The organism is Acidiphilium cryptum JF-5 (assembly GCF_000016725.1).
Taxonomy (GTDB): Bacteria; Pseudomonadota; Alphaproteobacteria; order Acetobacterales; family Acetobacteraceae; genus Acidiphilium; species Acidiphilium multivorum.
The window spans coordinates 2,705,120-2,759,791 of record NC_009484.1 but is presented as its reverse complement, the minus strand read 5'-3'; the positions used below and the strand labels follow the sequence as shown (position 1 = coordinate 2,759,791).

The 54,672-nt window shown below is 69.0% G+C and carries 61 protein-coding genes, 1 tRNA gene and 1 other RNA gene (1 of these 63 running past the window's edge); 39 read left to right on the top strand and 24 right to left on the bottom strand.

Annotated elements, in window-relative coordinates; genetic code table 11:
- Positions 1-79: 79 nt before the first annotated feature.
- Both ACRY_RS15025 and ACRY_RS15020 read right to left on the bottom strand, forming a co-directional pair.
- Entirely contained in the window at positions 80-910 is an 831-nt protein-coding gene (locus ACRY_RS15025; protein ID WP_012040105.1) for a hypothetical protein, read from the bottom strand.
- Between the two features lie 119 nt (positions 911-1,029).
- On the bottom strand, positions 1,030-1,287 hold the full coding sequence (locus tag ACRY_RS15020) for an usg protein (RefSeq protein ID WP_007423236.1): 258 nt from the start codon (positions 1,285-1,287) through the stop codon (positions 1,030-1,032).
- Between the two features lie 286 nt (positions 1,288-1,573).
- On the opposite strand from ACRY_RS15020, the gene groES reads away from it, so the two are divergent.
- A complete protein-coding gene (gene groES / locus ACRY_RS15015; protein ID WP_007423235.1) occupies positions 1,574-1,888 on the top strand; it encodes a co-chaperone GroES in 315 nt (104 codons plus the stop codon).
- 44 nt (positions 1,889-1,932) lie between these two features.
- Positions 1,933-3,582, top strand: a complete 1,650-nt coding sequence (gene groL / locus ACRY_RS15010; protein WP_007423234.1) for a chaperonin GroEL — start codon at positions 1,933-1,935, stop codon at positions 3,580-3,582.
- A gap of 95 nt (positions 3,583-3,677) precedes the next feature.
- On the opposite strand, the gene ACRY_RS15005 is transcribed toward groL, so the two are convergent.
- Both ACRY_RS15005 and ACRY_RS15000 read right to left on the bottom strand, forming a co-directional pair.
- Positions 3,678-4,826, bottom strand: coding sequence for an MFS transporter (locus ACRY_RS15005; RefSeq protein ID WP_012040103.1), 1,149 nt, complete (start codon positions 4,824-4,826; stop codon positions 3,678-3,680).
- A gap of 72 nt (positions 4,827-4,898) precedes the next feature.
- A complete protein-coding gene (locus ACRY_RS15000) occupies positions 4,899-5,417 on the bottom strand; it encodes a DUF2244 domain-containing protein (RefSeq protein ID WP_231295282.1) in 519 nt (172 codons plus the stop codon).
- 145 nt (positions 5,418-5,562) lie between these two features.
- Between ACRY_RS15000 and nth the strand changes: the two genes are divergently transcribed.
- From nth to ftsY, 5 genes are read left to right on the top strand one after another with little or no spacing between them, the layout of a single operon-like run.
- A complete protein-coding gene (gene nth, locus ACRY_RS14995; RefSeq protein WP_007423313.1) occupies positions 5,563-6,219 on the top strand; it encodes an endonuclease III in 657 nt (218 codons plus the stop codon).
- Positions 6,216-7,685 (top strand): APC family permease, encoded by a 1,470-nt coding sequence (locus ACRY_RS14990; RefSeq protein WP_012040100.1) that lies wholly within the window; start codon positions 6,216-6,218, stop codon positions 7,683-7,685. Before nth ends, ACRY_RS14990 begins: the two co-directional genes overlap by 4 nt.
- 42 nt (positions 7,686-7,727) lie before the next feature.
- Positions 7,728-8,561 carry a diaminopimelate epimerase gene (gene dapF, locus ACRY_RS14985; protein WP_012040099.1) on the top strand — a complete coding sequence of 278 codons (834 nt, stop codon included), beginning with the start codon at positions 7,728-7,730 and terminating at the stop codon, positions 8,559-8,561.
- Positions 8,558-9,793: a tRNA (N(6)-L-threonylcarbamoyladenosine(37)-C(2))-methylthiotransferase MtaB gene (mtaB, locus tag ACRY_RS14980; protein ID WP_007423537.1), complete on the top strand. Its 1,236-nt coding sequence runs from the start codon at positions 8,558-8,560 to the stop codon at positions 9,791-9,793. The genes dapF and mtaB overlap by 4 nt, the downstream gene beginning before the upstream one ends.
- A complete protein-coding gene (gene ftsY / locus ACRY_RS14975) occupies positions 9,793-10,728 on the top strand; it encodes a signal recognition particle-docking protein FtsY (RefSeq protein ID WP_035187383.1) in 936 nt (311 codons plus the stop codon). Before mtaB ends, ftsY begins: the two co-directional genes overlap by 1 nt.
- A 121-nt stretch (positions 10,729-10,849) precedes the next feature.
- Here the strand turns inward: ftsY and ACRY_RS14970 are convergent, their stop codons facing one another.
- From ACRY_RS14970 to ACRY_RS14950, 6 genes are all read right to left on the bottom strand, one after another.
- On the bottom strand, positions 10,850-11,452 hold the full coding sequence (locus tag ACRY_RS14970; protein ID WP_152982827.1) for a hypothetical protein: 603 nt from the start codon (positions 11,450-11,452) through the stop codon (positions 10,850-10,852).
- A gap of 29 nt (positions 11,453-11,481) precedes the next feature.
- Entirely contained in the window at positions 11,482-12,627 is a 1,146-nt protein-coding gene (locus ACRY_RS14965; RefSeq protein WP_012040097.1) for an aminotransferase class I/II-fold pyridoxal phosphate-dependent enzyme, read from the bottom strand.
- Positions 12,628-12,648: 21 nt separating this feature from the next.
- Positions 12,649-13,206: a 5-formyltetrahydrofolate cyclo-ligase gene (locus ACRY_RS14960; RefSeq protein WP_007423532.1), complete on the bottom strand. Its 558-nt coding sequence runs from the start codon at positions 13,204-13,206 to the stop codon at positions 12,649-12,651.
- A 23-nt stretch (positions 13,207-13,229) separates the two neighbouring features.
- A non-coding RNA gene (gene ssrS / locus ACRY_RS19235) (6S RNA) lies at positions 13,230-13,389 on the bottom strand.
- 9 nt (positions 13,390-13,398) lie between these two features.
- Complete coding sequence (locus ACRY_RS14955; RefSeq protein ID WP_007423531.1) at positions 13,399-13,719, bottom strand: cell division protein ZapA; 321 nt, start codon at positions 13,717-13,719, stop codon at positions 13,399-13,401.
- A 1-nt stretch (position 13,720) separates the two neighbouring features.
- Positions 13,721-13,915: a hypothetical protein gene (locus tag ACRY_RS14950; protein WP_013640850.1), complete on the bottom strand. Its 195-nt coding sequence runs from the start codon at positions 13,913-13,915 to the stop codon at positions 13,721-13,723.
- Positions 13,916-13,991: 76 nt separating this feature from the next.
- Here ACRY_RS14950 and ACRY_RS14945 point away from each other — a divergent pair, with 76 nt between their 5' ends.
- Positions 13,992-14,648, top strand: coding sequence for a DedA family protein (locus ACRY_RS14945; RefSeq protein WP_012040095.1), 657 nt, complete (start codon positions 13,992-13,994; stop codon positions 14,646-14,648).
- On the top strand, positions 14,645-15,505 hold the full coding sequence (locus ACRY_RS14940; protein ID WP_012040094.1) for a nucleoside-diphosphate sugar epimerase: 861 nt from the start codon (positions 14,645-14,647) through the stop codon (positions 15,503-15,505). Before ACRY_RS14945 ends, ACRY_RS14940 begins: the two co-directional genes overlap by 4 nt.
- A gap of 49 nt (positions 15,506-15,554) precedes the next feature.
- Here ACRY_RS14940 and ppa read toward each other — a convergent pair whose 3' ends face one another.
- Positions 15,555-16,079 (bottom strand): inorganic diphosphatase, encoded by a 525-nt coding sequence (gene ppa, locus ACRY_RS14935; protein ID WP_007422764.1) that lies wholly within the window; start codon positions 16,077-16,079, stop codon positions 15,555-15,557.
- Between the two features lie 89 nt (positions 16,080-16,168).
- Between ppa and ACRY_RS14930 the strand changes: the two genes are divergently transcribed.
- The 3 genes from ACRY_RS14930 (at position 16,169) to ACRY_RS14920 (ending at position 17,835) form a co-directional block, all read left to right on the top strand.
- Positions 16,169-16,244 (top strand) — tRNA-Ile (locus ACRY_RS14930).
- A 216-nt stretch (positions 16,245-16,460) separates the two neighbouring features.
- Positions 16,461-16,898, top strand: a complete 438-nt coding sequence (locus ACRY_RS14925) for a hypothetical protein (protein ID WP_012040093.1) — start codon at positions 16,461-16,463, stop codon at positions 16,896-16,898.
- A 508-nt stretch (positions 16,899-17,406) separates the two neighbouring features.
- Complete coding sequence (locus ACRY_RS14920) at positions 17,407-17,835, top strand: hypothetical protein (RefSeq protein ID WP_012040092.1); 429 nt, start codon at positions 17,407-17,409, stop codon at positions 17,833-17,835.
- A gap of 15 nt (positions 17,836-17,850) precedes the next feature.
- Here the strand turns inward: ACRY_RS14920 and ACRY_RS19805 are convergent, their stop codons facing one another.
- On the bottom strand, positions 17,851-18,024 hold the full coding sequence (locus tag ACRY_RS19805; protein WP_013640846.1) for a hypothetical protein: 174 nt from the start codon (positions 18,022-18,024) through the stop codon (positions 17,851-17,853).
- A 165-nt stretch (positions 18,025-18,189) separates the two neighbouring features.
- Between ACRY_RS19805 and ACRY_RS14915 the strand changes: the two genes are divergently transcribed.
- A complete protein-coding gene (locus ACRY_RS14915; RefSeq protein WP_007422769.1) occupies positions 18,190-18,603 on the top strand; it encodes a tetratricopeptide repeat protein in 414 nt (137 codons plus the stop codon).
- A 345-nt stretch (positions 18,604-18,948) separates the two neighbouring features.
- Positions 18,949-19,089 carry a hypothetical protein gene (locus ACRY_RS19960; protein ID WP_013640845.1) on the top strand — a complete coding sequence of 47 codons (141 nt, stop codon included), beginning with the start codon at positions 18,949-18,951 and terminating at the stop codon, positions 19,087-19,089.
- 337 nt (positions 19,090-19,426) lie between these two features.
- Here the strand turns inward: ACRY_RS19960 and ACRY_RS14905 are convergent, their stop codons facing one another.
- Positions 19,427-20,821: a purine-cytosine permease family protein gene (locus tag ACRY_RS14905; protein ID WP_007422770.1), complete on the bottom strand. Its 1,395-nt coding sequence runs from the start codon at positions 20,819-20,821 to the stop codon at positions 19,427-19,429.
- A 253-nt stretch (positions 20,822-21,074) separates the two neighbouring features.
- Here ACRY_RS14905 and ACRY_RS14900 point away from each other — a divergent pair, with 253 nt between their 5' ends.
- Both ACRY_RS14900 and ACRY_RS14895 read left to right on the top strand, forming a co-directional pair.
- Complete coding sequence (locus ACRY_RS14900) at positions 21,075-22,256, top strand: lyase family protein (RefSeq protein WP_231295281.1); 1,182 nt, start codon at positions 21,075-21,077, stop codon at positions 22,254-22,256.
- Positions 22,253-23,509 carry an NRAMP family divalent metal transporter gene (locus tag ACRY_RS14895; RefSeq protein ID WP_012040090.1) on the top strand — a complete coding sequence of 419 codons (1,257 nt, stop codon included), beginning with the start codon at positions 22,253-22,255 and terminating at the stop codon, positions 23,507-23,509. Before ACRY_RS14900 ends, ACRY_RS14895 begins: the two co-directional genes overlap by 4 nt.
- 6 nt (positions 23,510-23,515) lie before the next feature.
- On the opposite strand, the gene ACRY_RS14890 is transcribed toward ACRY_RS14895, so the two are convergent.
- The 6 genes from ACRY_RS14890 to ACRY_RS14865 all read right to left on the bottom strand — a co-directional run bounded on the left by ACRY_RS14890 (position 23,516) and on the right by ACRY_RS14865 (position 27,517).
- Entirely contained in the window at positions 23,516-23,947 is a 432-nt protein-coding gene (locus ACRY_RS14890) for a dihydroneopterin aldolase (RefSeq protein ID WP_007423524.1), read from the bottom strand.
- A gap of 70 nt (positions 23,948-24,017) precedes the next feature.
- The gene (locus tag ACRY_RS14885) at positions 24,018-24,464 is read right to left on the bottom strand and encodes a CHRD domain-containing protein (protein ID WP_012040089.1); all 447 of its coding nucleotides are present in this window, start codon (positions 24,462-24,464) and stop codon (positions 24,018-24,020) included.
- A gap of 143 nt (positions 24,465-24,607) precedes the next feature.
- On the bottom strand, positions 24,608-24,895 hold the full coding sequence (locus ACRY_RS14880) for a high-potential iron-sulfur protein (protein ID WP_007423526.1): 288 nt from the start codon (positions 24,893-24,895) through the stop codon (positions 24,608-24,610).
- A gap of 160 nt (positions 24,896-25,055) precedes the next feature.
- Positions 25,056-26,033 carry a quinone oxidoreductase family protein gene (locus ACRY_RS14875; RefSeq protein ID WP_007423527.1) on the bottom strand — a complete coding sequence of 326 codons (978 nt, stop codon included), beginning with the start codon at positions 26,031-26,033 and terminating at the stop codon, positions 25,056-25,058.
- A 19-nt stretch (positions 26,034-26,052) separates the two neighbouring features.
- On the bottom strand, positions 26,053-26,544 hold the full coding sequence (locus ACRY_RS14870; protein ID WP_012040088.1) for a methylated-DNA--[protein]-cysteine S-methyltransferase: 492 nt from the start codon (positions 26,542-26,544) through the stop codon (positions 26,053-26,055).
- A gap of 106 nt (positions 26,545-26,650) precedes the next feature.
- Positions 26,651-27,517: a pyruvate, water dikinase regulatory protein gene (locus tag ACRY_RS14865; protein ID WP_007422355.1), complete on the bottom strand. Its 867-nt coding sequence runs from the start codon at positions 27,515-27,517 to the stop codon at positions 26,651-26,653.
- A gap of 280 nt (positions 27,518-27,797) precedes the next feature.
- Between ACRY_RS14865 and hemE the strand changes: the two genes are divergently transcribed.
- The 10 genes from hemE (at position 27,798) to ACRY_RS14820 (ending at position 36,607) form a co-directional block, all read left to right on the top strand.
- Entirely contained in the window at positions 27,798-28,874 is a 1,077-nt protein-coding gene (gene hemE / locus ACRY_RS14860) for a uroporphyrinogen decarboxylase (protein WP_012040086.1), read from the top strand.
- Between the two features lie 5 nt (positions 28,875-28,879).
- Positions 28,880-29,968, top strand: coding sequence for a ferrochelatase (hemH, locus tag ACRY_RS14855; protein WP_007422353.1), 1,089 nt, complete (start codon positions 28,880-28,882; stop codon positions 29,966-29,968).
- On the top strand, positions 29,965-30,657 hold the full coding sequence (locus ACRY_RS14850; RefSeq protein ID WP_007422352.1) for an HAD family hydrolase: 693 nt from the start codon (positions 29,965-29,967) through the stop codon (positions 30,655-30,657). The genes hemH and ACRY_RS14850 overlap by 4 nt, the downstream gene beginning before the upstream one ends.
- Positions 30,654-31,103 (top strand): protoporphyrinogen oxidase HemJ, encoded by a 450-nt coding sequence (gene hemJ / locus ACRY_RS14845; protein ID WP_007422351.1) that lies wholly within the window; start codon positions 30,654-30,656, stop codon positions 31,101-31,103. The genes ACRY_RS14850 and hemJ overlap by 4 nt, the downstream gene beginning before the upstream one ends.
- A 97-nt stretch (positions 31,104-31,200) precedes the next feature.
- Positions 31,201-31,359, top strand: coding sequence for a hypothetical protein (locus ACRY_RS19955; RefSeq protein ID WP_013640841.1), 159 nt, complete (start codon positions 31,201-31,203; stop codon positions 31,357-31,359).
- Between the two features lie 145 nt (positions 31,360-31,504).
- Complete coding sequence (locus tag ACRY_RS14840; RefSeq protein WP_012040085.1) at positions 31,505-32,227, top strand: ribonuclease activity regulator RraA; 723 nt, start codon at positions 31,505-31,507, stop codon at positions 32,225-32,227.
- A gap of 2 nt (positions 32,228-32,229) precedes the next feature.
- Positions 32,230-33,933 (top strand): IlvD/Edd family dehydratase, encoded by a 1,704-nt coding sequence (locus ACRY_RS14835; protein WP_007422349.1) that lies wholly within the window; start codon positions 32,230-32,232, stop codon positions 33,931-33,933.
- Entirely contained in the window at positions 33,930-34,928 is a 999-nt protein-coding gene (locus ACRY_RS14830) for a 2-hydroxyacid dehydrogenase (protein WP_012040084.1), read from the top strand. Before ACRY_RS14835 ends, ACRY_RS14830 begins: the two co-directional genes overlap by 4 nt.
- Positions 34,925-35,851 (top strand): dihydrodipicolinate synthase family protein, encoded by a 927-nt coding sequence (locus tag ACRY_RS14825; protein ID WP_012040083.1) that lies wholly within the window; start codon positions 34,925-34,927, stop codon positions 35,849-35,851. The genes ACRY_RS14830 and ACRY_RS14825 overlap by 4 nt, the downstream gene beginning before the upstream one ends.
- A gap of 12 nt (positions 35,852-35,863) precedes the next feature.
- Positions 35,864-36,607 carry an SDR family oxidoreductase gene (locus ACRY_RS14820; protein ID WP_007422346.1) on the top strand — a complete coding sequence of 248 codons (744 nt, stop codon included), beginning with the start codon at positions 35,864-35,866 and terminating at the stop codon, positions 36,605-36,607.
- 7 nt (positions 36,608-36,614) lie between these two features.
- Here the strand turns inward: ACRY_RS14820 and ACRY_RS14815 are convergent, their stop codons facing one another.
- Positions 36,615-38,852 (bottom strand): heavy metal translocating P-type ATPase, encoded by a 2,238-nt coding sequence (locus ACRY_RS14815; RefSeq protein WP_012040082.1) that lies wholly within the window; start codon positions 38,850-38,852, stop codon positions 36,615-36,617.
- Between the two features lie 156 nt (positions 38,853-39,008).
- Between ACRY_RS14815 and ACRY_RS14810 the strand changes: the two genes are divergently transcribed.
- The 13 genes from ACRY_RS14810 (at position 39,009) to ACRY_RS14755 (ending at position 51,922) form a co-directional block, all read left to right on the top strand.
- Positions 39,009-39,215: a heavy-metal-associated domain-containing protein gene (locus ACRY_RS14810; RefSeq protein WP_007423852.1), complete on the top strand. Its 207-nt coding sequence runs from the start codon at positions 39,009-39,011 to the stop codon at positions 39,213-39,215.
- A 16-nt stretch (positions 39,216-39,231) separates the two neighbouring features.
- Positions 39,232-40,356 carry an FAD-dependent oxidoreductase gene (locus ACRY_RS14805; RefSeq protein ID WP_012040081.1) on the top strand — a complete coding sequence of 375 codons (1,125 nt, stop codon included), beginning with the start codon at positions 39,232-39,234 and terminating at the stop codon, positions 40,354-40,356.
- A gap of 106 nt (positions 40,357-40,462) precedes the next feature.
- Positions 40,463-41,983, top strand: coding sequence for an acyl--CoA ligase (locus ACRY_RS14800; RefSeq protein ID WP_012040080.1), 1,521 nt, complete (start codon positions 40,463-40,465; stop codon positions 41,981-41,983).
- Positions 41,980-42,951: a 2-dehydropantoate 2-reductase gene (locus ACRY_RS14795; protein ID WP_012040079.1), complete on the top strand. Its 972-nt coding sequence runs from the start codon at positions 41,980-41,982 to the stop codon at positions 42,949-42,951. Before ACRY_RS14800 ends, ACRY_RS14795 begins: the two co-directional genes overlap by 4 nt.
- A 155-nt stretch (positions 42,952-43,106) precedes the next feature.
- Complete coding sequence (locus ACRY_RS14790; protein WP_012040078.1) at positions 43,107-43,718, top strand: hypothetical protein; 612 nt, start codon at positions 43,107-43,109, stop codon at positions 43,716-43,718.
- Between the two features lie 189 nt (positions 43,719-43,907).
- A complete protein-coding gene (gene ettA, locus ACRY_RS14785; RefSeq protein WP_007424154.1) occupies positions 43,908-45,587 on the top strand; it encodes an energy-dependent translational throttle protein EttA in 1,680 nt (559 codons plus the stop codon).
- A gap of 240 nt (positions 45,588-45,827) precedes the next feature.
- The gene (locus tag ACRY_RS14780; RefSeq protein ID WP_012040077.1) at positions 45,828-46,352 is read left to right on the top strand and encodes a GNAT family N-acetyltransferase; all 525 of its coding nucleotides are present in this window, start codon (positions 45,828-45,830) and stop codon (positions 46,350-46,352) included.
- 193 nt (positions 46,353-46,545) lie between these two features.
- Complete coding sequence (locus ACRY_RS19800; protein WP_155856386.1) at positions 46,546-47,382, top strand: hypothetical protein; 837 nt, start codon at positions 46,546-46,548, stop codon at positions 47,380-47,382.
- A 527-nt stretch (positions 47,383-47,909) separates the two neighbouring features.
- Positions 47,910-49,163, top strand: coding sequence for an ISL3 family transposase (locus ACRY_RS14770; protein WP_011930454.1), 1,254 nt, complete (start codon positions 47,910-47,912; stop codon positions 49,161-49,163).
- 46 nt (positions 49,164-49,209) lie between these two features.
- Positions 49,210-49,518, top strand: a complete 309-nt coding sequence (locus ACRY_RS14765; protein WP_012040075.1) for an immunity protein Tsi6 family protein — start codon at positions 49,210-49,212, stop codon at positions 49,516-49,518.
- Positions 49,519-49,665: 147 nt separating this feature from the next.
- Positions 49,666-50,124 (top strand): hypothetical protein, encoded by a 459-nt coding sequence (locus ACRY_RS19795; RefSeq protein ID WP_012040074.1) that lies wholly within the window; start codon positions 49,666-49,668, stop codon positions 50,122-50,124.
- A 683-nt stretch (positions 50,125-50,807) separates the two neighbouring features.
- Positions 50,808-51,299 (top strand): flavodoxin family protein, encoded by a 492-nt coding sequence (locus ACRY_RS14760; protein ID WP_012040073.1) that lies wholly within the window; start codon positions 50,808-50,810, stop codon positions 51,297-51,299.
- Between the two features lie 53 nt (positions 51,300-51,352).
- Positions 51,353-51,922, top strand: a complete 570-nt coding sequence (locus ACRY_RS14755; protein WP_012040072.1) for a hypothetical protein — start codon at positions 51,353-51,355, stop codon at positions 51,920-51,922.
- 30 nt (positions 51,923-51,952) lie between these two features.
- Here ACRY_RS14755 and ACRY_RS14750 read toward each other — a convergent pair whose 3' ends face one another.
- The 4 genes in view from ACRY_RS14750 to lpxA are tightly spaced (at most 24 nt apart) and all read right to left on the bottom strand, a layout consistent with a single transcriptional unit that may run on beyond the window.
- On the bottom strand, positions 51,953-53,227 hold the full coding sequence (locus tag ACRY_RS14750) for a sulfotransferase family protein (protein WP_012040071.1): 1,275 nt from the start codon (positions 53,225-53,227) through the stop codon (positions 51,953-51,955).
- Positions 53,228-53,234: 7 nt separating this feature from the next.
- Positions 53,235-53,627, bottom strand: coding sequence for a lactoylglutathione lyase (gene gloA / locus ACRY_RS14745; protein ID WP_007424147.1), 393 nt, complete (start codon positions 53,625-53,627; stop codon positions 53,235-53,237).
- Positions 53,624-54,487: an LpxI family protein gene (locus tag ACRY_RS14740; protein ID WP_012040070.1), complete on the bottom strand. Its 864-nt coding sequence runs from the start codon at positions 54,485-54,487 to the stop codon at positions 53,624-53,626. The genes gloA and ACRY_RS14740 overlap by 4 nt, the downstream gene beginning before the upstream one ends.
- Positions 54,488-54,511: 24 nt before the next feature.
- Positions 54,512-54,672: the end of an acyl-ACP--UDP-N-acetylglucosamine O-acyltransferase gene (lpxA, locus tag ACRY_RS14735; RefSeq protein WP_007423397.1), read on the bottom strand. Its footprint extends 646 nt past the window's final position; only the last 161 of its 807 coding nucleotides appear in the window; its start codon lies beyond the right edge, outside the window — the gene reads right to left on this strand; it ends in the stop codon at positions 54,512-54,514.

Below are 54,672 nucleotides of genomic sequence, written 5' to 3'. Positions count from 1 at the left end.
GCCCAAAACGGGGCGGGTGGGAAAGCAGAAAAAACGCTATGTTAGATTTTTTCTTTCCCCCGAAGGCTCCACCCTCGGCTCAGGGGAAGCCGAACGCGACACCCATCTCGCCGCGCGCGGCGAAAGTGCTGCTCGTCGGCTCATAGAATCCGTTGGACGGTTTCGATGCGGCATAGTTGAAATGCCGCATCTCCAGCCCGGCGAAGACGTGCCAGACATTGTCGAGCCGCCAGTCGGCGCCGAGCCGCACGGCCTCCTCGCCGCTGGTGCCGAAGCTGCCGGAGAATCCGAGCGCCGGCGCCGAAACGCCGCCGCCCACCACTGCCAGTCCCTCCGCCGAGGCGGAGAGCACGAGCCGCCCCGTCGCCGCATAATCGAGCTTCGCGCCGAACCCGGCCAGCGCCGCGTGATAGAAACTGCCATAGCCGCCGCTGCCGCCGATATTGCGCGACCAGCTCTGATAGCCGGCGGCAATGAAGGGCAGCACGCTGACCGCGTGGCTCAGCGGCACGGCAACGCCGAGCTGGACCTCGACATGGTTGAACCGCGCCGCTTCGGACTGGTCGTATGGCACGAGCCCCTGCGACGTTCCCTGCAGGTAGCCCTGATATCCCAGCGCGCCGCCCGAGAAATCGTAGACCACGCCGGTATAGACGTCCGGCAGGCCCAAGGCCGGGCCGAGCCGCGAGGCGCCGAGGCTGAACCCCGGCAGCACGCCGCTCTCCTGGTCGGAGGTGTTGTCGAACCCTTCGTGATAGCTGTACCCCGTCGCCGTGATGCCGAGCGAAACCCGGGTCTCGGCCGCGGCAATCGCCGGGTTCACGCCCTGCGCCCGCGCGCACGGCGCGAGCCGCGCCAGCGCGAGAGCCAGTCCGAGCGCACAAAGGATATTCCTCGTCACAGCCGCCATTCCAGATCAATCTTGCGTAACACAATTTATCGCAAGAAAACCTGAACGTCTGCTTAACTTTGAGATGCCGGCGCGAATTCCACACATGTCACCCATCCGCCACGCCATGGCCGCGCGGGTCAGTGAAGCTGGAACATATGCGGGCTGCGCATCTCCCCTGGCGTGATCAGCGCGGCCGTGCCCACCCGCACCGAATGCAGCTTGCCCTCGATCTGCCGGCTCCAGAAATCGAGGAACCGGTGCAGCACCGGGTAGCGCGGCGCGATATCGAGGTCCTGCCACACGAAACTCTGCAGAACGCCCGGATGGTCGGGCAGATGGTAGAGAATCTCGGCGGTCGTCAGCCGGTATCCCTCGAGCTGTCGGCTCAGTGTCATGATCTGTCTCCGTCGCACTGTCATCGGCGGGCCGTGCGAGTCCGCTCCTCCTGACCATGACGATGCCATGACACCCCCGGGGGTTGGCAAGAAAAATCTTTCTTATCAACACTTTAGCACTCACCTCGGGCAATTGCTGCCGGACTTGACATCGGTTGCCCACAACACTATCCCTTTGGCACTCTCCCGGTGAGAGTGCTAGCAAGCATCCGGTGCCTATCGAGAGGGCCGGCGCTGCTGAGCCCGTCACTGTTGCAACAGACTTCTGAAGTCAGGAGCGAGCCACATGAAATTCCGTCCCCTGCACGACCGCGTGGTCGTTCGCCGGCTGAACGCCGAGGAGAAGACCGCCGGCGGCATCATCATCCCCGACACCGCCAAGGAAAAGCCGATGGAAGGCGAGGTCATCGCCGTTGGCCCGGGTGCCCGCAACGAGGCCGGCGCCGTCGTGGCGCTCGACGTCAAGGCCGGCGACCGCATCCTGTTCGGCAAGTGGTCGGGCACCGAGGTCAAGATCGACGGCGAAGAGCTGCTGATCATGAAGGAATCCGACATCATGGGCATCATCGAGGGTACGGCTTCGAAGAAGAAGGCCGCCTGATCACCCCCGGTTTCCCCTCCGATATCGCATAAAGGAAGTTACACATGGCTGCTAAAGACGTCCGCTTCTCGGCCGACGCCCGCGAACGCCTCATCCGCGGTGTCGACCTGCTCGCCAACGCGGTGAAGGTCACCCTCGGCCCCAAGGGCCGCAACGTCGTCATCGAGAAGAGCTTCGGTTCGCCCCGCATCACCAAGGACGGCGTGACGGTCGCGAAGGAAATCGAACTCGCCGACAAGTTCGAGAACATGGGCGCGCAGATGGTGCGCGAAGTGGCCTCGAAGACCAACGACCTCGCCGGTGACGGCACCACCACCGCGACCGTCCTCGCCCAGGCGATCGTCCGCGAGGGTGCGAAGGCGGTTGCCGCCGGCATGAACCCGATGGATCTGAAGCGCGGCATCGACAAGGCGGTCAACGCCATCGTCGACGAGCTGAAGAAGCGCACCAAGAAGATCACGACCCCGAGCGAAACCGCCCAGGTCGGCACCATCTCCGCCAACGGCGAGGCCGAGATCGGCAAGATGATCTCCGAGGCGATGCAGAAGGTCGGCAACGAGGGCGTCATCACGGTCGAGGAAGCCAAGGGCATCCAGACCGAGCTCGACGTCGTCGAGGGCATGCAGTTCGACCGCGGCTACGTCTCGCCCTACTTCATCACCAACCCGGAGAAGATGGTCGCGGATCTCGACAATCCGTACATCCTGATCCACGAGAAGAAGCTCTCCGGCCTGCAGCCGATGCTGCCGCTGCTCGAAAGCATCGTCCAGTCCGGCAAGCCGCTGCTGATCATCGCCGAGGACGTCGAGGGCGAGGCGCTGGCCACCCTGGTCGTCAACAAGCTGCGTGGCGGCCTCAAGATCGCCGCCGTCAAGGCGCCCGGCTTCGGTGACCGCCGCAAGGCCATGCTGGAAGACATCGCGATCCTCACCGGCGGCCAGGTCATCAGCGAAGATCTCGGCATCAAGCTCGAGACCGTGACGCTGAACATGCTCGGCCGCGCGAAGAAGGTGCTGATCGAGAAGGAAAACACCACGATCGTCGAAGGTGCCGGCAAGAAGGCCGACATCACCGGCCGCTGCAACCAGATCCGCGCGCAGATCGAGGAGACCACCTCGGACTACGACCGCGAGAAGCTGCAGGAGCGCCTGGCGAAGCTGGCCGGCGGCGTTGCCGTCATCCGCGTCGGCGGCGCCTCGGAGACCGAGGTGAAGGAGCGCAAGGACCGCGTGGACGACGCGCTGCACGCGACCCGCGCCGCCGTCGAGGAAGGCATCGTCCCGGGTGGCGGCGTGGCCCTCGCCCGCGCCTCGCTCGCGATCAACAAGCTCAAGGCCGATAACGACGACCAGCGCTTCGGCATCGACATCATCCGCAAGGCGGTGCTCGCGCCGATGCGCCAGATCGCCGAGAACGCCGGCGAAGACGGCGCCGTGATCTCCGGCAAGGTGCTCGACAACGACGACTACAGCTTCGGCTTCGATGCCCAGTCCGGCGAGTTCAAGGACATGGTCAAGGCCGGCATCATCGACCCGACCAAGGTCGTCCGCACCGCGCTGCAGGACGCCGCCTCGGTCGCCGGTCTGCTCATCACGACCGAAGCGATGGTCGCCGAGCGTCCGGAAAAGAAGGCCCCCGCCGGTGGCGACGCCGGAATGGGCGGCATGGGCGGCATGGGCGGCATGGATTTCTGATCCGCCGCTCCAGGCTCAGGCCGGGATACCGGAAAGCCGTGGGGGCAACCCCACGGCTTTTCTCTTGAGCCCCGCCTGTTGCGCCGCGCCGCCGTTCAGCCCCGCCGCCGCTCCAGCCCGAACGCCCAGGCCGCCACCGCCAGCCCCGCCAGCGCGAGCGCAGCGCCCAGCAGCGGCAGGCTCCGATAGCCGATCCCGGCGCCCAGCGCCGCCCCGCCCAGCCACGCCCCGCCGGCATTGCCGAGATTGAACGCCCCCTGGTTGATCGTCGAGGCAAGGTTCGGCGCATCCCGCGCATGGTCGATCACCCGCGTCTGCAACGGCGAGACCAGGGTGAACACCGCCATCCCCCAGCCCGCCATCACCAGCACGGCCAACAGGCCGAACGGCAGCGCCGCCCGCAGCGCCACCAGCAGCACGGCGATCGCCGACAGCGTCGCGACGATCGTGCGCGCCGCATGCCGGTCCGCGAGCCGCCCGCCGAGCAGCCCGCCCGCCGTCAGCCCGGCGCCGAACACCAGCAGCGCCACGCTCACCCAGTGCGGCGACAGCCCGCCCACCCGTTCGAGCATCGGCGCGATATAGGTGAACACGCTGAACAGGCTCGCCGAGCTCAGCACCGCCATCAGCATGGCGAGCAGCACCTGCGACCGTCCGAGAATCCGCACCTCGTTGAGCAGCCTGGCCGATCCCGCCCGCAGGTCGCGCGGCAGCAGCAGCGCGATCGCCGCCATCGCGACAAGGCCGATCGCCGCCACCACCCAGAAGGTCGCCCGCCATCCCGCCGCCTGGCCGAGGATGGTGCCCGCCGGCACGCCGAGCACATTGGCGAGCGTGAGGCCGAGAAACACCAGCGCCACCGCCCGCGCCCGCTTCTCCCGCGGCGCCAGCTCCGCCGCGACGACCGAGCCGATCCCGAAGAACGCCCCGTGCGACAGCGAGGTGACCACCCGCGCCGCCAGCATCGTGTCATAGCCCGGCGCCAGCGCGCAGAGCGCGTTGCCCAGCACGAACACGCCCATCAGCCCGAGCAGCGCCGCCCTGCGCGGCCACCGCCCGACCAGCACCGCGAGGAACGGCGAGCCGAAGCTCACCCCCAGCGCATAGGCGCTGACCAGAAATCCCGCGCGCGGGATCGAGACCGAGAAATCGCGCGCGAGATCGGGCACCAGCCCGACGATGACGAACTCGCTCGTGCCGATGGCGAAGCTCGCGACGATGAGCGCGAGCAGGGGAAGTTTCATGCCGGAATTCCGCGAAAAGGGAACGGCAGTGAACACGCCGCCGGCGCCGGCGGCAACGCCCGCCGGCGGAACTCAGCCCCGTGTCTGCGGATTGTCGAAGCGCGGCGAGCGCATCCGGTGGATCGCCGCCTTCAGCGCATCGGCGAAATCCCGCCGCTCCGCATCCCCCAGCGCCATGCCGACGATCTGCCGCGCCTCCCGGTTCGCCACCGAGACGATCGGATTGGTCCCCGCCTGTTCCTCGACATCGACGCGCAGCCACCCCGCCTCCAGCCGCACCTCGCTCCTGCGCCCGCCCGGCGTGGTGCGGGTGATGGTCAGCGCCTCGTCGGTCAGCACGATCACCTCGGACGCCTTCGCCCCGCGCATGTTCATCCCGTAGAGCGTGACGGCGAGGATGAGATCGGCCCCGTTGAACCCGATCACCGGCATCGCGCCCAGCCGCCACATCAGGCTGGTCACCAGCAACGAGCCGGTCGCCATCACCCCGAACACGACGAACATGCCGCGCCGGCTCATGCTCCGGTGCGGCGTCAGCACCGCCTGGAAAATCGGCCGTCCCTGTCCGGCCATACCCAACGCTTCCGCCATGACGTTATCTTCGCATCGAATGCGCATTCCGCAAGCATGGATGCTTGCCAAAATCCCCCCCGCCCCGCACAAATCGCGGATGCCGACCGCCACCGAACCGCCCCCCAAGCGCCGCCCCACCGTCCCGCAGGCCCGCGTGCGCAGGATGAAAACGGCGGATATCCGCCCCTTCCTCGAAGCCATCTCGGCCGGCAACCCCGAGCCGCGCACCGAGCTCCACTACGCCGACCCGTTCTCGCTGCTCGTCGCCGTCGTCCTATCCGCGCAGACGACCGACGCCGCGGTGAACAAGGCGACCCCCGGCCTGTTCGCCGCCGCCCCCACCCCGGCGGCGATGGCGGCCCTCGGCGCCGAGGGCATCGGCCCGCATATCCGCTCGATCGGCCTCTGGCAGTCCAAGGCGAGGAACGTCGCCGCCCTCGCCGAGCTCCTCGTCGAGCGGCATGGCGGCGCGGTCCCCGCCGAGCGCGAGGCGCTCGAGGCCCTGCCCGGCGTCGGCCGCAAGACCGCGAATGTCGTGCTCAACGAAATCTTCGGCCAGCCCACCATGGCGGTGGACACCCACATCTTCCGCCTCGCCAACCGCACCGGCCTCGCCCCCGGCAAGACCGTGCGCGAGGTGGAGGACGGCCTGGTCAGGCGCATCCCGCCCGACCTGCTGCGCCGCGCCCATCACTGGCTGATCCTGCACGGGCGCTATGTCTGCAAGGCCCGCCAGCCCGAATGCTGGCGCTGCCCCGGCGCGCAATGGTGCGTCTTCACCCCCAAACCCGCGGCACCCGCGAGGGGCCGCCGGGCATGAGCGCGTCCTCCGGCTTCCGCCTCGCGAAGACCCTCGGCCTCGCCGCCGTCGTCGCCTCGGCCGTCACCCAGGAATACGGCGCCGGAATCAACTTCGTCGTCCCCCAGAGCCTCGGCGTCTATCCCGGCATCGGCGCGCTGGTGCCGCTGGCGATGTTCGCGACCGGCCTCGTCATCTTCCTGAAGGTCTTCCTCTACGCCCGGTTCTCCCGCGCCATGCCGCGCGCCGGCTCGTCCTATGTCTGGACGGTGCGCGCCCTCAACCTGCCGCTCGGCTTCATCCTGCATTTCGTCTGGTGGGCCAGCATCACCGCGGCGATGGGCTTCATCGCCTTCGCCTTCGGCAATTTCCTCGGCAACGCGATGGTCAATGCCGGCTTCGCCGCCGGCCACCTGCTGCTCTCGAAGCCCGGCCATCTCGCCCTCGGCCTCGCCGCACTCTGGATCATCTACGGCATCCATGTCGCCGGCATCCGCGATTACGGCCGCCTCGTCGTCATCCTGCTCGCGCTCGTCGTGGTCACCGCCCTCGCCGTCGGCGTCATCGGCTTCGCCGCCGACCCCGCCGCCCTGCTGCACACCGCCGCGGCGCGCACCGGCATCGCCTTCGCCCGCCCCGCCGCCGCCCCGCCCTTCGACGCGCACGCCTTCCTCGCCGTCTGCACCCTGTTCATCTTCGCCTATGGCGGGCTGTCCGGCGCGCCCGCCCTGTCGGGCGAGACCGAACACGCCGAAACCGTGATGCCGCGCGGCATCGTCATCGCCTGGCTCACCTCGGTCGTGCTGTTCTCGCTGGTCGCCGCAGCACTGCTGCACGCCGTGCCCTGGTGGGCGGCGCTGGACCTCATCCGCCACAAGCACGCCTCCCTCGTCACCGCCCCCGGCATCATCGGCCTCGCCGCCCCGCGCCCGCTCGCCGCGGCGCTCGACCTCGTGATCGCGCTCATCGTCGGCAAGACGCTCGCGCCGCAGATGGTCGTCACCTCGCGCATGCTCTTCGCCTGGGCCGAGGACGGGCTGATCCCCGCCCGCTTCGCCGAAACCTCGCGCCGCCGCGCCCCGGTCGCCGCCCTCACCCTCACCGTCGTGCTCGCCTCGCTCTTCCTCGTGCAGGCGACCTATATCGGCTGGGCCTTCGGCATCGTCGCCCGCTCGGTCACCATCCTGCTGGTCTGGCTCGCCGTCGCCTGCGCCGCGCTCAACCTGCGCTACAACCCGCGCCATGCCAGCCATGGCTGGTCCGAGCCCTTCCGCCGCGGCGTCATGGTCGTGCCCGTCGCCCTGCTCTCCATCGTCGTCACCATCGCGCTGATCCGCTCGGTGCTGGTGCTGCCCCACGCGCCCTTCTACGTCCAGCCGCTGTTCCAGGGCGCGGTGATGGCGCTGATCGGCACGGCGCTCTATCTCCGCGCCCGCCGCGTCGCCCCCGGCCTCGCCGCCGTCACCGCAACGCTCCCCCTCGAATAGCGCCCCCTTCCGCGCCGCGCCGCGACGCCATATACGAACCGCATGGCAGCGGCCCGACCCTTTCTGAAAATGCACGGCGCCGGGAACGATTTCGTCGTTCTCGATGCCCGCGCGCACCCGCTTGACCTCGCCCCCGCCGCCGCCGCCCGCATCGCCGACCGTCACCGCGGCGTCGGCTGCGACCAGATCATCCTGATCGAGCGGGACGACGGCGCCGCCGCCTTCATGCGCATCCTCAACGCCGATGGCTCGGAATCCGGCGCCTGCGGCAACGCCACGCGCTGCGTCGCCGCCCTGCTCGCCGGCGAAACCGGCGCCCGCCGCCTCACCATCCGCACCAATGCCGGCCTGCTGCCCGCCGAAATCAAGGGCCCCACCCTGGTCGAGGTCGACATGGGCGCGCCGAAACTCGGCTGGGAAGACATTCCCCTGGCCGAACCGGCGGACACGCTCTCGCTCCGCCTCGCCCTCGGCCCGGTGCAGAACCCCGCCGCCTGCTCGATGGGCAACCCCCACGCCACCTTCTTCGTCGACGACCTGACCCACCTGCAGATCGAGACGATCGGCCCGAAGCTCGAACACGCCCGCCTCTTCCCCGAGCGCGCCAATATCGGCTTCGCCCGGATCGACGCGCCGGACCGCATCCGCCTGCGCGTCTGGGAACGCGGCGCCGGCCTCACCCTCGCCTGCGGTTCCGGCGCGTGCGCCGCCCTGGTCAACGCCCATCGCCGCGGCCTCGCCGCCCGCCGCGCCGAGATCGAGATGGACGGCGGCACCCTCACCCTCACCTGGCGCGACGACGGCCACGTGCTGATGGAAGGCCCCGTCGCCCTGGTCTTCGAGGGCGAGCTGGACGCGGCCATGCTCGCGCCATGAGCCTCGACATCCTCACCTTCGGCTGCCGCCTCAACGCCTTCGAGAGCGAGGTGATGCGCGGCCATGCCGAGGCCGCCGGGCTCGGCGACGCCGTCATCGTCAACACCTGCGCCGTCACCGCCGAGGCCGAGCGCCAGGCCCGCCAGGCCATCCGCCGCGCCCACCGCGCCGACCCCGCCGCGAAAATCATCGTCACCGGCTGCGCCGCCCAGATCGATCCGGCCGCCTGGTCGAGCATCGAGGGTGTCGCCCGCGTCCTCGGCAACGCCGAGAAGCTCACGCCCGAGGCCTGGCGGTCGGAAGCGCCGGTCCTCGTCGCCGACATCATGCAGCTCCGCCAGACCGCCGCCCACCTGATCGAGGGCTTCGGCACCCGCGCGCGCGCCTTCATCGAGGTGCAGCAGGGCTGCGATCACCGCTGCACCTTCTGCATCATCCCCTATGGCCGCGGCCCCTCGCGCTCGATCCCGCTCGGCGCCGTGGTCGAGCAGGTCCGCACCCTCGTCGCCAATGGCTACAACGAGGTGGTGCTCACCGGCGTCGACCTCACCTCCTACGGCGCCGACCTGCCCGGCGCGCCGAAACTCGGCCAGCTCTGCCGCCGCCTGCTCGCCGCCGTGCCGGACCTGCCGCGCCTGCGCCTCTCCTCGATCGACCCCGCCGAGATCGACGACGATCTCTGGCGCCTGCTCGAATCCGAGCCCCGCCTGATGCCGCATCTGCATCTCTCGGTGCAGGCCGGATCCGACCTCATCCTCAAGCGCATGAAGCGCCGCCATCTCCGCCACCACGTCATCGAGGCCGCCGCCCGCGCCCGCGCGCTCCGCCCCGACATCGCCCTCGGCGCCGACCTCATCGCCGGTTTCCCCACCGAAACCGAGGCGCATTTCGCCGAAACCCTCGCTTTGGTCGACGACGCCGGGCTCGACTATCTCCACGTCTTCCCCTTCTCCGCCCGCAAGGGCACGCCCGCCGCGCGCATCCCCGCTTTGCCGATGGCCGAACGCCGCGCCCGCGCCGCCCGCCTGCGCGAGGCCGGCGCCCGCCGCGCCGAAGCCCGCTTCCGCGCCATGACCGGCACCACCGTCACCGCCCTGGCCGAGACCGAAACCGCCGGCCACACCGAAACCTTCGCGCCGATCCGCTTTTCCGCACCCGTCACCCCGGGCGCGCTCGTCACGGCGAGAATCACCGGCGCGGATGCCACCGGCGTGACCGCAGGAGCAGAATGATGGCGCTCGGCTTTCTCTCGCGCCTCAAATCCGGCCTCACCCGCAGCACCCAGAAGCTCGCCGCCGGCATCACCGACACCTTCACCAAGCGCAAGCTCGACGACGCGGCGCTGGAAGAGCTCGAAGACCTGCTCATCACCGCCGATCTCGGCCCCGCCGCCGCCGCCCGCGTCATCCGCGCCTTCCGCCGCACCCGCTTCGGCCAGGACGTTTCCGCTCCCGAAATCCGCGCGTCGCTGGCCGAGGAGGTGGCGAAAATCCTCGCCCCCGTCGCGCAGCCGCTCGCGATCGACCGGAGCAAAAACCCGTTCGTGATCCTGATGGTCGGCGTCAACGGCACCGGCAAGACCACCACGATCGGCAAGCTCGCCCAGTCCTATGCCGAGGCCGGCGCCAGACCCCTGCTCGTCGCCGGAGACACGTTCCGCGCCGCCGCGGTCGAACAGCTCCAGGTCTGGGGCGAGCGGACCGGCGCGCCGGTGATGACCGGCCCCGCCAACGCCGACCCCGCCGGCCTCGCCTTCGACGCCATCGCCCGCGCCCGCCGCGACGGGCACGACATCGTGCTGATCGACACCGCCGGCCGCCTGCACAACAAGGCCGCGCTGATGGAGGAGCTGCGCAAGATCATCCGTGTCATCCGCAAGCAGGACGAAACCGCCCCCCACGCCGTGCTGCTGACGCTCGACGCCACCACCGGCCAGAACGCCATCGCCCAGGTCGCCACCTTCAAGGAGATGGTCGATCTCACCGGCCTGATCGTCACCAAGCTCGACGGCTCGGCCCGCGCCGGCGTCGTCGTCGCCCTGGCCGAAACCGCCGCCCTGCCGATCCATGCCGTGGGCGTCGGCGAACAGGCGGCCGATCTCCGCCCCTTCGACGCCACCGAATTCGCCCGCGCCCTCACCGGCGCCGACGCCGACCGCCCCGCCTGAATTTTTGCGCCGTCCCGGATCATCCCGAAACCCGACGACCCGCGCATTGCTGAATTTCAGCGGCGATTTGCGGAAACCAAAGGGCGAACTGCCGTAGCGTGACGGCTCACGCCGCCCCGCCTCACCAGTCGCGGCGGTGCCAGCGATGCCAGTGGTGCCAATGGTCATACGGCCGGTATCCGCCGTCATATCCCGCGCCGCGCCCATGCAACGGCGCGTTGTCCGGCCGCGATCCGATGAAGCGCCGATAGGCAGAAATCCAGTCCCGCGCGATCATCCGCCGCGCCTCGTCCAGCCCCAGCCGATGCGCGCAGACCAGCCGCGCCATCCGCGCCTCCAGCCGGTCCTTCGCATAGGACCCCCACTGCCCCCGCCCGAGATGCGGCTCCGGCCAGAGATTGGCCGGGCTGGTCGGCGAGCCGCCGAGCGCGAGCGGGATCAGGTGATCCTCCTCGTATTTCCAGGGTCGCGCATCGGCATAGCCATAGCGCCGGATCTGCGCCTTCTTCAGCGGCTCGGTATAGGACACCGGCGGCCGCACCGTCCGCGTCCAGCCGCGCCGGCAGATCGTGGCACCGATCGTCGCCTCGCGCACCGCGGGGTTGATCGCCCCCGGCGTCAGCGCCGGATCGGGCAGCGGCGAAGCCCCCCGCGCCGCCGCCACCCCACCGGCCAGCATCCAGGCCGCCGCGACCAGACCGATCCATCTCCTGTTCGAAATCATCTCTGGAACATAACGTGAACGGGTAAACATCAGGTTAACGCCGCCAGCCCCGCGCGCAATTTCGTCATCGCCCGCTCCAGCTTTTCCGGGCTCTGGGCGAAGCAGATCCGCAAATGCCCCTCGCCCGCCGCGCCGAACGCGATCCCCGGCGCCACCGCCACCTTGTGCGCGATGGCGAGGTGCCGCGCCAGTTCCAGGCTGTCCGCCACCCCCTCGATCCGCGCGAAGGCATAGAGCCCGGCCGGCGCCGCGCTGTAGCGCACGCGGTTGAGCCCGGCGAGCCCGGCGCCGACGATCGCCCGCCCCTCGGCGCAGAACGCCCGGAACCCGGCGACATAGTCCTCGCACTCCAGCGCCGCCCGCGCCGCCTCCTGCGCGAAGGGCGCCACGCCGGAATGCGTCGCCTCGATCAGCTCGCCCACCGCGTCCCGCTCGCCCTCCGGCAGCACCAGCCAGCCGACGCGGAATCCCGTCATCGCCCAGGTCTTCGACACCGAATTGGCGACGATCACCCGATCCTCCGGCCCCGCATGGTCCAGCGCCGAGGGCGCCGCCGCCCGCCCGTCGAAACTCAGCCGCGAATACACCTCGTCCGACAGCAGCCACACGCCCCGCCGCCGGCAGATCTCCAGGATGGCGACGATCTCCGCGTCGCTCGCCATCCACCCGGTCGGGTTGTTCGGCGAATTGAGGCAGAACACCCGCGCGCCGTCGAGGGCCGCGTCCAGCCGGTCGAGATCGAGGCGGAATCCGCCCGCCCCGTCCTCGTCCAGCGGCAGCCGCACCACCTCGGCCCGCCGCGCCAGCGCCGCCCCGGCGAGGTTCGGCCATTCCGGCTCGTGGATCACCACCTTGTCGCCCTGCCGCAAGATCGCGGTGAAGGCGACGCCGATCGCCGCCATGCCCGAGGCGGTCACCGCGATCCGCGTCTCCGCCACCGGTTTCGCGTGCACCCGGCTCAGATAATCCGCCAGCGCGAGGCGGAGCGACAGCCGCCCCCGGCTGTCCACGTAATGCGTGTCCCCGGCCTCGACGGCGCGGATCAGCGCCGCCCGCGCCGCGTCCGGCGGCGCCCGGTCGGACTCGCCGAACGCCAGGTTGTCCACCGCCGGGTCGGCAAAGGCCAGCCGCCCGATATCGCCGATCTTCGATCGCGGAATCCGAATGATATCCATTGACCACCCTGAAAGGCGGCGTCAGCCCGCGCGCACCACGCCGCGTTCGGTCGCCACCGCATGAAGGCGCGCATCCTGCGGTCCCACCGGCACCTCGTCCACCTCCTGCGATGCATAGGCGCACCCCAGCCGGAACGCATCGGGCAGGCCGGCCAGCGTGCGGTCGTAATACCCCGCGCCATAGCCAAGCCGGTTGCCCCGCCGGTCGAAGGCCAGCAGCGGCACCAGCACGAAATCGGGCACGATCTCCTCGCCCTCGGGGTGCGAGGTGCCGAACCGCCCCGGCACCAGCGCCGCGCCGCGCCGCCAGCGCCGGAAGGTGAGCGGCAGGCCGCGCCTCGGCGTCACCGGCAGGCCGATCGCATGCCCCCGCGCCTCCAGCTCGGCCAGCAGCGGCCGGATGTCGATTTCCGCCCCGATCGGCCAGAACCCCGAAACCACCGCGCCGGCGGGCGGCGGGCACTGCTCCAGCACCACGGCGGCCAGGCGCGCGCCCAGTGCCGGGTCGAGCCCGTCGCGCCGGTCGAGGGCGGCCTGCCGCGCCGCCGCCTTGCGGGCGATGAGATCGAGCTCGGTCATGCTGTCGGGGAGAGGAGCAAAAGTGCGAAGCCGCCCTGGCCGTTGGCGTTGACATCCTCCCAGAGCCTGCGTGAGCAGGTGGGCGCCGGAAATACCGGAACCACGGTTCCGACAGAGCCAGCTCCCTGGGAGATACTTACTGGCCCCGGGGATGTGCTTGCCTGACGCACCGGGCAGCCTCGCCCCCGCAACTTAGGACTCCGCGAGGTCCGCCGCAATCTCCTCCGCGCGCGCGGCGACGCGCCGCAGCCTTGCGACATGCTCGGGGGAAACGCCGGTGGGCTTCGCCGCCCGCAACGCCTCGTGGGTGGCCCGCAGGTCGTGCAGCTCGTCGGCCAGCAGAAGTGCCGCCAGCACCAGCAGCCGCGCCTCGCCGGTCTGCTCGCCGATCGCCTTGATGCTGCTCACCCGGCGGTCGATCTCGGCGGCCATCGCCTGCAAGTGCCGCTCCTGCCCGTCCTCGCAGCTCACCGAATAGGAGAAGCCGTTGATGCGGATGTTCACGTTCGCCATGTCAGCCCTGCTCCACCCGGTCGGCCTCGTCGAGCGCCGCCCGCAGTTGCTCGATCATCCGGTCGAGCGCCGCGGCGACCTCGGCCCGCCCGTCGCTTCCGCCCGGCGGGGCCGGCCGCGCCGCATGGGCGGCGATGCGCGCCAGCGCCGCTTCGAGCCGCTCGATCGCCTGAATTTCGGTTTCCTGCTCCGCCATGCGATGCTTATCGCGGATTTTGCGTTACAATGAAAGCCGCTTAACCCGCAGCCGCGCTGGAAACCCGAGCCGACCGATGATCACCGCCTTCAACCATGCCCTGGCTCCCTGGATCGCCGCCTATGGCAGCCTGGCGGTGGCCGCGCTGATCATGCTGGAAAGCCTCGGCCTGCCGCTGCCCGGCGAAACCGCCCTGGTCTCCGCGGCGATCTATGCCGGCACCACCCACCGGATCGACATTTCGGTCCTCATCCTCGCCGCCGCGGCGGGTGCCATCGTCGGCGGCGCCGCCGGCTACTGGATCGGCCGCAACGCCGGCTACCCGGTGCTGCTCCGCCATGGCCGCCATATCGGCCTGACCGAGCGCCGGCTGCGCGCCGGCCACTGGCTGTTCGAGAACCATGGCGGCAAGATCGTCGTCTTCGGCCGTTTCTTCGCGGTGATGCGCGCCCTCGCCGCGCTGCTCGCCGGCGTCACGGTGATGGAGTGGCGCCGCTTCATCGCCTTCCAGACCCTCGCCTGCCTCATCTGGGCCGGCATCTATGGCGGCGTCGCCTACATCTTCGGCAAGCAGATCAACCGCTTCGCCGGCCCGCTCGGCGCCGCCGCGGCGGTCGTCATCGTCGCCGTCGGCGTGGCGATGGTGGTCCTCGCCCGCCGCCACGGCGAGCGGCTCGAACGCGCCGCCGCCGCCCGCGCCACCCTCCCCGACCAGCTTCCGCACAAGAGATGACCGCAACATTGCTGATCGCCGGGCTCGGCTATACCGGCCGCGCCGTCGCCACCGCCGCCCGCGATGCGGGCTTCGCCGTCCTCGCCACCGCGCGCGACCCGGCGGGCAGATCCGCGCCCGGGGGTGTGGCGCTCATCCCCTTCGCCGAGGCCGCCGCAGCGCTGCCGGACGCGACCCATCTGCTGGTCACCGCCGCCCCCGGCGAGGCCGGCGATCCGCTCCTCGCCCTCTGCGCCGATGCCATCGCCGCCGCCCCGGCGCTGCGCTGGATCGGCTATTTCTCCACCACCGGCGTCTATGGCGACCGCCAGGGCGGCAGCGTCGACGAAACCACGCCGCCCGCCCCCGGCTCGCCGCGCACCCTCCGCCGCGTCGAGGCGGAGCAGAACTGGGCGGCGATGGCGAACGACCACCGCGCCGTCGACGTCATCCGCCTCGCCGGCATCTACGGCCCCGGCCGCTCCGCCTTCGACGACCTGCGCGCCGGCACCGCCCGCCGGATCGACCGGCCGGGGCAAAAATTCAGCCGCATCCATGTGGACGACATCGCCGGCGGCACGCTCGCGTCCATCGCCACGGCCACCGGCGGCGTGCGCATCCTCAACTTCGCCGATGACGAACCCGCCCCGAGCGCCGATGTCATCGCCCATGCCGCATCCCTGCTCGGCATCGCCCCGCCGCCGCTGATCCCCTTCGACGAGGCGCGGCGCGGGATGTCGCCGATGGCGCTGTCCTTCTGGTCGGAAAACCGCATCGTGCGGAGCGAGGGCACCAGGGCAGCGCTGCGCCGCCCCTGGCGTTTTCCCTCCTACCGCGAGGGGCTCGAAGCCATCCTCGCGGCGGAAACCGGGGCCTGACGGCCTCCAAAGCCGCTCCGGCCCTCACCGGGCCGGAGCCGGAGCAAAACTACTTCGCGGCGCGGGCGAGGCTCTGGCTGATCGCCGCCTCGGCGGATTCGCGGCCTTCCCAGCCGGTCACCTTCACCCACTTGCCCTTCTCCAGGTCCTTGTAATGGGTGAAGAAATGCTCGATCGCGTCGCGCGTGATCGCCGGCAGCTGGTCGACCTCGGTCACGCCGGAGAATTGCGGGTGGATCTTGTCGTGCGGCACGCAGACGATCTTCTCGTCCTGCCCCGCCTCGTCTTCCATCCGCAGCACGCCGATCGGCCGCGCCCGGATCACCGCCCCCGGCACCACCGCCGCCGGCACCAGCACCAGCGCGTCGGCCGGGTCGCCATCGTCGGCGAGGGTGTTGGGAATGAACCCGTAGGCCGCCGGATAGGCCATCGGGGTGAACAGGAAGCGGTCCACCATCACCGCCCCGCTCTCCTTGTCGACCTCGTATTTCACCGCCGAGCCCTGCGGAATCTCGATCACCACATGAATGTCGGACGGCGGCGCCTTGCCGGCCGGGATCTTGGAAACGTCCATGGCGGAACCTCCTGAATGATGTCGCGCGCCTTCTAGCGGCATGGGCGGATATTGCCAATCGCCGCGCCCCGGCCCCATACAGGCGGCGTGCGCCGGTAGCTCAACGGTTAGAGCGGACCGCTCATAACGGTTTGGTTGCGGGTTCGAGTCCTGCCCGGCGCACCAGCGGCCTCGATCCTCCCCTGGTCCGCCCACCCCGCAACGACCCTGCCCGCTCATTCGCCCGCGGGCGCGGCGGGATTCCCGCAAGGGTAGAATGAAACCTTAAGAATATAAGCTTTTTGAATAGTTGATCTTTGATCCAACGAGATTATCGTTCGCTTTCAAAATAATTACCTGAAGGCAAAAAAGCAGCTGGTTTCATAATTCTGGGAGGGGCGCATGCTGCATCGCGCCGTCTTCGTGGCGGGCGCGGCGCTGGCCGCCATGCCGGGACTGCTGGGCGGCACGGGGCAGGCCTGCCATCCGCCGCCCATGATCGTCGCCCGCCCCAACCGCCGCGAGATCGCGTTCCTGAAGGGAACGCAGCCGCTTCTGGACCTCGAATGGTGGGCGGTCGAGGCGCTGCGCTGCCGGTTCCGCACCGCGCGATGGCAGGCCGCCATCGAGGAACGCATCGCCCATGAATCCGCGGACGCGGCAAAACTCCTGTGGCCGGGCGACGGGAAGCGCCAGGAACAGGCGCTGTCGATCTTCACCGCCGCGCAGGCCGAGGCCCGCCGCGAGGCCGAATTCGCCTCGCGGCTTCAATGCGCCGCCCTCCTGTCCACCGGCAAGCTCGGGGAGCTCGATCACATCGCCAAGGCGGGCGGATGGTGAACCGCGCCCCGGCCGAAAAACGGCCCCGGATGAGGGCTCCGGGGCCGGTGCGCAAGGAGGTCCAAATGCATGCCTCGCATCATGGCCGATCTTCGTCGCTCGCGCGTAACGCCCACGTTTCATAATGTCTCGGCCGGGCCTCCGGCTCGCCGCCCGCCTGGCCGCGTCTTTCGATCTTGTGAACACGCTCACCGCAACGTGGGCGCTCCCGGCGCCCGCCCCCGGTTGACCCTCTCCCGGCCCGCACGCACAAGGCGCTCGGCACGACACACGTGCTTATGCTCCCACTTTCCGTTGGCAGCCGGTTCTCCTCCAAAGCCCGGCTGCCACTTTTTTCCCGGCGGCCGCAAGTCATCGCGCATGACGTCCGTTCGCGATATTGCTTTTGATTAATAGTTTCATCCTATGGAGCAATTGATTTCTTCAGTATATTACGTTATCATAAAGTGTATAAATAATTAAGCTTAGTCAAAAAAGACGCCTCTCTTCGTATTATCTGGATGGGCACATGAGCGTTCGAGCGCTTCTCGTGGCGGGGGCATTCGCGCTTTCCTTACCGGGGCCGATGATCAAGCCAGCCTCCCGCCTGCCGCCGATTCCCGTCGTTTCGCATCGCCGCGAGACGACGTTCCTCACCGAGACCACCCCGCTCCTCGACATGGAGTGGTGGGCGGTCGTCGCTGTCCGCTGCCATCTCCGCTCCGTCCGCTGGCAATCCCTGGTTGAAGAGCAGATCGCCTATGACGCCGCCGATGCGGCCCGCACCCTCTGGCCCGAGGACAGCGGCCGGCAGGGCACCGAACTCTCCATGTTCACCGACACCCAGATCGTGACGCGCCTCAAGGCCGCCTCCGCGCCCGACACGCAATGCGCCGCCCTGATCACCACCAGCCGGCTGGACGAGCTCGACCGGATGGCCAAGGCCGCCGGGTGGTGATCCGCCCCGTCCGGGTCAGGGCCCGGCCTCGTCGTCGCGATCGGAGAGGCGCGCCTGCAGCCGCCGCCTGAAAATGAGCCAGTCGAGACACCAGACCGACAGGCCGGTGAACCCGAGCAGCAAGAATCCCAGCATCCAGGGGTGAAACAGGAGCGAATTCAGCCGGATGAAGATGTTTCCCATATCCATGTGCCGCTCGGATCAAGCGATCGCTTTCTTGCCATTGGGATACCGCCGAATCCCCCGCCCCGCCAAGGGGTCGCCTTCGTCCCGCCGCACCCGTTGTTGAACCGGCCGCCCGCCGGACCGATATCCGCTGGGCTCACGTGCAACCAGCTCGCGGAGGAGAGAACGATGACAGCACACCGGATACGCGGCGCCGCCGCGGCGATCGTGTTTGTCGCAACGCTTGGCGCCTGGCAGGCCGCCCAGGCGCAGCCGGTCAGCCAGCTCGAACAGGCGGCGCGGAACGGCAATGTCGCCGCCGCGACCTATCTCGGCTCGCTCTACGAAAACGGCCAGGGCGTCCCGCGGGACGATGCGATGGCCGCCCACTGGTTCGCCTTCGCGGCACGGCGCGGCGATCCCGTCGCCCAGAACAACCTCGCCATGATGTACCAGACCGGCCAGGGCGTCCCGCAGGACACGCGGCGCGCGATCGAGCTCTATCGCCAGGCCGCCGCGCAGGGCAACGAAACCGCGCGGCAGAACCTCGCCGCGCTGGAAGCCTATCTGCGGTCGCAGCCCCGCCCGCCGCAGAACCCCTGAACCCGCCTTTCGCATCCCTCGCACGCCCCCTCGCGGCGCCTTGCCGCGTCCGGGGGCGAAGCGCCCCGAATACCGCAACGACGCGACCGCCCGTGGCATAGCGCGCCCGGATCGCCGCAATGTTGCGGACTCTTGTCACGACGTTTCACGCCGCAAGCCGCCTTCGACCGAAGGCGATCACCCCTTTGAGCAGATGTCGAAATCCCGACGGCGGGATTACAAATTCGATACCGGCCATGCGTTCTCCCGGGGTGCCCGCGAAACCGATATGGCCATACGCGTATGGCGTCCGACTCCCACGGCGTCTCACCCTGGGCAGTCCCCAAACGAAAGGCAGCAACGGCAATGGCGTCCCCGCGGTCGCGTCCTGGCAACTGGTTCGAGTGCGTGTGCGCCAAGAGCGTCGCGCTTTACGATCACCCGTTGCGCGCCGCGGCGGTGATCGTCATCGCCGCGCTGGCCGTCTCGGCGCCCTTCCTCCTCTGAAGCATCATCCGGCCGGATGGCCGATCCGATCCGGCAAGGATGCTCCCGTCATCGATGGAATCGAGCCCGCCGCCGCGCCCGGGCGGTCGGTGCCGGCAGGTGAGGGCGGTGCTGCCCATCCGGGCACCGGCTCCAAAGCAAGCGACCCCGGATCTCTCCGGGGCCGACGCGCGAGATGCCCCGCACCTTGTCCAGAGGTGCGAGACGACCTCCTGTTACGTGAGACGAACTGACCTGTCGATATTCGTTTTTACGTGATTTTGATCCCCTATACGGAAGGATATTCCAGCCCTTCCGGGGCGCCTCCCGGCTTGTATGCGCAACCTCCCGGCCCCGCTCACGCCGCCGCACCCCGCCCCGCCCGGTTCACCGCGAAATACAGCGCGCCGGACACCGCCAGCCCGACCAGCCAGCTGATATCGGCGCCGCCCAGCGCGCGGGCGATCGGCCCCTCGTAGAGCTCGGCGTTCATGAACGGGATCTCGACGAGAATGCCGACGGCATAGATCGCCATGGTCGACCAGTTGATCCGCCGGTAGATGCCGGCGGGGTCATAGATCGCGCCGATATCGTAGCTTCCCTGCCGCACCAGGTAGAAATCCGTCAGGTTGATCGCCGTCCACGGCACGAAAACGTAGAGCAGCAGCAGCAGGAAATTGGTCATCCCGTCGACGAAGCTGCCGCTCGCGAGAACCGCGAGCGCCGTGCCGATCACCGCGATCGCGGCGCCGACGCCGATCCGCAGCGCGCTGCCCCGGGCCAGCACCGCCCGCGCCAGCGTCGTGTCGCCGCCGGCGGTCAGGATCGTGCCGGTGGACATCGCGGCGCCGTACAGGTTCAGCACATTGGCGCCGACGATCCCGAGCATGATGACCACGAGCATCAGCCAGCGCAGCCCCGGCCCGAGCAGCCCGGCGAAGAACAGCGTGGTGTCGGCGTTCGCCGCCTTGTTCGCCACCAGCCCGGCCAGCAGCCCGAGGCTCATCATCCAGATCGAGGCCAGCACCGAGCCGAGATAGGTATGCGCCGAACTGCGCAGGAACGAGGTATCGGCCGGCAGGTAGCGCGAATAGTCGGCGACATAGGGCGCGTAGGTGATCTGCCAGGTCGCGAAGATCGAGATCCCCAGCACCACCATCGCCGGCGAGGCCGCCTTCGCCGGCGCCGCCGGCATCGCGTGGTAACGCGAGAGCAGCGCGATGGTAACGGCGCCGAACACGAGCAGGAACACCAGCGCCACATAGCGCTCGTAGCGGTGGATCTGGTCGTAGCCGAACGCCAGCAGCACGAAGGCCAGCGCGTCGACGATCACCACCCCCGCCGCCTTCGACACGCCGAACAGCGCCGCCGCCGCCTCGCCGCCGAGGATCGCGCTGAGAGTGAAGAACCCGACATAGAGCACGATCACCAGCGCCACCGGCAGGTTCGCCCCGGCCACGCCGAACTGCGCGCGCGACTGGATCATCTGCGGAATGCCGAGCTTCGGCCCCTGCGCGGCGTGATAGGCCATGAACAGCCCGCCGACGACATTGCCGAGCACGATCGCCAGCAGCCCCGAGCCGAGGCCGAGCCCCAGCGCGGTCGCCACCAGCCCGGTCGCCACCGTGGTCATCTGCATGTTCGCCGAGAACCACAGCGTGAACAGCGCGGCCGGCCGGCCATGCCGCTCTGATTCGGGTATCGGGTCGATGGCGCGGCGCTCGATGGCGCCCGGAACGGTCTCGCTGGTCACGTCTTGCTCCCCCTTGCGATGTTCTTGTGGTCGCCGCCAGCAAACAATTGTCTATACAATTTGTCCAGCCCTGTTTCGCGCCATGGGACCGCTCGCACGCCGCCGCGCGGCACTTTTCCACTGGCGCGGCGCGCCGAATCCGCGCCATATGGGCCCGCCCACCGGTTGCCCGGCGGCCCGCCCGCCCTGGAGACGCGATGACCCGACCCGCCGGCGCGCGCCGCGCCACCATGCCCGCCGCCGGAGCCGCGCCGTGAGCGGACCGCCAGAGGACGAGCCGACCCTCGCGCCCGCGGAGATCATGGCCGCCACCGCCTCGATGCGCCGCCTCTTCTCCGCCCGCGCCGGCATCGCGGCGATGCTCCGCGCCGAGGCCGCTCTCGCCCGCGCGGGCGCCGCCGCCGGCCTCATCACCGCCGAAGCCGCCACCGCCATCGAGGCCGCCTGCGCCGGAGAAAAGCCCGATCCCGCCGCCCTCGCCGAAGCCGGCGCGCGGGCCGGCACCATCGTCATCCCCCTCGTCGCCTGGCTGCGCGCCGCGGTGCCGGCGCACGCCGCCGCCATCCATCGCGGCGGCACCACGCAGGACATCGTCGACACTGGCCTCATCCTCCAGCTCCGCGACGGGTTTCTCCTCCTCGAGGCCGATCTCGACGCGGCGGCGGCGGCGGCCGCCCGCCTCGCCCGCGCCCATGCCGCCACCCCGATGATCGCCCGCACCCTGCTGCAACCGGCGCTGCCGGCCACGTTCGGCCTCAAGGCCGCGCAATGGCTCGCCGCCCTCGACGATGCCCGCGCCGCCCTGCGCGATGCCGCGCGCCAGGCCCTCCGCCCGCAGCTCGGCGGCGCCGCCGGCACGCTGGATGGTTTCGGCACCCGGGCGGATGCGGCGGCCACCGCCTTCGCCGCCGCCCTCGGCCTCGATCCCGCGCCCCTGCCCTGGCACACCAGCCGCGCCCCGCTCGCCCGCCTCGCCGCCACCCTCGCCGCCGCCCTCGGCACCGCCGGCAAGATCGCGACCGACACCGCCCTGATGATGCAGGCCGAATGCGCCGAGGCCGCCGAACCCGCCGCCCCCGGCCGCGGCGGCTCCTCGGCGATGGCGCACAAGCGCAACCCCACCCTCGCCGTCGCCATCCGCGCCGCCGCGCTGCGCGCCCCGCCGCTCGCCGCCACCCTGCTCGCCGCCCTGCCGCAGGAGCACGAGCGCGCCGCCGGCGCCTGGCAGGCCGAGCAATCGGTCTGGCCCGAGCTCATGCGCCTCGCCTCCGGCACGCTCGCCGCCCTCGCCGAGCTGCTCGCCGGCCTCACGGTCGACGAGGCCGCCATGGCCCGCAACCTCGCCCACGCCCCGGCCGCATCCCCCTCGCCCGCGATCCCGGCGCTGATCGAGGCGGCCCTCGCCGCCCACGCCCGCCAGGACCGCCGCCCTTGAGCGACGCGCCGAACGCCTGGCGCCGCGTCCCCCGCGCCCTGTTCGCCCGCCTCGGCCCCGGCCTCATCACCGGCGCCGCCGACGACGACCCGAGCGGCATCGCCACCTATTCCCAGGTCGGCGCCCAGTTCGGCTACACCCTCGGCTGGACGGTGGTGCTCGCCCTGCCCTTCATGGTTGCGGTGCAGGAGATCAGCGCGCGCATCGGCCGCATCACCGGCCGCGGCCTCGGCGCCGCGATGGAAGCCCACCTGCCCCGCCCGCTCGCCCTTGGCCTGATCCTGCTGCTCGCCATCGCCAATGTCTTCAATCTCGGCGCCGATCTCGGCGCGATGGCGCAGACCGCGCACATGCTCGCCGGCGGTCCCGAGCGGCTCTACACCGTGGCGATCGCGGTGTTCTGCGTCGTCGCCGAAATCCGCATCCCGTACCGCCGCTACGTCGCCGTGCTGAAATTCCTCACCACGGCGCTGCTCGCCTATGTCGCCCTGCTCTTCGTCCTGCGCCTGCCCGCGCGCGAGATCCTCGCCGGCGCGCTGATCCCCCGCCTCACGCTCGACCGCCCGGCCCTGCTCGCGCTCATCGCGGTCTTCGGCACCACGATCAGCCCCTATCTCTTCTTCTGGCAGGCGGCCGAGGAAGCCGAGGATGCCGGGCGCATCCCCACCGTCGGCCCGGCGGTGGCCGGCGAGCTCGCCCGCATCCGCTTCGACACCTGGACCGGCATGACCTATTCGAACGCCGTCTCGCTCTCGATCATCATCGGCACGGCGGCGACGCTGCACGTCCACGGCATTACCGACATCACCTCGGCGGCGGACGCGGCGAGCGCCCTCGCCCCCATCGCCGGCCGTTTCGCGCAGCTCGTCTTCGCCCTCGGCATCTTCGGCACCGGCCTGCTCGCCGTCCCCGTCCTCGCCGGCAGCACCGCCTACGCGATCGGCGAGGCGCTGCACTGGACGGTCGGCCTCTCCCGCCGCGCGCTCGAGGCCCGGGCCTTCTACGGCGTGCTCGCGGTGGCGACGCTCGCCGGCGTCGGCATCGTCTTCTCCCCGCTCACCCCGATCCGCGCGCTGTTCTGGGCGGCGGTGATCAACGGCGTCGCCGCCGCGCCGATCATCGCCGCGATGGTCGCCCTCGCCAGCCGCCCCGCGGTGATGGACGGCCACGTCCTGCCCCGCGCGCTGCGGGTCATGGGCTGGCTCACCGCCGCGCTGATGGGCGCCTGCACCCTGGCGATGCTGCTGGTCTGAGCCGGATCAGGAATTCCGCCGCTCGATCTCCACGCCGACGGACTGCATGTCCGGAAACACGTCGAGCTTCTCCACCCGCACGCGCACATGCGCGACCCGCGAGTCCTCGAGGCACAGCTCCGCCAGCCGCTCGGCCAGCGTCTCGACGAGCTGGACATGCCCGGCCGCGACCGCCGCCCGCGCGCCGAGCACGATCCGCTCGTAATCCACCACCCGGGCGAGATCGTCCCGCCCCACGCCGGGGCGCGACATCAGCGCCCCCTGCGGGCCGGCCTCCTCGCGCACCGCGAGATCGAGATTGATCCGCACCCGCTGCGTGCGGCCGAATTCATGGGCATGGACGCCGATATGGGCGTCCAGCACCATGTCCCGCACGAACATCCGCCGCAGCGCCGGCGCTGCGGTGGCGGGCGGAGCGGGAAAATGGCTTTCGTTCATCCCCCGCCCATGCGCCGCCCCGCCGGCGAACGCAAGAGACGATCCCGCGTCGCCGGCGACCGCGAACGGCTCAGCCGGCGTGCACGCGTCCGCGCAGCTCGCCGGGCTTGTGCATCACGGTATGGATCATGACATACCAGTGCCCGCCCATCAGCTCCTTCGCCTGCATCGGCGTCAGCACCGCCGAGCCCCTGATCGGCCCGGCCGCCATCGGATGCGGCGGCGCCTTCGTCAGCCACACCTGCACCGGCCCGTTCTGCCCGGGCTTGCTGATCGGCCCGTGGAAATGCGCCATGATCACCTTGCTGCTGAGGTGGCTGTAGGTCACGTCCCACGTCACCCGGCGGGTCACCGTGTTGAACGTGCCGTGCATCATGCCGCTGCCGTGGGACATCGTCCCCGCCACCGGGTGCAGCGTCGCGGAAAGCCGCACGGTCTTCGCCTGCGCGATCCCGATCCCGCCGGCCAGCCCGGCGGCGAGCATCATCGCGGTCACGCCTCGCCTGTTCACCTTCACATCCGTCTCCTTGATGTCGTCGCGGCGCGATGCAGCCCCTCGCGCCAGGGGGATGTCCCGGCCGGGCCGGCGTCGCGCCGGGTCCCGGCCGTCAGTCCGCTCTGCCGCCCCCGAAGCCGCGGGCGGGTCTCAGGGCCGCGGCGTTACGATTTCGGGCTCCACAGCTCGCACCAGCCCTTCGGCGAGATGGCGCCGGCCACCGCCTTGCAGCGCCCGTCCTTGCCGGAGCTGGAGGCCGGAATATACAGCGCGCAGCCGTCGCACTGGTGCCCGTCCTTCGGCTTGTCCTGATACTTCACCGCGGACTTGGCCATGCCGGCCGCCTCCGCCGTCTGGGTCGCCGCGATCCCGGCCACCGCGATCCCGGCGGAAATCCCCGCCGCCGTCTTCAGCAGCGCGCGCCGGCCGTTCGGTCTGGTCAATTCGGACATTGTTTCTTCTCCTGCCTGGCATGTCCCGTGGACAACACGGAACGAGAATGGGAACGAAGCCCGGATTGGCAAGCGCCCTCCGGGCCCGTCCACTCTAGATTGCCAAACATGGCATGAATCCGGCACGCACGAGATCGTGATCCCGCGCCGCCGCCGCCCGTCAGGGCAGCAGCACGGTGCTGCCGGTGGTCCGCCGCGCCTCCAGCGCCTCGTGCGCCGCCGCCGCCTCGGCGAGCGGGAAGGTCTGGTTGACGCGGATCTTCACCGCCCCGGCCTCGACCACCCCGAACAGGTCGTTCGCCACCGCGACGAGGTCGGAGCGCTTCGCCGTATAGGTCGCCAGCGTCGGCCGGGTCAGGAACAGGCTGCCCTTGGCCGCGAGAATGCCGACATCGACCGGCGGCACCGGCCCCGAGGCATTGCCGTAGCTCACCATCAGGCCGAGCGGCGCGAGCGAATCAAGGCTCGGCCCGAACGTGTCCTTGCCCACCGAATCATAGACCACCGGCACCATCGCGCCATCGGTCAGCCGCTTCACCTCGGCGGCGAGATGCTCGTGCCCGACGATGACGTGATGCGCCCCGTGCGCGCGGGCGATATCCGCCTTCGCCTCGGTCGAGACGACGCCGATCACCGTGGCGCCGAGATGCCGCGCCCACTGGCAGAGAATGAGGCCGACGCCCCCGGCCGCGGCATGCACGAGAATGGTCTCCCCCGCCTGCACCCGGTAGGTCCGCCGCAGCAGGTATTGCGCGGTCATGCCCTGGAGCATCATCGCCGCCCCGGTCTGGAAGTCGATCCCGGCCGGCAGCTTCACCAGCCGGTCGGCGGCGATCACCCGCTCGGTGGCATAGGCGCCGACCGGCCCGCCGGCATAGGCGACGCGGTCGCCCGCCGCCACCTCGGTCACCCCCTCGCCCACCGCGACGACGACGCCCGCCCCCTCCATGCCGATGGTCGCCGGCAGATGCGGCACCTTGTAGAGGCCGGTGCGGAAATACACGTCGATGTAGTTCAGCCCCACCGCCTCGTGACGCACCAGCGCCTCGCCGCGGCCGGGCTCGGGCGTGGGCACGTCCTCCCAGCGCAACACTTCGGGCCCGCCATGGGCATGAATACGGATGGCCTTTGTCGTCATCTCTGTTTCTCCCGGAATGTCAGGCGCGGCGGCGCGCGCCGTCACTGAAAGCGGCGCCTTCGAGGGCGAGCAGCCGGCGCTTCATCGCCAGTCCCCAGCCTTCCTCGCTGCTGCCGCAATACCCGCCCAGCCCGTCCGCCGCGCGCACGCGGTGGCAGGGGATCAGGATCGGTATCGGATTGGCGCGGTTGGCGCCGCCGACCGCGCGGGCGCTGCCGCCGACATCGCGCGCCACCTCGCCATAGGTCCGCGTCTCGCCGCGCGGGATCGTGCGCAGATACGCCCACACGCGGCGCTGATACTCGGTGCCCGCCGGCGCCAGCGCCAGATCCTCGGCCAGCGGGCCGCCGTCGAAATAGCGCGCGAGCGCATCCGCCGCGCGGCGCAGCAGCGGCGTCGCCTCGTCCGCCGCCCCGCCGTCGCCGCCGAAGTCGATCGACACGATCGCCCCCGCCCGCTCATGCAGGACGAAACCGCCGAAAACCGGATGCTGCATTGATAATGAGGGCACTGGACTTTCCTCGGTTCAGGCTAGAGCCTCGCTTCCGGAAGTCAAGCCGACGTGATCGCCCGCCGTCCGCGATCAGGTCAGGCGGACGTCGCCATCCGCGATCAGGTCAGGCGGACGTCGCCGTCCGCCGGCGCCGCTCGTGCCAGGCGTCCATCAGCTTGAGCACCGCCGCCGCCGTCTCCTCGATCGAGCGGCGGGTGACGTTCACGGTCGGCCAGCCGCGCGCGCTACAGGTCCGCCGCGCCCAGAGCAGCTCCGCCTTCACCGCCTCCTCGTCGACATAGTCGCCGCTGTCCGGCCGGAACGCCCCCGCCGCCCCGCCGCCCTGGCCGAGCAGGGTGAGCCGGTGCCGGCGGATCTCGATCAGCGGCTCGGCGTCGATGAACAGGCCGACCACCGGGCAGGGCGGATCGTCCAGCACGCCCGGCAGCTCGATCCCCGGCACCATCGGCACGTTCGCCGCCTTGATGCCGCGATTGGCGAGGTAGAACGAGGTCGGCGTCTTCGACGAGCGCGAGACGCCGACCAGGATCACATCCGCCTCCGCCAGCCCGCGCAGCGCCTGGCCGTCATCGTGCGAGAGCACGAAATGCATCGCGTCGATCCGGCGGAAATAATCGGCATCCAGCACGTATTGCCGCCCCGGGGTCGGCCGCGTCGGCGTCCCCAGCTCCTCGGCCAGCAGGTCGAACACCGGGTCGAGCACGTGCAGGATGCGCAGGCCGAGCCGCTGGCAGGCCTCGTCCAGCTCGTGGCGCAGCGCCTGGTCGAGCAGGCTGCACAGCACCGGGCCGCGCTCCGCCTCGATCCCCTCCAGCACCCGGTGCAGCTGCAGCCGCGAGCGGATCAGGCTCCAGCGGTGCAGATGGATGTCCGAACCCTCGAACTGCACCGAGGCCGCCCGCGCCACCGCGTTCAGCGTGTCGCCGGTGGCGTCGGAAACCAGGTGGAGATTGAGCCGCTTGCCGTCCATGCATGGTCTCATAGCGTGGATAACTCGGGCCGGGAAACCGCCCGCGGTGGAAAGCGTGGATGAATTTCACACCGCGGCGAGCGGTGGATGAATTTCCCGGGCATCCCCCGCATATGTGGAAAAACCGGGGGTTTGATGCAGAATCAGCAGATTGCAGGCCGAGTTTTGCTGTGGAAAACTCTGTGCAGAAAAAACCGGATTGCGGGGTTCCCCAGAGTTCACAGCTAACACTACTCCCCCCGTCCTTTCCTATAAGACGAATTGAAGCTAGGCAGGTCGCATGACGGGACAACGCGCTGAAAAACCGGTTCTCAGGGTGCTCGGGGGAGAGGCGGTCTGGCCGCCGCCGGTCTGGCTGATGCGCCAGGCGGGCCGCTACCTGCCCGAGTATCGCAAGCTCAGGGAAAAGGCGGGCAACTTCATCGCCCTGTGCACCACCCCCCCGCTCGCGACGGAGGTGACGCTGCAACCCGTCCGCCGCTTCGGCATGGACGCGGCGATCCTGTTCAGCGACATCCTGATCCTGCCCTGGGCGCTGGGCCAGAAACTCCGCTTCGCCGAGGGCGAGGGCCCCCGCCTCGAACGGATCGACGGTCTCGCCGGCCTCGAGGCGCTCGATCCCGCCGCCCTGCGCCAGGGCACCGAGCCGGTGATGGAAACCGTCTCCCGCGTCCGCGCCGAACTGCCGCCGGAGACGACGCTGATCGGCTTCGCCGGCAGCCCCTTCACCGTCGCCTGCTACATGATCGACGGCCGCGGCGGCGATTTCCCGCTGACCCGCGAGGTCGCCTACGCCGATCCCGCCCTGCTCGCCGCGGTGATCGAAACCGTCACCACCGCGACGATCGACTACCTCTCCTGGCAGATCGAAGCCGGGGCCGACTGCGTGATGCTGTTCGATTCCTGGGCCGGGCTGCTGCCGCCCGATCTCTTCCGCGCCCATGTCATCCACCCCACGGCGCGCATCGTCGAACAGCTGCGCGTCCGCCATCCGGGCGTGAAGGTCATCGGCTTCCCGCGCCTCGGCGGGCTGATGACGCTGCCCTACATCGCCGATACCGGCGTCGACGCCGTCGGGATGGACACTTCGGTCGATCCCGTCGCCCTCGCCCGGCTCGCCCCGCGCCGCGTCGCCTTCCAGGGCAATCTCGACCCGCTGCTGCTGCGCGCCGGCGGCATCTCGCTCGGCCAGGCGGTGGAGCGGATCGCCCGCGGGCTCGAAGGCCATCCGCATATCTTCAATCTCGGCCACGGCATCGTGCCGGACACCCCGCCCGAGCACGTCGCCGCGGTGATCGAACGCCTCCGCTCGCTGGAACCCGGCGAGCTTGAGGAATCCGCCCTCGCCGCCACCTGAGCGCCATGAACGATTCCGAACCCGTCCTGCCCGTCCGCACCGCCATCGTCCTGTTCAACCTCGGCGGTCCGGACGGTCCGGACTCGATCAAGCCCTTCCGCGTCAACCTCTTCTCGGACCCGGCGATCATCCGCGCCCCGGTCTTCGTCCGCTTCTGGCTGGCCCGGCTGATCGCCCGCTCCGCCCAGAAAAAGGCCGAGGAGGGCTATGCGCTGATGGGCGGCAAATCCCCCCTGCTCGACCTCACCCGCCAGCAGGCGGACGCGCTGGAATCCGCCCTGCCCGGCGCGAAATGCTTCATCGCGATGCGCTACTGGCACCCTTTCGCGCGCGACGTCGCCCGCGAGGTGAAGGCGTGGAACCCCGAGCGCATCCTTCTGCTCCCGCTCTACCCGCAATTCTCCACCACCACGACCGGCAGCTCGCTCGCGGACTGGCACGATTCCGCCGCCCGCGCCGGCCTTGTCGCGCCGACCACCACGCTCTGCTGCTGGTATGACGATCCCGCCTTCGCCGCCGCCACCGCCGAGCCGGTCATCCGCACCTACGAAACGGCCCGCGCCGAACTCGGAGCCGGCGCGAAAATCCGCCTGCTCTTCTCCGCCCACGGCCTGCCGGAATCCATCGTCAAGGCCGGCGATCCCTACCAGGAGGAGGTCGAGGCCTGCACCGAGGCGGTGATGGCGGCGATCGAGCGCCGCCTCGGCCACCGGCCGGACCATCAGGTCTGCTACCAGTCCCGCGCCACGCCGCAGAAATGGCTCGAACCCTCGACCGAGCAGGCGATCGAACAGGCCGCGCGCGACAATACCGCCGTCGTCGTCATCCCCATCGCCTTCGTCTCCGAGCATATCGAGACGCTGGTCGAGCTCGACGTCGAATACCGCGAGGTGGCCGACCACCTGAAACTGCCCGGCTATTACCGGGCCCCGGCGCAGAACGACGACCCCGCCTTCATCGCCGCCCTGGCCGGCATCGCCCGCCGCGCCGTCGCCCACGGCCCGGGCCTCTGCTCGCATCGCGGCGGGCGGGCCTGCGATGCCCGCAACCGGGATTGCCCCTGGGCGCGCTATCGGGCAGTCGTGGCGGCATGAAACGCACTTTCGGCCTCGTCATCTTCGACTGCGACGGCGTCCTGATCGACAGCGAGCGCGTCTCCGCCGCGGTCATCGCCGAATCGATGACCGAGCTCGGCCTGCCGGTCACGCCGGAAGCGGCGATGGCCCGCTTCGTCGGCGTCTCGCTGCGCGCCATGCGCCCGATGATCGAGGCCGATCTCGGCCGTCCCCTGCCGCCTGACTGGAACGCGATGCTGGTCGCCCGCATCGTCGCCGCGATGGAGCGTCACGCCGAACCCATTCCCGGCGCGCGCGAGATCCTCGAGCATTTCGATGCCGTCGGCCAGCCCTGGCGCATCGCCTCCAACTCGGCCGATGTGGAGATGGACGCGAAATTCGGCCGCACCGGCTGGCTCGACCTCGTCGCCGGCCGCACCTTTTCCGCCCCGCGCCTGTTCCCCGAGGGCGGCCGCCCGAAACCCGCGCCGGACGTCTTCCTCGCCGCCGCGCGCTCGCTGCCCGCCGCCCCCGAAACCTGCCTCGTGATCGAGGACAGCGTCACCGGCATCGCCGGCGCCATCGCCGCCGGCATGACCTGCTACGGTTTTGCTCCGCACGGCAACGGCGAGCCTCTTCTCGCCGCCGGCGCCGAACGGGTCATAAGCGGCCACCACGAACTGCGCGACCTCGTCGCCCTCGCCGCCGCGATCGGAGCAAAAGCATGACCATCGCCGCCCTCGCGCCGTTCTACCGCTGGGAACTCGCCTTCCACGTGATGTCGGTCATCGCCTGGATGGCGGCGCTGTTCTACCTGCCGCGCCTCTATGTCTATCACTGCCAGCTCGCCCCCGGCTCGGCCGAGTCCGCCCGCTTCAAGGTGATGGAACGCCGCCTGCTCAAGCAGATCGCCACCCCGGCGATGATCTCGTCCTGGACCTTCGGCATCCTGCTCATCCTCACCCCCGGCGCCATCTCCTGGTCGGCCGGCTGGTGGTGGACGAAATTCATCTCCGTCATCCTGATGAGCGGCTTCCACGGCGCGCTCTCCAAATGGCGGAAGAACTTCCTCAACGACGCCAACACGAAGCCCGAGCGCTTCTACCGCATCGCCAACGAGGTCCCGACCATCCTGATGATCGTGATCGTCATCATGGTCTTCGTGAAGCCCTGAGCCGGCGCAGGTTCCACATCACCGCCACATTCCGGTCATCGAAACACCGGTTTTCGCGCGTCATATCTCCCCGATCCGCAAGGATGGAGGAAGAGACATGAAACAATCCGCCCTCAGGGCCGTCGTTCTGGCCCTCGCGCTGACCGGTCTCGCCACCGCGCTCGCCGGCTGCGTCTACTACCCCTATGGCGGCCCCGGCTATTACGGCGGCGGCTACTATCACGGCGGCTGGCATCACGACGACGACGACCGCTGATGAACTGAGCCCGTCCCGGGCCTGATCATGGCAGGCATCCCGCCTGCCGCAAGGTGGCCGCCTTGCGGCCCGTCGTGTCCCTCATATACAACCGACCGGATGGCGCCCCAGGGCGCCGCCGGAACACGACAAAAGGGGGATAACGATGACCGAAAGCGCACCGCTCGACGAGGCAATCCGCACGGCCCTGCTTTCGGTCTCGACCGCGACTCTCACCACCGTGCTGCTCAAGAAGGGCCTGCGCAATGTCTGGCTGCGCGGCACGGCGCCGCTCGCCCCCGGCCAGGGCCGCAAGGTCGGCCGCGCCTTCACGCTGCGCTTCGTCCCCGCCCGCGAGGATCTCGCCACCCCCGCCTCCTGGGCCTCGCCCATCTCCACCCGCGCCGCGATCGAGGCGATGCCCGAAGGCTGCATCGCCGTCGCGGATGCGATGGGCATCACCGATGCCGGCATTTTCGGCGACATTCTCTGCGCCCGCATGGGCAAGCGCGGCGTCGCCGGCCTCGTCACCGACGGGGTGATGCGCGATCTCGCCGGCGTGCTCGGCACCGGCCTGCCGGTCTGGTGCCGCGGCGCCGCCGCACCGCCCTCGGTCGCCGGCCTCACCTTCGTCGCCTGGCAGCAGCCCATCGCCTGCGGCGGCGTCGCCGTCTTCCCGAACGACGTGATCGTGGTCGATGACGACGGCGCCGTGGTCATCCCCCAGGCCCTGCTCGACGAGGTGGTGCCCGAGGCGATCGAGCAGGAGGCGCTGGAAGCCTGGATCATGACCGAGATCGACCGCGGCGTGCCGCTCCCCGGCCTCTACCCCGCCAACGCCGAAACCAAAGCCCGCTACGAAGCCTTCCGCGCCAGCCGGAAGGCCTGACCGTGTCGGGCTTGCGCAAGGGCCTGACCAGCTACGGCGATGCCGGCTTCTCGCTTTTTCTCCGCAAGGCCTTCATCAAGGCGATGGGCTATTCCGACGATGCGCTGGACCGCCCCATCATCGGCATCACCAACACCGGCAGCGACTACAACCCCTGCCACGGCAACAGCCCCGACCTGATCGAGGCCGCCAAGCGCGGCGTCATGCTCGCCGGCGGCCTGCCGATGGTCTTCCCCACCATCTCCATCGGCGAGAGCTTCGCGCACCCCACCTCGATGTTCCTGCGCAACCTGATGGCGATGGACACCGAGGAAATGATCCGCGCCCAGCCGATGGACGCCGTCATCGTCATCGGCGGCTGCGACAAGACGCTCCCCGCCCAGCTCATGGGGGCGATCAGCACCAACCTGCCCACCATCGTCGTCCCCACCGGCCCGATGGTCGTCGGCCACCACAAGGGCGAGGTGCTCGGCGCCTGCACCGATTGCCGCCGCCTCTGGGGAATGCACCGCGCCGGGCAGATCGACGCCGCCGAAATCGAGACCATCAGCGGCCGCCTCGCCCCCTCGGTCGGCACCTGCATGGTGATGGGCACCGCCAGCACCATGGCCTGCGTGATCGAGGCGCTCGGGTTCTCGCTCCCCATGAGTGCCACAATCCCCGCCGTCCATGCCGAGCGCCGCCGCATCGCCGAGGCCAGCGGCAAGCGCATCGTCGACCTGGCGAAAGCCGGCGCGCCCCGCCCGCGCGACCTCATCACGCCCGCCGCCTTGCGCAACGCCCTCACCGTCCTGCAAGCCATCGGCGGCTCGACCAACGGCATCATCCATCTCACCGCCATGGCCGGCCGCGCCGGAACAAGAATCGAACTCGAAACGGTGGACGAGATCGGCCGCAACGTCCCCGTCCTGGTCGACCTGAAACCCTCCGGCGATCACTACATGGAGCATTTCCACCATGCCGGCGGCGTCCCCCGCCTGCTGCGCGAACTTTCGCGCCATCTCGATCCTGCGTCCCCCACCGTCAGCGGCCGGACCATCGGCGAGATCGCCGAAGCCGCCGAGATCGTCCCCGGCCAGACCGTCATCCGCGGCGCGGACAAGCCGCTGAAATCCACCGGCGCCCTCGCCGTGCTGCGCGGCAATCTCTGCCCGCGCGGCGCCGTCATCAAGCAATCCGCCGCCTCGCCGCATCTGCTGAGCCACACCGGCCCGGCCCTCGTGTTTGAAAATGTCGAGGACATGGCGGCGAGAATCGATTCCGACGAGCTGGACGTCACACCCGAGACCGTCCTCGTCCTGCGCAATACCGGTCCCATCGGCGCGCCCGGCATGCCGGAGGCCGGCTACCTGCCCATCCCGCGCAAGCTCGCCCGCGCCGGCGTGAAGGACATGGTGCGGATCTCGGATGCGCGGATGAGCGGCACCGCCTTCGGCACCATCGTGCTGCACATCGCCCCGGAATCGGCGGCCGGCGGCCCGCTCGCCCTGGTCCGCACCGGCGATCCGATCCGGCTCGACGTCGCGGCGCGAACGCTCGACCTGCTGATCGACGATGCCGAATGGCAGCGCCGCGCCGCCGAACATGCCGCGACGCCAAGGCGCCCGCCGCCCGCGCGCGGCTACGCCCGCCTTTTCGAAACCACCGTGTTGCAGGCCGACGAAGGCTGCGATTTCGATTTCCTGCAGGGAGGCCCACAAGAATGAGCGACCGCCCGAAACTTCTGTTCCTCGGCAGCCTGATGCCGGTCATCGAGGACTCCCTCGAAGCCGGCTTCGAAATCCTCCGTGACGACGGCACCAATCTCGACGCGCTGATCGAGCGTCACGGCGCCGAAATCCGCGGCATCGTCACGCGCGGCCGCCGCCCGACCGACGCCGCGCTGATCGCCCGCCTGCCCGCCCTCGAACTGATCGCCAATTTCGGCGTCGGCTACGACACGGTCGATGCCGTGGCCGCCGCCAAACACGGTGTTATCGTCACCAACACGCCGGACGTGCTGAGCGACGAGATGGGCGATTTCACCGTCGGCCTGCTGCTCGCCACCATCCGCACCCTGCCCGCGGCCGAGCGTTTCCTGCGCGCGGGAAAATGGCTGCACGATGCCTTCCCCCTCGGCAACAGCCTGCGCGGCCGGCGCATCGGCATCGCCGGCATGGGCCGCATCGGCCAAGTCATCGCCCGTCGCCTCTCCGGCTTCGACCTGCCGATTTCATATCACTCTCGCAACAGGGTTCCGCATCTCGACTATCCGCATTTTCCCTCGCTCGTCGAACTTGCCGCCAATGTCGACGTGCTCATCGTCGTGCTCCCCGGCGGCCCGGCGACGCGCCATGCGGTGAACGCCGAGGTGCTCGCGGCGCTTGGTCCCGACGGCGTCCTGATCAACGTCGCGCGCGGCACGGTCGTCGACGAAGCCGCGTTGATCGACGCACTCGGCAGCCGGAAAATCCTCGCCGCCGGCCTCGATGTTTTCGAAGACGAGCCGCGCGTGCCGGCAGCCCTTCTCGCCTGCGACAACGCCGTGCTGGTCCCCCATGTCGGCACCGCCACGCATCACACGCGCGGCCTGATGGCGGATCTGCTGATCCGCAATGTCCGTGCGTGGTTCGGCGGCGAGGGGCCGATCACGCCTGTCGCCGAGACACCGGCGCCCGGGCGCCGCGCGCCACAAACAGATAGTTCGATATCAAAACAATGAAGCTCGATCATACCGCACGCGGCGTCTTTCCCATCGCCCCCACACCCTTCCTGCCCGACGGCGCGGTCGACACGAAGTCGATCGACACCATGTGTGATTTCTATTTTTCCGCCGGCGCCACCGGCCTGACCATTCTCGGCATCATGGGCGAGGCCCCCAAGCTCGACGCTGACGAGGCGTTAGCCATCTCCCGCCAGGTCATCGGGCGGTGCGAAATTCCCGTCATCGTCGGCGTCTCCGCCCCCGGTTTCGCCGCCATGCGCAACCTTGCCCGTGCGGTGATGGATGCGGGCGCCGCCGGCGTCATGATCGCCCCACCGCCCTCACTGCGCACCGACGACCAGATCGTGACGTATTACCACAACGCGATCGAGGCGATCGGCGGCGAAATCCCGTTCGTGATCCAGGACTACCCGCTCACCCTCTCGGTGATCATGACGCCCGCCGTCATCCGCCGCATCGTCATGGACCTGCCCTCCTGCGTGATGCTCAAGCACGAGGACTGGCCGGGGCTTGAAAAGATCTCCGCGCTGCGCGCCTTCCAGCGCGAGGGCAGCCTGCGCCCGCTTTCGATTCTCACAGGCAATGGCGGGCTCTTTCTCGATTTCGAAATGGAGCGCGGCGCCGACGGCGCGATGACCGGCTACTGTTTCCCCGACATGCTGGCGGATGTCGTCCGCCTCTCGAACGAGGGCAAGCGCGACGAGGCGCACGACCTGTTCGACGCCCACCTGCCGCTGATCCGCTACGAACAGCAGCAGGGCGTCGGCCTCGCCACGCGGAAATACGTGCTGCGGAAGCGCGGCGCCATCGCGCACGATGCCCAGCGTGCCCCCGCCGGCAAGCTCACCGAAACCGCCCGCGCCGAAATCGATTTTCTGCTCCGCCGCCTCGCGAAGCACGATCCACGCGCCCGTTTCTGAAGGATACCGCAAGTGAAAAACCGTTTCGAAGGCAAGACGGCGGTCATCACCGGCGGCGCCGCCGGCATCGGCCTCGCCGCCGCCACGCGCATCATCGCCGAGGGCGGCAACGCGGTATTGTGGGATCGCAGCCGTGACGCGATCGTCGCCGCGGCCCGCGAACTCGGCCCCGCCTGCTCCGGCGAGGCGCTCGACGTCACCGATTTCGCCGCGCTCGAACACGCCGCCGCCGAGGCGGTGCGCGACCATGGCGCGATCGACATCCTCATCGCCGGCGCCGGCATCACCGGCCCCAACACCACCACCTGGGACTATCCGGTCGATGCCTGGCGGCAGGTGATCGAGGTCAACCTCACCGGCATCTTTCTCACCTGCAAGGCGGTGGTGCCGCACATGCGCGCGCGCAACGCCGGGCGCATCGTCAACATCGCCTCGGTCGCCGGCAAGGAAGGCAACCCCAACGCCTCGGCCTACAGCGCGTCGAAGGCCGGCGTCATCGGCCTCACCAAGTCGCTCGGCAAGGAACTCGCCACCACGCCGATCACGGTGAACTGCATCACCCCCGCCGCCGTCCGCACCGCGATCTTCGAGCAGATGAGCCAGCAGCACATCGACTACATGCTCTCGAAAATCCCGATGAACCGCTTCGGCACGGTCGAGGAAATCGCGGCGCTGATCTGCTTCCTCGCCTCCGACGAAGCCTCCTTCAGCACCGGCGCGGTGTTCGACATCTCCGGCGGCCGCGCCACCTACTGACGCGCCGTTATTCCACCGGCGGCGTCCAGCGCCGCAGCAGCAGCGCGTTCGTCACCACGCTCACGCTCGACGCCGCCATCGCCGCCCCCGCCACCATCGGGCTCAGGAACCCGATGGCGGCCAGCGGAATCCCGATCACGTTATAGGCGAAGGCCCAGAACAGCCCCTGGCGGATCTTGCGCATCGTCGCCCGCGCCACATCCAGCGCCGCCGCCACCAGCGCCGGATCGCCGCGCATCAGCGTGATCCCCGCGGTGTGCATCGCGACATCCGATCCGCTCGCCATCGCCATGCCGATATCCGCCGCGGCGAGCGAGGGCGCGTCGTTCACCCCGTCGCCGACCATGGCGACCACGCGGCCCTCCCGCCGCAGCGCCGCCACCGTCGCGGCCTTGCCCTCCGGCAACTGCCCGGCGATTACCTCGTCGATGCCGACGGCCCTCGCCGCCGCCGCCGCACTGCCCGCATTGTCCCCGGTCAGCAGCACCACGCGCCGCCCCTGTGCCCGCAGCGCCGCCACCGCCTCGCGCGCGCCACGCTTCGGCGCATCCCCGAACGCGACCAGCCCGAGCACCCGCCCCTCGCCGATCACCCAGGACACGCTGCGCCCCTCTTCCTCCAGCGCCGTCGCCCGCTCCGCCAGCGCCCCCGGAGCCGCGCCCTGCTCCTCCAGCAACCGCGAACTGCCGATCAGGATTCCGATCCCCCCGACGGTTCCGCTCACGCCCCGCCCGGGCAGCGCCGTCACCCCGCTCGCCGGCCGCGCCGCGACCCCGTCCGCCGCCGCCCGCGCGCACACCGCGCGCGCCAGCGGATGCTCGCTGCCCGCCTGCACCCCCGCCATCACCGCGAGCAGCTCCGCCTCCGAAACCCCCTCGGCCGGCGCCACCGCCACCACCGAGGGTTTCCCCTCCGTCAGCGTGCCGGTCTTGTCGAACACCACGGTATCGACCCGCTCCGCCGCCTCCAGCGCCTCGGCGTCCTTCACCAGGATGCCGTGCCGTGCCGCGACACCGGTCCCCGCCATCACCGCGGTCGGCGTCGCCAGGCCCAGCGCGCAGGGGCAGGCGATCACCAGCACCGCCACCGCGTTCAGGATCGCCGCCGAAACCGTCGCCCCCGCCAGCAGCCATCCCGCCAGCGTCACCGCCGCCACCGCCACCACCGCCGGCACGAACACCGCCGCCACCCGGTCCACCAGCCGTTGGATCGGCGCCTTCTCCGCCTGCGCGGTCTCGACCAGGCGGATGATCTTCGCGAGCGTGGTTTCCGCCCCCACCGCCTCGGTGCGGACGAGCAGAACCCCCTCGCCGTTGATCGCCCCGCCCGGCACGCGCCCGCCCGCCGCCTTCGGCACCGGCAGGCTTTCCCCCGTCAGCATCGAGAGATCGACGGCGGACTCCCCCGCCTCGATCGTCCCGTCCACCGGAATCCGCCCGCCCGGCCGCACCACCACGAGGTCGCCCGTCCGCACCTGGCCGATCGGCACCTCCCGCTCGGCGCCATCCGCCCCGCGCACCAGCGCCGTGGTCGGCCGCAGCGCCTCCAGCGCCTTCAGCGCCGCCCCGGTCTGCCGCCGCGCCCGCGCCTCCAGCCACTTGCCGAACAGGATCAGCGTCGTCACCGTCGCCGCCGAATCGAAATACAGCGGCGGCGCGCCCCGCCCCGTCACCCAGGCCTCGGCCAGCAGCACCGCGCTCAGCCCGTAGGCGGCGCTGGTGCCGAGGGCGACCAGCAGGTCCATGTTCCCCGAGAACGCCCGCGCCGCCGCCCATCCCGCGCGATAGAACCGCGCGCCCAGCCAGAACTGCACCGGTGTGGCCAGCAGCAGCTCGGCCCATCCCGGCAACATGAAGCGCGATCCCGCCATGTGCAGCGCCATGGCGCCGACCAGCGGCACGGTCAGCGCGGCGGCGACGATCACGTGCCGCAGCTCCCGCTGGCCTTCCGCCGCCCGCCGCGCCTCCTCGCCGGCGGCCGCCTCCGGCGCGTCCGCCACCGCGCGCGCCTCGTATCCCGCCTTGCCGATCGCCGCGATCACCGCCGCCGCGTCGAACCCGTGGCCGGAGATCCGCGCCCGCTCGTTGGCGAGGTTGACCGACGCCGCCGCCACCCCCGGCACCTTCCGCGCCGCCCGCTCCACCCGCGCCACGCACGAGGCGCAGGTCATCCCGCCGACCGAAAGGTCGATCACCGTGTCCGCCGCGCTGTCCTGGCGCGTCGCCGCGCCGCTGATCTGGTCCATGGCAAGCTCCTTCGCCGCAGCATATGGGTTTGCCATCGTGGGAAGGTCAAACCCGCGCCCCCCGCGCCGCGCATCCCTGCCCCCATCCGCCGGCCTTGACCTTTCCCCTTGGGCAATCGCCATTTGCATCATGCATCGCATGAAAAGGAGCGAACCATGATCGAGCTCAATGTAGAGGGCATGACCTGCCAGCATTGCGTCCGCGCCGTCACCGAGGCGGTGCGCACCGTCCATCCCGGCGCCGAGGTCGCGGTCGATCTCGAAACCGGCAAGGTGCGGATTCCCGCCGCCGCGGCGCAGGAGCAGCCCGCCCTTGTCGCCGCGATCGAGGAAGAGGGCTACAAGGTGACATCGTCACCCTGAACCCGGAGCCCGGCGCTTGCCCGTCCGTCACCTTCTCCTCGTCGGCGCCGGCCATGCCAGCATCGAGGTGCTGCGCAGCTTCGCGCTGGCGCCGGTGGCCGGGCTGCGGCTGACCGTGCTCACGCCTTCGCCCGCGCTCCGGTATTCGGGAATGCTGCCCGGCATCGTCGCCGGCCACACCGATCCGGCGGCGGGGACGATCGACACGGCCGGCCTCGCCCGCGCCGCCGGCGCCGCCCTCTGCGTCGACCGCGCGAGCTTCGTCGATGCCGGCCGCCGCCGCGTCTTCCGCGATGGCGGCGATCCGGTCGATTACGACCTGCTGGTGCTCGATGTCGGCGCCCCGCCGGCCACGCCCGACGCGCCGCAGGCGCTGCCCGTCCGCCCGGCGGACGAACTGCTCGCCCGCCTCGCCCCGCTCGACGAGGCGGCCGCGCGCCCCGCGCCGTTCCGCATCGCCGTGGTCGGCGGCGGCGCGGCGGGGGTGGAACTGGTCTTCGCGCTCGAAACCCGGCTGCGCGCCCGCCGCGCCGAAGCCGGCGCCGACCCGGCGACGCTGTCCTTCGTGCTGCTGCCCGGCCCGTTCGGCCTGCTGCCGACCCTGCCCGCCGGCGTCGCCCGCCAGGTCCGCGCCCTGTTCGCCGCCCGCGGCATCGAGGTCGGCCCGTCCGGCCTCGCCGGCGCGCCGAAGGACGGCGCGATCCCGCTCGATGACGGCTCGCGGATCGAAGCCGACGTCTCGCTCTGGGCCAGCGGCGCCGCCGCCCCGTCCTGGCTGCGCGGCGGCGGCCTCGCCACCGACGCGAAGGGCTTCGTCGCCGTCGCCCCCACGCTGCGCTCCATCTCGCACGAGAATGTCTTCGCCGCCGGCGACATCGCCGGGTTCGGCGGCATGAAGGTGCCGAAATCCGGGCTTTACGCGGTCCGCCAGGGCCCGGTCCTGGCCGAGAATCTCCGCCGCCATGTCGATGGCCGGCCGCTCCGCCCGTTCCGCCCGCAGCGCGCCGCCCTCTACCTGCTCGCCACCGGGCCGGACCACGCGATCGGCACCCGCAACGGCATCGTCTTTTCCGGCGCCTGGGTCCGCCGCTGGAAGGACCGGATCGACCGCCGCTTCATCGCCCGCTTTTCCACGCCCTGACCGGCTTTCCGCGCCCCCGCCCGCCATTCCGCCCCTTGCTCCGCCGCCCGATCCGCGCCAGAGACGTCGCGGTCCAGGAACATCGCAAGGAGGCGGAAAGCCAGACATGAGCGAAACGGTTCACGACATCCTGCGCGCCCATGCAGGCGCCCGCGCCATCGCCGCGCCCGGCCGCGCGCCGCTGTCCGGCCCCGCCCTCGCCGCGCTGGCGGAGGAGGTGCGCGCCGCCCTGAACGCCCGCGGCATCGGCCGCGGCGACCGTGTGGCCATCGTCCTGCCCAACGGCCCCGCCGCCGCCACCGCCTTCGCCGCCATCGCCGCGATGTGCTGCGCCGCCCCGCTCAACCCCGCCTACAAGGACCAGGAATTCGAATTCTATCTCGACGACCTGAAGCCCCGCGCCGTCATCGTCGCCGCCGGCGCCGACAGCCCGGTGCGCGGCGTCGCCGCGAAACTCGGAATCCCCCTGCTCGACCTCGCCGAGGACGAGTCCGCTCCGGCCGGCGCCTTCACGCTCGACGTCTCCGCCCTGCCCGAAACCCCCGCCGCCAACCCCGGCCCGGCCGAGCCCGAGGACGAGGCGCTGGTCCTGCACACGTCCGGCACCACCGCGCGGCCCAAGATCGTCCCGCTGCGGAGCAAGAACCTCGCCGCCTCGGCGCGGCACATCGCCGCCAGCCTGGCGCTCGCGCCGGACGATCTCTGCCTCAACGTGATGCCGCTGTTCCACATCCACGGGCTGATCGCGGCCACCCTCGCCTCGCTGCGCGCCGGCGGCGCCGTCTGCTGCACGCCGGGCTTCAACGCCTTCCGCTTCTTCTCCTGGCTCGAGGAGGAAAACCCCACCTGGTACACGGCGGTGCCGACCATGCACCAGGCGATCCTGCTCCGCGCCCCCGAGGACGACGCGGTCAGGGCGCTCGCCAATCTGCGCTTCATCCGCTCCTCCTCCGCCTCGCTGCCGCCGCAGGTGATGGCGGCGCTGGAGCAGAAATTCGGCGCCCCGGTGATCGAGGCCTACGGCATGACCGAGGCGGCGCACCAGATGGCCTCCAACCCGCTGCCGCCGCGCGCCCGCAAGGCCGGCTCGGTCGGCATCGCCGCCGGCCCCGAGATCGCCATCATGGACGATGACGGCACGCTGCTGCCGCAGGGCGAAACCGGCGAGGTCGTCATCCGCGGCCCCAACGTCACCGCCGGCTACGCCGCCAACCCCGAGGCCAACGCCAAGGCCTTCACCAATGGCTGGTTCCGCACCGGCGACCAGGGCATGCTCGACGCCGAGGGCTATCTCTTCCTCACCGGCCGGCTCAAGGAGCAGATCAACCGCGGCGGCGAGAAGATCAGCCCGCTGGAGGTCGATGTCGCCCTGCTCGACCATCCGGACATCGCCGAGGTCTGCACCTTCGCCATCCCGCACGACAAGCTGGGCGAGGAGGTGGGCGCCATCGTCGTCCCCCGCGCCGGCACCGCGCCCGACCCGCAGGCGATCCGCGATTTCGCCGCCGGCCGCCTCGCCGCCTTCAAGGTGCCCCGCCGCATCCTGATCATGGAGGCGATCCCCAAGGGCCCGACCGGCAAGGTCCAGCGCGTCGGCCTCGCGTCCCGCCTCGGGATCGAGGCATGACCAGCGTCTGCGTCTTCGGCGCCGGGGCCATCGGCGGCCTCGTCGCCGCCCGGCTGCAAGCCGCCGGCACCGATGTCTCGATCGTCGCCCGCGGCCCGCACCGCGCCGCCATCGAGGCCAACGGGCTTCTGCTCCTCTCCGGCGGAGAAAGAATCCTCACCCGCCCCCGCGTGGCCGATGCCGCCGAGCTCGGCCCGCAGGATTACGTTCTCATCACCCTCAAGGCCCAGGGCATCGAGCCCGCCTTGCCGCAGCTCCGCCACCTGATCGGCCCGCGGACCACCATCATCGCCGCGATCAACGGCATCCCCTGGTGGTACACCTACGGCCTGCCCGCCCCCTTCACCGACCGGCGCATCAAGGCGGTCGATCCCGAGGGCGCGGTCTGGGCCGCGCTGCCGCCGGCGCAGACGCTCGGCTGCATCGTCTATCCCGCCGCCGAGATCGTCGAGCCCGGCGTGGTCAACCACACCTATGGCGACCGCTTCATCCTCGGCGAGCCGGACGGCGCCCGCACCGAGCGCGCCGCCCTGATCAGCCGCCTCATGATCGACGCCGGCCTCAAGGCGCCCGTCCGTCCCCGCATCCGCGACGACATCTGGGTGAAGCTCTGGGGCAACATGGCCTTCAACCCGATCAGCGCGCTGACCGGTGCGACACTCGACGTCATCACCTCCGACCCCGGCACCCGCGCCCTCGCCCGGTCGATGATGCTGGAGGGCGCGGCCATCGCCGAGGCGCTCGGCGTCCGCTTCGCCATCGATGTCGAAAAGCGGATCGACGGCGCGGCCGAGGTCGGCGCGCACAAGACCTCCATGCTCCAGGACCTCGAGCGCGGCCGCCCGATCGAGATCGAGGCGCTGCTCGGCGCCGTGGTCGAGATGGCCGGCTGGGTCGATCTCCCGGCGCCGATCTCCGCCTCGGTGCTCGCCCTCGTGCGCCAGCGTGCCAGAATCGCGGGCGTCTGATCACGCTCGCGTGAATTACGCATAAGTGAACGCACAAAGTGGCGATCTGGTAATCCGTCTCGAATATTAAACCTTCGGCGCCGAACAGTCGTCGGACCCGCCCGCGTCGCGCCCACCGCCGGCGCGGGCTCAATCAAACAATAGAGAGACGCCCAGTGACCCCAACATCATTCGCGCTCACGCAATCCGCTTACGTGCCCCTCGGCCTCGCCTTCTTCGGCCTCGGCACCGGCTACCTCATCTTCGGCCCGCAGGAACTCTTCGGCTTCCCGGCGAAATCCGAGTCCAGCGAACTCACCAACGGCTGGTGGGGCTTCTGGATGCCCGGCATGCTGCAATTCCTCTGCGGCACCTACATCCTGGTCGGCCTGACCTGGTTCAACGTCTTCGGCGTCGGCGCGAAATCCACCCCGCTCTACGCCGCCGGCATCGAAACCACCGTCTTCGGCATCCACTGGCTGGCGATGGGCCTCAGCCGCATGCGCGGCGGCTCGATCGTGCCGAACGGCTTCATGAGCGTCGCCTTCTTCCTCGTCGCCCTGCTCGGCCTCATCGTCTTCAAGACCGCCGGCGACGGCCCGGTGACGCTGCTCTTCGCCGGCCTGATGGCGGTGTATTTCTTCGAATTCTTCTACTGCTTCGACCTGTTCATGCCGCTCAGCCGCAAGGCCCTCGGCCTCGTGCACATCCTCACCGGCCTGCTGCTGATGTATCTCACCTACGGCATCGTGCTGAACCTCTCGCTCGGCTGGCACGTCTACATCTGACCCGCACGCCCAACGCCTGAGCACACGGCCGGAGTTCTGCTCCGGCCGCCCTGCATTCCGCTCCGGAGTTCTGCTCCGGCCGCCCTGCATTCCGCGCTTCCCACAGGCGCAAAAACCCGCCCTCGGTTGCCCGCGCGCCGGCCCCCACCTATACGGGCTGCAAACTCCGCACGCGCACAGGAACTCCCGATGGCCAGCTACCAGTACGTCTACGTGATGAAAGACCTCACCAAGGCCTTCCCCGGCGGCCGCGAGGTCTTCAAGGGCATCACCCTCTCCTTCCTCCCCGGCGTCAAGATCGGCGTCCTCGGCGTCAACGGCGCCGGCAAATCCACCCTGCTCAAAATCATGGCCGGCATCGAGAAGGAATTCGGCGGCGAGGCCTGGGCCGCCGAGGGCGTGCGCGTCGGCTACCTCCCGCAGGAACCGCATCTCGACCCGACGCTGACCGTCGGCGAGAACGTCGCCCTCGCCTTCGCCGACATGCGCGCCGCCCTCGCCCGCTTCAACGAGATCTCCGAAGCCTTCATGGAGCCGATGGACGACGAGAAGATGAACGCCCTTCTCGCCGAGCAGGCCACCCTCCAGGAGAAGATCGACGCCGGCGACGGCTGGGAGCTCGACCGCCAGATCGACATCGCGCTCGACGCCCTCCGCTGCCCCCCGGCCGACAGCCCCGTCACCAACCTCTCCGGCGGCGAGCGCCGCCGCGTCGCCCTCTGCCGCCTCCTCCTCGAGAAGCCCGACCTCCTGCTCCTCGACGAACCGACCAACCATCTCGACGCCGAGTCCGTCGCCTGGCTCGAAAAGACCCTCCGCGCCTACGCCGGCACCGTCATCCTCGTCACCCACGACCGCTACTTCCTCGAGAACGTCACCAACTGGATCCTCGAACTCGAACGCGGCCGCGGCTACCCGTTCGAGGGCAACTACACCTCCTGGCTGGAGCAAAAGCAGAAGCGCCTCGCCCAGGAGGAAAAGGAGGAATCCGCCCGCCAGCGCGCCCTCAAGGAAGAGCGCGAATGGATCGGCGCCTCCCCCAAGGCCCGCCAGGCGAAAAACCAGGCCCGCATCAGCCGCTACGAGGAAATGCTCGCCAAATCGACCGAGCAGGTCTCCGGCGTCGCCGAAATCGTCATCCCCCCCGGCCCGCGCCTCGGCGGCACCGTCATCGAGGCCCAGGACCTCCGCAAGGGCTTCGGCGACAACCTCCTGATCGACGGCCTCTCCTTCAAGCTCCCCCCCGGCGGCATCGTCGGCGTCATCGGCCCCAACGGCGCCGGCAAGTCCACCCTCTTCAAGATGATCACCGGCGTCGAAAAACCCGACGCCGGCACCTTCACCGTCGGCGACACCGTGAAACTCGGCTATGTCGACCAGTCGCGCGACAGCCTCGACGACAACAAGACCGTCTGGGAGGAAATCTCCGGCGGCACCGACGTCATCCACCTCGGCAAGCGCACCGTCGCCTCCCGCGCCTATGTCGGCGCCTTCAACTTCAAGGGCTCCGACCAGCAGAAGAAGGTCGGCATCCTCTCCGGCGGCGAACGCAACCGCGTCCACCTCGCGAAAATGCTCAAGGGCGAACACAACGTCATCCTGTTGGACGAGCCCACCAACGACCTCGACGTCGACACCCTCCGCGCCCTGGAGGAAGCCCTCGCCGAATTCGCCGGCTGCGCCGTCATCATCTCGCACGACCGCTGGTTCCTCGACCGCCTCGCCACCCACATCCTCGCCTTCGAGGGCGACAGCCACGTCGAATGGTTCCAGGGCAACTTCCAGGACTACGAGGAAGACAAACGACGCCGCCTCGGCGCCGACGCCACCGAACCCCACCGCATCAAATACCGCCCCCTCACCCGGTAGCCGGGCCATGCACGCGGGACCATCGCAGGGGGCGCCGTTTCCTGCACCCCCGCCAAGGGCTGAGCCCTTGGAACCGCGCTCGCGTTTTGGTTTTGGGGAGGGCGTGTCCCTGCCTTTACCAAGGCAATTGCCCGGATGCCCTCCCCAAAACCAAAACGAATGGATTCCAAAGGCTCCGCCTTTGGCGGGGTTCAGGGGCGGCGCCCCTGATGGGGTCCGGGGCAAGGCCCCGCCATTTCCATGACCACTAACCCCGCCTGGCGCGTCACCACGGCGCGGCTGCGACTGGAGCCGGTGAACTGGGCGGACCGCGACGACCTGATCGCCCTGAAAACCGACCCCCGCGCCTTCGCCATGATGCTCGGCGGCGTCCGCACGCCCGAACAGGCCACGGCGGAACTGGCGGAAGACATCGCCGCCTGGGGCGCGCAAGGCTTCGGAATCTGGACCATCCGCGGCCAGTCCACCAACGCCTTCCTCGGCATCACCGGCCTCGCCGACCGCCCGGACGGCCGCGGCATCGCGCTCCGCTTCGCCCTATGGCCCGAAGTCCGCGGCGCCGGCCTCGCCCGCGAAGCCGCCAGCGCCGCCCTCCGCTACGGCCACGACCGCGTTTCTCTCCCCCGCATCATCGCCGTCTCCCGCGCCGACAATTTTGCCAGCCGCACCGTCCTCGGCGCCATCGGCATGACAGAATCCGGCTCTTTCTCCCGCAACGGCGTGCAGATGCTGGTGTATGAGAGCCTAGGCGCCGCTAAATTTTGAAATAATGTTGATGGTGATTGTCGCCGGATTCGGGCCGCATGCCGGAAGCAAAGCATGTAAACTGCTCGGCAGAAGTTGTTGACTTGGCGTCACGTAGTGTTACCATTACGATCAACTAAGCTCCGGATCAGGTAAAACCATTGTGTAAATACTGCTTTTTGGAGCATCCCAGCCGAATGAGCAATATATAGCCATGGCATACGAGATTCCGTTTCATCTTGAGCTGGAGGGCGGCACCGCCGATCAACATGAATTTCAAGGATACGACGGTTATCTGGCGCTTGCGGGGTTCGCTTGGACATTGTCCCTGACAACCAATTATATTGAAACAGGTCGCGTGCGTCATCGCGGCGATTTTGCAGGGCGACAATCGGTAAGAGCTAAAGCCCTCCGCGAAGGAAGTATCGTTGCCCAATTCACTGTATTATTGCAACAAGATCCGATACTTGCATGTATATTAGGCTTGGCAGGCACGATCACATTAAATGTGGCAAGCAATTTTGTTTATGACCTTACAAAGAGAGTCATCGGCCGGAATCTTGGGCGCGAGCAAGAACCTGATACGGAACTCGTAAAAGAGTTGATTCGGCAACGAGGCGGCGATGTTGAGGCGCTTGTCGCCGCTGCCGAAAATTCAATTCGACAGTCGCATAGCGTGATCGGTCGCGGAGCAACAACGATTAATATTTACGGCGGATCTCAGATAATAAATATCTACAATGCGTCGACACGTGACTATGTTATGCAAAATTTAGAAGATACTGATATTCATGTAAAAGACTTTAGTGTTGCGGCATTTAATGCAAATTCTGGATATGGAAGTGTATTTGATTTCGATTTAGGCCGAACAATTCCAATCAGTATGTCGAAAGAAGTCCTTGTAAAAGTCAGAAGTGTTTTTGCTTGGGGATTGAGTGAATATGCGAACGGCACAGGAGAGCGTATTTCTGTACATTTTTGGCGCGTGCTGTCCATGGATCGGACACCAAAGCGATATGTCGTTGTAGATGCCGATCGTTTCGAGAGATAGAGAGGTCCGTTATTGTTAATTCTCTGTTGTTGTCGCCGGGCGGGGCGGCAGCCGACGTAGTCAATCGGATAATGCTCGAATACTCCGGAGATCATGGAAATCTGGGCGCATTTTGTGAAAGATGGCTTGGAACGTGCCTGCGGCCGACCGCGATGCAATCTCTCAATGCCGGCGTGACGCAAAAATCTGGCCTCCTCGACGCCGCGAGTGGAACTTCGGCGGTTCCTGAAAGTGGCGTGACCACCACCGCAGGTAGCAGCCCTGCCACGCTGGGGCCAGTTTCTTGGTTCGGCTGGAGTGCCGTTTCTTCGTCCCGGCCTGATCGTGCGCGGGGCGTCGTGCACAGCCGCGGTCAAGAATGGCCGCAGGCCATCGCGTAGCGACGCGCAGCGTTCTTGACGGCGGCGAGCACGGCGCCAGTCTTGAGGCAGACGGGCCGAGCAGCCGCATCCCGCAGTCCGATCGCGCATTGGCGCGGCATGCGGTGCCAGCCCGCACGGGACACTCTGATTGCGCGGAGCACCGCCATGGCAAGCAGCGACATCTTCACCCTCGGCCTCGGACTGACCCCACCCTGGCGCGTGGTCGACCAGCGGTTGGAAACCGACTACCAGCCGCATGAGTTGCATCTGGCCGTCGCCGCCGACCCAGGCGCCCGCTTCCCCTGCCCAACCTGCGGCCGGCTGTGCAAACCGCACGACTGGAAGGAACTGAGCTGGCGGCACCTCAACTTCTTTCAGCACGCCTGCATCATCGAGGCCCGTGTGCCACGCACCGACTGTCCGGAGCACGGCGTACTCCGCATTGCTGTGCCTTGGGCACGTCCCGACAGCGGCTTCACGCTGTTGTTCGAGCAGGCCGCGCTGGCTCTGATGCGCGAGATGCCGGTTGCCGCTGCCGCGCGCATCATCGGCGTCACCGACCAGCGGCTGTGGCGCATTCTGCGGTACTATGTCGGCCGGGCGATCGAGCGGCTCGATCTCAGCGGGGTCGAGGCGATCGCACTCGACGAAACCGCGGCCAAGCGAGGCCACAGCTACGTCACCGTGTTCATTGACCTCGATGCGGCCGAGCGCCCGGTGCTGTTCGTCACCCCCGGAAAGGGTAAGGAATGCATGACCGCCTTCCGGGCCTTCCTGGCGGAGCACGGCGGCGAGGCCCGCCGCATCGCCGAGGTGGTGTGTGACATGTCGGCGGCCTTCCTTGCTGCTGCGGCGGAGAGCTTCCCGCAGGCCTCGGTCACCGTGGACTGGTTCCACGTCGTGCAGATCTTCACCACCGCGGTCGAGCAGGTGCGGCGCGCCGAGGCGCATCAGCACAACCTGCCCAAGGGGGTACGCTGGGCCACGTTGAAGCGACCGGAAAACCTGACCATGGCCCAGCGGCAGGCGCTCGACCAGTTGGAGAACAGCGGCTTCGCCACAGCCGAAGCCTATCGCGCCAAGGAGATGCTGCGCTGGGTTCGCCTGGCCGCAACGCCACAGGCCGCGCGCTGGCGGCTGACCAACTTCCTCAACCACGTCACCGCCCGGCTGGACGATCCCGACCACCTGCTCGATCCTGTTCGACAGGCCGTCGATACCGTACGGCGCAATGCCAAGCGGATCATTCGACGCTGGAAGTCAGGCCATTCCAATGCCCGCCTCGAAGCGCTCAATGGGCTGTTCCAGGCAGCCCGCGCTCGCGCCCGAGGCTATCGCAACACCGCTACCTTCGCGTGCATCATCTACCTGCTCGGCGCGCCCATCAACGCCATGCTCGACGTCTTCCATTCCACTTGAGACGTCGAAGAGCCAAAATCTGGAAGAACGCCGAGTGAGCAAAAACATGGATACGAACGGTCTCAGCCCCTTCCTTAACGAAGCCCTGCGCAAGGTCGAAACTCTGCTCGCCGCGCGTCCGGGCTTGCCGCCCCTCGTCTCCATCCGCAACCAGCTGATCTATCTTAAGCAAGTCTGCGCCGGAACCGTCGGCTCGGAACGTCTCCCAGAGACCATTCTGGGTATCCACGCCGTCCGCGATATCGAGAGCTGGGATATCAAACTAGCATACCAGATCCATAGGATCGACACGGTGGTGGATCGGCTGAAAGATTACCTCAATGCCTTCGATCCATCTTCTTATGCCTGTCTTTAGGCAGACAACCGAAAACTTTTGTCGAAATGATAGTTTTGAATAGAATTAATATTAAAACAGATCGAAATGATCATTGACAGATGTGGTTTGCGGTAATTAAATGATCAAAAAATTCTGTAAAACATAAATATAGATGGAGAATATGCCGTGTCCGAAACAGATCTTCAAAGCAGCGGTTCTGTCTCAGAAATCAATAAAACCAAAAATAAAAATATAATAATTAAGAAGTTAGATGATTATAAGCAAATTGATATATTAAACAAGATAGCTGATCAATTCATCGATCTTTTAAAATGGAGTCTTGCTGGACTCGGTGCCATTGTTTTATTTTTAATAATAGAAGACAATTTAAATGGTATTGTAAAGAATCATGGATTTATTGGCATTATACAAATTTTAATCTTAATTTTGTTTCCTGCTGCATTACTAGTATTTTCGTTCATAAACCTTAACACAACATTGGTTTTGCGGAATAATTTGTTATTTGAAGATCATCGGCCTGCGAGGATCAAATTTATACAGAAAATATTTGTCTACGCATTCGTATCTGCAATATTTGTGTTTTATTTGAGCTTATTGTTGGTGCTTTTTGGCATTAAATTCTAAATCTGTTATCGCAATGAAAAATAATAATCACACTTTTTGTTGCTTCGATCTTTACAGATGCGGTATGATAAATGGTCCTCCCGTATTATCTCCCCATCTGGGCGCGGTGCGAAATATCAGTTTCGGAATGCTCATTATCAGCGAAATCAAGAACTGAGACGATGAACTAGCCTGCCTCCTCCACCGGATCGAAGCGGCGGTGGACCGGCTGAAGTCGGCGGGGTGAGCCGCCGACGACGGGCGCGCTCTGGCAAGTCTTCCGTCGGAGTCCGGCCTCTCCTTTCCATTAGGCTGGTCCGGCAAATCGACGGGGCAACCAATCCACACCCTCGCTGATCGCGCTTGAACGGCCCCGTGCTGGCCACGGGGCTGCCGGAATTGCCGCCGTCGGGGCCGGTGCTGTTGCCGGGAGCGCTGGCGGGCGCATTGCCCTGCCCGCCGCCGCCGCATGGCTCACCACCGTCTCGCCGCACGAAGCGGATCCTGCCAAGGCCACCAGAGCGGAACAGGCAGCACCCGCAAATCGCTTCCGCCGCTGAATGCTGCCCGCATCCCACCCGCCTCGCCGGGCGGGCGCGTCCCGGGTTTTTTTATATGCCGTTTCACGAATTGAGCAGGATCAAGGCGCGCGCGCCGGCGTCGTGGAATACATGCACGCTCGATACCAGTATGGAACGAAGGCCATGCGCACCCTCGTCGTCTATTATTCCCGCACCGGCACCACCGAACGCATCGCCCGCATGCTTGCCGCCGAGTTCGGCGCCGACATGGAGCGCATCCGCTGCCCCGGCTGCGGCCCCGGCGGGCGCGGCCTGCTCCGCACCATCCTGATCGCCCTCGGCCTCATCGAACCGCCGATCTCCTCCGCCGCCTACGACCCCGCCACCTACGATCTCGTCCTCGTCGGCACCCCCGTCTGGGCCTGGTCCGCCGCCGCCCCCGTCCGCCTCTGGCTCCGCCGCGAGGCCCGCAACCTGCCCGAATACGCCATCTTCGCCACCGCCGGCGGCTCGTCCTTCCGCCGCGCCTTCGCCGCCATCGAAACCCTCGCCGGCAAGCCGCCCCGCGCCACCCTCGGCCTCTCCGCCGAAGCCATCTGCTCCGGCCGCGACCACCTCGCCACCCTCCGCTTCTCCGAAGCCCTCCGCCCCGCCCACCAGCGCCTCTTCGCCTGAGCGCGAAACCTCGCCCTTGCCCACCCCCGCCCGGTCGTGTTCATGTTCCGTTCATGCACGCCGCGCTGGCCCTCCGCTTCGCCGCCATCGTCCACGCCCTCTGCCGGGCCGTGGCCGCGCGCGGCGCCCGCGGCGCGCTCGCGGCCCCGGTCGTCATCCTGCTCTGGCTCCGCCTCAACCGCGCCTCAAAGCGGATCGACAGCCTCGCCGCCCGGCTCGATGCCGCCGGCGGCGCCCTCCCCGCACCGAAGCCGGATCGCCGGCGCAACCGCCCCGCCCGCCGGAGCAAAACCCTGCCGCGCCGCTTCGCCTGGCTGCTCCGCCCCATCCCCGAGGCCACCGCCGCCGCCTCCCAGCTCCGCCACCTGATGGCGGAACCGGCCTGCGCCGCCCTCCTCGAAGCCGAACCCCGCTTCGGCCGCATCCTCCGCCCGCTCTGCCGCCACCTCGGCATCCGCCCGCCCGCCAGCATCGCCCCCCGCGAGCCACCGCCCGCGCCCAGGCGCCCCGAACCGGCTCCCGACCCCGCCCCCGAATCTATCCCCGAAATCCCGACACACGCCGCCCCGCGCCCACACCCGCGCGCGCAACTCCCCGTCCGCGCGCCCCCGCGCCCGGCCTGACCCCTCGTATTTCCCGGAGAAAAAAACCCGTCAGGCCGCCTGCGTGCCGTCCGACGGGCGCGCCCGCACGCCGAAATACTCGATATACGGCGCGAACCGCGGCCGCAGCCGCTCCACGTTGATCCCGAAATCCGCCAGCCGGTAACGGTTCCGCCCATAGCCGCCGCGCGGCGCGGCATCGAGATGCGCCCGCATCGCCGCCTCCGCCGCGGGCGAGAACGCCTCGCCGAAATGCGCGTAGATGCCCGACACCGCCTTGATCGGGTCCGCCGTCAGCGTCTCGTACTGAATGTTCACCAGCCGCTCCGCCGGCACCGCCCCGCTGCGGTCGAACTCCACCAGACGCCGCGCCCCGTCGATCCATCGCTCCGTCACCTGCCGGCCGATCTCCGCCGGGTCGATCCCGCGCAGGAACGGCCGCCGCAGCACCTCGGTCATGTGCGCGACCGAGGCGAACACATGCACCGGGTCCCGATGCACGACGACGAACCGCGCATCCGGATAGGTCTGCAGGATCGCCTTCACCGAAAACGTGTGCTCCGGGCATTTCAGCGCCCAGAATCTTCCCCCGGTGCCGTGCTGCATCGCCTGCAGCCACTGCCGGTGAAACGCGAAGGCCGGCGCATCGTCCTGGCTGTCGATCCAGGCGGTGTAGCTCGGCACCCGGAACGTCGTGTCGAACCGCAGCGAGTGGAACACATGCGCGGTGATCTCGCTGCATTCCTGCGGACTGTCGGCGTCGATCGGGTGAATCGCCGGAAACTCCGGCGCCATGCCGGCGAACATGTCGAGCTGCCGGTCGGTCTTGCGCGCCACGGCGCTCGCGCGCGGATCGAACCCGCGCGGCCGCGGCGCCGGATACAGCGTCTGCCACACGCGCGGCACCAGCACGTCGGGGTCGAAGCCGAACAGCGTGTGCAGGAACGTGGTCCCCGACCGCGGCAACCCCATGATGAACACCGGCGCCCGCACCGGCTCGCGGCCGATGCCCGGGGTGGCGGCATGCATCCGCCGGATCGTCTCGGCGTTGCGGACCAGCCGCGTGAGGTCGTAGCGGACCGAGACCCGGCCGAACAGCGACAGGCTGGTCTCCGCCGCGATCGAGGCGGTCAGCCGCTCGAGCCCCTCGCGCGCGAAATCCGGCAGCGTGCTGCCGCCGGCGGCCTCGATCGCGCTTGCGTCGATTGCCGGAATGCCGCGCGGCAGCACCGCCTCCGCCGCGCCGAACCCGGCCGAGAGCAGCCGGAAGCGCAGGCTCTTGCCGGGTCGTTTCACGGGCGGTTCGGGTACCGGGTCGCGCGGCATGCTCAGCTCACTTCCGTTCGATCAGCTCGATCTTGTAGCCGTTCGGGTCCTCGATGAAGGCGATCACCGTCTTGCCGAACTTCACCGGCCCCGGCTCCCGCGTGATCTTCACGCCGGCGGCGCGGAGCTTCTCCACCGCACCGTATATGTCCGGCACGCCGAGGGCCAGATGTCCGAAAGCCGTCCCCTGGTCATAGCTGTCGACGCCGTAATTGTAGGTCAGCTCGAGCACCGTGTGCGAGGCCTCGTCGCCATAGCCGACGAAGGCGAGCGTATACTTGCCATCCGGCACGTCGTTGCGGCGGAGTTCCTTCATGCCGAGCAGTTCGGTGTAGAATTTCACGCTCTCGTCCAGGTTCCTCACCCGGATCATCGTGTGCAGATACTGAAAATCGCTCATTCCCGTTTTCCTTCGTCCCATCTTGCGGCGCCGGGGTCGATGCCGAGCAGGAACAGCCCCGCCGCCTCGGCCTCGCGCACCATTGCCTCGCGATCCATCAATATGGCGCCCTCGGCCTCGAATGCGATGCCGCGCAACCCAGCCTCCACCGCGCCCCGCACGGTTCGGACCCCGAGCGTCGGCAGATCGGCGCGGCGCTCCTGGCCGGGCTTGACCAGCTTGACCAGCACGCCGCCGGGCCCCGGCCGGCGCAGCGTGGCGGCGCGGGCGAGCATGGCATCCGTGCCTTCCGCCGCCTCGACCGCGAGCACGATGCCCTGCTGCACGACCGCGCCCTGGCCGACATCCACCGCCCCGAGCGCGCGCACCACGGCGATGCCCCGGGCGATGTCGGCCAGCGCCGCCGCATCCGGCGCGGCGCCGGACAGCAGCCCCTCGGGCGCGAAAACCTCGCTGATCACCTCATGCGCGCCGAGCACGGTGAAGCCTTCCTCGCCGAGCACCCGCACGATCGCGGCGAGGAAGCCGTCATCGCCGGCGAAGGCGGCGCGGCCGATGCGCGCGAGCAGCCTGGCGCCCACCGCATCCGGTCGCAGGTCGAACAGCGAGGGGCGCCTGACCGGGCCGGCGAGGACGATCTCGCGGCAGCCGGCGCGTTTCAGCGCGTCGATCGCCGCACCGACGGCGCCGAGGCGGATCGTCTCGTGCGGGAACGGGGCGACGACCTCGGGATCGGCATGGGCGTCGAGGGCGACGATGAACACGCCGCGCCCCGCGGCGCGGGCGGCGGCGGCCACCTGGCCGGGCAGCCTGCCGCCGCCGGCGACGATGCCGAGCGGGCCCGCCGCCGATCCGCTCATGCGCGCGCTGCCGTCATCGGGCGGTCAGGCCTCGGCGTCGGCGTCGTGGCGGGTGGTGCTGCGGATCAGGCCGCGCTTGCTCGGCGCGTCGATGAAGGTGAGGATCTCGGCGAGATAGGGATCGTCGCCGGCCTCGCGGCGCAGCATCTCGACCCGCGCGGCGAAGGTGCCGGCGCCCTGGAACA

Bases quoted from the DNA above. Each gene is read 5' to 3' on its own strand.
- ACRY_RS15025 (WP_012040105.1), bottom strand. From the start codon at position 910: ATGGCGGCTGTGACGAGGAATATCCTTTGTGCGCTCGGACTGGCTCTC.
- ACRY_RS15020 (WP_007423236.1), bottom strand. From the start codon at position 1,287: ATGACACTGAGCCGACAGCTCGAGGGATACCGGCTGACGACCGCCGAG.
- groES (WP_007423235.1), top strand. From the start codon at position 1,574: ATGAAATTCCGTCCCCTGCACGACCGCGTGGTCGTTCGCCGGCTGAAC.
- groL (WP_007423234.1), top strand. From the start codon at position 1,933: ATGGCTGCTAAAGACGTCCGCTTCTCGGCCGACGCCCGCGAACGCCTC.
- ACRY_RS15005 (WP_012040103.1), bottom strand. From the start codon at position 4,826: ATGAAACTTCCCCTGCTCGCGCTCATCGTCGCGAGCTTCGCCATCGGC.
- ACRY_RS15000 (WP_231295282.1), bottom strand. From the start codon at position 5,417: ATGGCGGAAGCGTTGGGTATGGCCGGACAGGGACGGCCGATTTTCCAG.
- nth (WP_007423313.1), top strand. From the start codon at position 5,563: ATGAAAACGGCGGATATCCGCCCCTTCCTCGAAGCCATCTCGGCCGGC.
- ACRY_RS14990 (WP_012040100.1), top strand. From the start codon at position 6,216: ATGAGCGCGTCCTCCGGCTTCCGCCTCGCGAAGACCCTCGGCCTCGCC.
- dapF (WP_012040099.1), top strand. From the start codon at position 7,728: ATGGCAGCGGCCCGACCCTTTCTGAAAATGCACGGCGCCGGGAACGAT.
- mtaB (WP_007423537.1), top strand. From the start codon at position 8,558: ATGAGCCTCGACATCCTCACCTTCGGCTGCCGCCTCAACGCCTTCGAG.
- ftsY (WP_035187383.1), top strand. From the start codon at position 9,793: ATGGCGCTCGGCTTTCTCTCGCGCCTCAAATCCGGCCTCACCCGCAGC.
- ACRY_RS14970 (WP_152982827.1), bottom strand. From the start codon at position 11,452: ATGATTTCGAACAGGAGATGGATCGGTCTGGTCGCGGCGGCCTGGATG.
- ACRY_RS14965 (WP_012040097.1), bottom strand. From the start codon at position 12,627: ATGGATATCATTCGGATTCCGCGATCGAAGATCGGCGATATCGGGCGG.
- ACRY_RS14960 (WP_007423532.1), bottom strand. From the start codon at position 13,206: ATGACCGAGCTCGATCTCATCGCCCGCAAGGCGGCGGCGCGGCAGGCC.
- ACRY_RS14955 (WP_007423531.1), bottom strand. From the start codon at position 13,719: ATGGCGAACGTGAACATCCGCATCAACGGCTTCTCCTATTCGGTGAGC.
- ACRY_RS14950 (WP_013640850.1), bottom strand. From the start codon at position 13,915: ATGGCGGAGCAGGAAACCGAAATTCAGGCGATCGAGCGGCTCGAAGCG.
- ACRY_RS14945 (WP_012040095.1), top strand. From the start codon at position 13,992: ATGATCACCGCCTTCAACCATGCCCTGGCTCCCTGGATCGCCGCCTAT.
- ACRY_RS14940 (WP_012040094.1), top strand. From the start codon at position 14,645: ATGACCGCAACATTGCTGATCGCCGGGCTCGGCTATACCGGCCGCGCC.
- ppa (WP_007422764.1), bottom strand. From the start codon at position 16,079: ATGGACGTTTCCAAGATCCCGGCCGGCAAGGCGCCGCCGTCCGACATT.
- ACRY_RS14925 (WP_012040093.1), top strand. From the start codon at position 16,461: ATGCTGCATCGCGCCGTCTTCGTGGCGGGCGCGGCGCTGGCCGCCATG.
- ACRY_RS14920 (WP_012040092.1), top strand. From the start codon at position 17,407: ATGAGCGTTCGAGCGCTTCTCGTGGCGGGGGCATTCGCGCTTTCCTTA.
- ACRY_RS19805 (WP_013640846.1), bottom strand. From the start codon at position 18,024: ATGGATATGGGAAACATCTTCATCCGGCTGAATTCGCTCCTGTTTCAC.
- ACRY_RS14915 (WP_007422769.1), top strand. From the start codon at position 18,190: ATGACAGCACACCGGATACGCGGCGCCGCCGCGGCGATCGTGTTTGTC.
- ACRY_RS19960 (WP_013640845.1), top strand. From the start codon at position 18,949: ATGGCGTCCCCGCGGTCGCGTCCTGGCAACTGGTTCGAGTGCGTGTGC.
- ACRY_RS14890 (WP_007423524.1), bottom strand. From the start codon at position 23,947: ATGAACGAAAGCCATTTTCCCGCTCCGCCCGCCACCGCAGCGCCGGCG.
- ACRY_RS14880 (WP_007423526.1), bottom strand. From the start codon at position 24,895: ATGTCCGAATTGACCAGACCGAACGGCCGGCGCGCGCTGCTGAAGACG.
- ACRY_RS14875 (WP_007423527.1), bottom strand. From the start codon at position 26,033: ATGACGACAAAGGCCATCCGTATTCATGCCCATGGCGGGCCCGAAGTG.
- ACRY_RS14865 (WP_007422355.1), bottom strand. From the start codon at position 27,517: ATGGACGGCAAGCGGCTCAATCTCCACCTGGTTTCCGACGCCACCGGC.
- hemE (WP_012040086.1), top strand. From the start codon at position 27,798: ATGACGGGACAACGCGCTGAAAAACCGGTTCTCAGGGTGCTCGGGGGA.
- hemH (WP_007422353.1), top strand. From the start codon at position 28,880: ATGAACGATTCCGAACCCGTCCTGCCCGTCCGCACCGCCATCGTCCTG.
- ACRY_RS14850 (WP_007422352.1), top strand. From the start codon at position 29,965: ATGAAACGCACTTTCGGCCTCGTCATCTTCGACTGCGACGGCGTCCTG.
- hemJ (WP_007422351.1), top strand. From the start codon at position 30,654: ATGACCATCGCCGCCCTCGCGCCGTTCTACCGCTGGGAACTCGCCTTC.
- ACRY_RS19955 (WP_013640841.1), top strand. From the start codon at position 31,201: ATGAAACAATCCGCCCTCAGGGCCGTCGTTCTGGCCCTCGCGCTGACC.
- ACRY_RS14840 (WP_012040085.1), top strand. From the start codon at position 31,505: ATGACCGAAAGCGCACCGCTCGACGAGGCAATCCGCACGGCCCTGCTT.
- ACRY_RS14830 (WP_012040084.1), top strand. From the start codon at position 33,930: ATGAGCGACCGCCCGAAACTTCTGTTCCTCGGCAGCCTGATGCCGGTC.
- ACRY_RS14825 (WP_012040083.1), top strand. From the start codon at position 34,925: ATGAAGCTCGATCATACCGCACGCGGCGTCTTTCCCATCGCCCCCACA.
- ACRY_RS14815 (WP_012040082.1), bottom strand. From the start codon at position 38,852: ATGGACCAGATCAGCGGCGCGGCGACGCGCCAGGACAGCGCGGCGGAC.
- ACRY_RS14810 (WP_007423852.1), top strand. From the start codon at position 39,009: ATGATCGAGCTCAATGTAGAGGGCATGACCTGCCAGCATTGCGTCCGC.
- ACRY_RS14800 (WP_012040080.1), top strand. From the start codon at position 40,463: ATGAGCGAAACGGTTCACGACATCCTGCGCGCCCATGCAGGCGCCCGC.
- ACRY_RS14795 (WP_012040079.1), top strand. From the start codon at position 41,980: ATGACCAGCGTCTGCGTCTTCGGCGCCGGGGCCATCGGCGGCCTCGTC.
- ettA (WP_007424154.1), top strand. From the start codon at position 43,908: ATGGCCAGCTACCAGTACGTCTACGTGATGAAAGACCTCACCAAGGCC.
- ACRY_RS14780 (WP_012040077.1), top strand. From the start codon at position 45,828: ATGACCACTAACCCCGCCTGGCGCGTCACCACGGCGCGGCTGCGACTG.
- ACRY_RS19800 (WP_155856386.1), top strand. From the start codon at position 46,546: ATGGCATACGAGATTCCGTTTCATCTTGAGCTGGAGGGCGGCACCGCC.
- ACRY_RS14770 (WP_011930454.1), top strand. From the start codon at position 47,910: ATGGCAAGCAGCGACATCTTCACCCTCGGCCTCGGACTGACCCCACCC.
- ACRY_RS14765 (WP_012040075.1), top strand. From the start codon at position 49,210: ATGGATACGAACGGTCTCAGCCCCTTCCTTAACGAAGCCCTGCGCAAG.
- ACRY_RS14760 (WP_012040073.1), top strand. From the start codon at position 50,808: ATGCGCACCCTCGTCGTCTATTATTCCCGCACCGGCACCACCGAACGC.
- ACRY_RS14755 (WP_012040072.1), top strand. From the start codon at position 51,353: ATGCACGCCGCGCTGGCCCTCCGCTTCGCCGCCATCGTCCACGCCCTC.
- ACRY_RS14750 (WP_012040071.1), bottom strand. From the start codon at position 53,227: ATGCCGCGCGACCCGGTACCCGAACCGCCCGTGAAACGACCCGGCAAG.
- gloA (WP_007424147.1), bottom strand. From the start codon at position 53,627: ATGAGCGATTTTCAGTATCTGCACACGATGATCCGGGTGAGGAACCTG.
- ACRY_RS14740 (WP_012040070.1), bottom strand. From the start codon at position 54,487: ATGAGCGGATCGGCGGCGGGCCCGCTCGGCATCGTCGCCGGCGGCGGC.